At 72.4% G+C, this 57,671-nt stretch carries 48 protein-coding genes (2 of these 48 running past the window's edge); 10 read left to right on the top strand and 38 right to left on the bottom strand.

Features of this window, described 5'->3' with window-relative positions:
• Both JOL79_RS00775 and JOL79_RS00780 read right to left on the bottom strand, forming a co-directional pair.
• Positions 1 to 972: the 5' portion of a M1 family metallopeptidase gene (locus tag JOL79_RS00775; protein ID WP_210153639.1), read on the bottom strand. 444 nt of this gene lie to the left of the window's left edge; the window shows 972 of its 1,416 coding nt (coding positions 1-972); the start codon lies at positions 970 to 972; the stop codon falls past the left edge of the window.
• A gap of 75 nt (positions 973 to 1,047) precedes the next feature.
• On the bottom strand, positions 1,048 to 3,873 hold the full coding sequence (locus tag JOL79_RS00780) for a M14 family zinc carboxypeptidase (RefSeq protein WP_210153640.1): 2,826 nt from the start codon (positions 3,871 to 3,873) through the stop codon (positions 1,048 to 1,050).
• Between the two features lie 413 nt (positions 3,874 to 4,286).
• On the opposite strand from JOL79_RS00780, the gene JOL79_RS00785 reads away from it, so the two are divergent.
• Positions 4,287 to 5,942 carry a serine/threonine-protein kinase gene (locus JOL79_RS00785; protein ID WP_210153641.1) on the top strand — a complete coding sequence of 552 codons (1,656 nt, stop codon included), beginning with the start codon at positions 4,287 to 4,289 and terminating at the stop codon, positions 5,940 to 5,942.
• Between the two features lie 84 nt (positions 5,943 to 6,026).
• On the opposite strand, the gene JOL79_RS00790 is transcribed toward JOL79_RS00785, so the two are convergent.
• Genes JOL79_RS00790 through JOL79_RS00800 form a run of 3 tightly spaced genes read right to left on the bottom strand, consistent with a single transcriptional unit; the run spans position 6,027 to position 7,883 of the window.
• Complete coding sequence (locus JOL79_RS00790) at positions 6,027 to 6,959, bottom strand: RluA family pseudouridine synthase (RefSeq protein WP_210153642.1); 933 nt, start codon at positions 6,957 to 6,959, stop codon at positions 6,027 to 6,029.
• A complete protein-coding gene (lspA, locus tag JOL79_RS00795; RefSeq protein ID WP_307848214.1) occupies positions 6,952 to 7,431 on the bottom strand; it encodes a signal peptidase II in 480 nt (159 codons plus the stop codon). Before lspA ends, JOL79_RS00790 begins: the two co-directional genes overlap by 8 nt.
• Before the next feature lie 56 nt (positions 7,432 to 7,487).
• On the bottom strand, positions 7,488 to 7,883 hold the full coding sequence (locus JOL79_RS00800) for a TraR/DksA family transcriptional regulator (RefSeq protein WP_210153643.1): 396 nt from the start codon (positions 7,881 to 7,883) through the stop codon (positions 7,488 to 7,490).
• Positions 7,884 to 8,568: 685 nt separating this feature from the next.
• On the opposite strand from JOL79_RS00800, the gene ileS reads away from it, so the two are divergent.
• Complete coding sequence (gene ileS, locus JOL79_RS00805) at positions 8,569 to 11,727, top strand: isoleucine--tRNA ligase (RefSeq protein ID WP_210153644.1); 3,159 nt, start codon at positions 8,569 to 8,571, stop codon at positions 11,725 to 11,727.
• A gap of 152 nt (positions 11,728 to 11,879) precedes the next feature.
• Here the strand turns inward: ileS and JOL79_RS00810 are convergent, their stop codons facing one another.
• Positions 11,880 to 12,824, bottom strand: a complete 945-nt coding sequence (locus JOL79_RS00810; protein ID WP_210153645.1) for an NADPH:quinone oxidoreductase family protein — start codon at positions 12,822 to 12,824, stop codon at positions 11,880 to 11,882.
• Positions 12,825 to 13,137: 313 nt separating this feature from the next.
• Here JOL79_RS00810 and JOL79_RS00815 point away from each other — a divergent pair, with 313 nt between their 5' ends.
• Entirely contained in the window at positions 13,138 to 14,049 is a 912-nt protein-coding gene (locus tag JOL79_RS00815) for an AraC family transcriptional regulator (protein ID WP_210153646.1), read from the top strand.
• 22 nt (positions 14,050 to 14,071) lie between these two features.
• On the opposite strand, the gene JOL79_RS00820 is transcribed toward JOL79_RS00815, so the two are convergent.
• The 18 genes from JOL79_RS00820 to mraZ form a co-directional block, all read right to left on the bottom strand.
• Entirely contained in the window at positions 14,072 to 16,129 is a 2,058-nt protein-coding gene (locus JOL79_RS00820; protein ID WP_210153647.1) for a hypothetical protein, read from the bottom strand.
• Positions 16,130 to 16,174: 45 nt separating this feature from the next.
• Positions 16,175 to 17,038 carry a DivIVA domain-containing protein gene (locus JOL79_RS00825; protein WP_210153648.1) on the bottom strand — a complete coding sequence of 288 codons (864 nt, stop codon included), beginning with the start codon at positions 17,036 to 17,038 and terminating at the stop codon, positions 16,175 to 16,177.
• A 51-nt stretch (positions 17,039 to 17,089) separates the two neighbouring features.
• On the bottom strand, positions 17,090 to 17,377 hold the full coding sequence (locus JOL79_RS00830) for a YggT family protein (RefSeq protein WP_210153649.1): 288 nt from the start codon (positions 17,375 to 17,377) through the stop codon (positions 17,090 to 17,092).
• Between the two features lie 85 nt (positions 17,378 to 17,462).
• A complete protein-coding gene (locus JOL79_RS00835; RefSeq protein WP_210153650.1) occupies positions 17,463 to 17,984 on the bottom strand; it encodes a cell division protein SepF in 522 nt (173 codons plus the stop codon).
• A 134-nt stretch (positions 17,985 to 18,118) separates the two neighbouring features.
• Positions 18,119 to 18,835, bottom strand: coding sequence for a YggS family pyridoxal phosphate-dependent enzyme (locus tag JOL79_RS00840; RefSeq protein WP_210153651.1), 717 nt, complete (start codon positions 18,833 to 18,835; stop codon positions 18,119 to 18,121).
• Between the two features lie 48 nt (positions 18,836 to 18,883).
• Entirely contained in the window at positions 18,884 to 20,347 is a 1,464-nt protein-coding gene (gene ftsZ / locus JOL79_RS00845) for a cell division protein FtsZ (RefSeq protein WP_210153652.1), read from the bottom strand.
• Between the two features lie 224 nt (positions 20,348 to 20,571).
• A complete protein-coding gene (locus JOL79_RS00850; RefSeq protein WP_307848216.1) occupies positions 20,572 to 21,243 on the bottom strand; it encodes a cell division protein FtsQ/DivIB in 672 nt (223 codons plus the stop codon).
• Between the two features lie 110 nt (positions 21,244 to 21,353).
• Positions 21,354 to 22,751 carry a UDP-N-acetylmuramate--L-alanine ligase gene (gene murC, locus JOL79_RS00855; protein ID WP_210153653.1) on the bottom strand — a complete coding sequence of 466 codons (1,398 nt, stop codon included), beginning with the start codon at positions 22,749 to 22,751 and terminating at the stop codon, positions 21,354 to 21,356.
• Positions 22,748 to 23,827, bottom strand: coding sequence for an undecaprenyldiphospho-muramoylpentapeptide beta-N-acetylglucosaminyltransferase (gene murG / locus JOL79_RS00860; protein ID WP_210153654.1), 1,080 nt, complete (start codon positions 23,825 to 23,827; stop codon positions 22,748 to 22,750). The genes murC and murG overlap by 4 nt, the downstream gene beginning before the upstream one ends.
• A complete protein-coding gene (gene ftsW / locus JOL79_RS00865; RefSeq protein ID WP_210153655.1) occupies positions 23,824 to 25,152 on the bottom strand; it encodes a putative lipid II flippase FtsW in 1,329 nt (442 codons plus the stop codon). Before ftsW ends, murG begins: the two co-directional genes overlap by 4 nt.
• Positions 25,153 to 25,159: 7 nt before the next feature.
• A complete protein-coding gene (gene murD, locus JOL79_RS00870) occupies positions 25,160 to 26,536 on the bottom strand; it encodes a UDP-N-acetylmuramoyl-L-alanine--D-glutamate ligase (RefSeq protein WP_210153656.1) in 1,377 nt (458 codons plus the stop codon).
• Complete coding sequence (gene mraY / locus JOL79_RS00875; protein WP_210153657.1) at positions 26,518 to 27,591, bottom strand: phospho-N-acetylmuramoyl-pentapeptide-transferase; 1,074 nt, start codon at positions 27,589 to 27,591, stop codon at positions 26,518 to 26,520. Before mraY ends, murD begins: the two co-directional genes overlap by 19 nt.
• Entirely contained in the window at positions 27,588 to 28,955 is a 1,368-nt protein-coding gene (locus JOL79_RS00880; RefSeq protein ID WP_210153658.1) for a UDP-N-acetylmuramoyl-tripeptide--D-alanyl-D-alanine ligase, read from the bottom strand. Before JOL79_RS00880 ends, mraY begins: the two co-directional genes overlap by 4 nt.
• A 57-nt stretch (positions 28,956 to 29,012) precedes the next feature.
• Positions 29,013 to 30,584: a UDP-N-acetylmuramoyl-L-alanyl-D-glutamate--2,6-diaminopimelate ligase gene (locus tag JOL79_RS00885; protein WP_210154149.1), complete on the bottom strand. Its 1,572-nt coding sequence runs from the start codon at positions 30,582 to 30,584 to the stop codon at positions 29,013 to 29,015.
• A 41-nt stretch (positions 30,585 to 30,625) separates the two neighbouring features.
• Complete coding sequence (locus JOL79_RS00890; RefSeq protein WP_210153659.1) at positions 30,626 to 32,305, bottom strand: peptidoglycan D,D-transpeptidase FtsI family protein; 1,680 nt, start codon at positions 32,303 to 32,305, stop codon at positions 30,626 to 30,628.
• Between the two features lie 734 nt (positions 32,306 to 33,039).
• Positions 33,040 to 33,417, bottom strand: coding sequence for a cell division protein FtsL (ftsL, locus tag JOL79_RS00895; protein WP_210153660.1), 378 nt, complete (start codon positions 33,415 to 33,417; stop codon positions 33,040 to 33,042).
• A 305-nt stretch (positions 33,418 to 33,722) separates the two neighbouring features.
• A complete protein-coding gene (rsmH, locus tag JOL79_RS00900; RefSeq protein WP_307848285.1) occupies positions 33,723 to 34,706 on the bottom strand; it encodes a 16S rRNA (cytosine(1402)-N(4))-methyltransferase RsmH in 984 nt (327 codons plus the stop codon).
• A gap of 227 nt (positions 34,707 to 34,933) precedes the next feature.
• On the bottom strand, positions 34,934 to 35,365 hold the full coding sequence (gene mraZ, locus JOL79_RS00905) for a division/cell wall cluster transcriptional repressor MraZ (RefSeq protein ID WP_210154150.1): 432 nt from the start codon (positions 35,363 to 35,365) through the stop codon (positions 34,934 to 34,936).
• Between the two features lie 470 nt (positions 35,366 to 35,835).
• Here mraZ and JOL79_RS00910 point away from each other — a divergent pair, with 470 nt between their 5' ends.
• The 3 genes from JOL79_RS00910 to JOL79_RS00920 all read left to right on the top strand — a co-directional run bounded on the left by JOL79_RS00910 (position 35,836) and on the right by JOL79_RS00920 (position 40,658).
• On the top strand, positions 35,836 to 36,816 hold the full coding sequence (locus JOL79_RS00910; RefSeq protein ID WP_307848218.1) for an AAA family ATPase: 981 nt from the start codon (positions 35,836 to 35,838) through the stop codon (positions 36,814 to 36,816).
• Positions 36,817 to 36,826: 10 nt separating this feature from the next.
• The gene (locus JOL79_RS00915) at positions 36,827 to 38,053 is read left to right on the top strand and encodes a DUF58 domain-containing protein (RefSeq protein WP_210153663.1); all 1,227 of its coding nucleotides are present in this window, start codon (positions 36,827 to 36,829) and stop codon (positions 38,051 to 38,053) included.
• 97 nt (positions 38,054 to 38,150) lie between these two features.
• Entirely contained in the window at positions 38,151 to 40,658 is a 2,508-nt protein-coding gene (locus tag JOL79_RS00920; protein WP_210153664.1) for a transglutaminase TgpA family protein, read from the top strand.
• A 64-nt stretch (positions 40,659 to 40,722) separates the two neighbouring features.
• On the opposite strand, the gene JOL79_RS00925 is transcribed toward JOL79_RS00920, so the two are convergent.
• The 13 genes from JOL79_RS00925 to JOL79_RS00985 form a co-directional block, all read right to left on the bottom strand.
• Entirely contained in the window at positions 40,723 to 41,103 is a 381-nt protein-coding gene (locus JOL79_RS00925; RefSeq protein WP_210153665.1) for an SCO2097 family morphological protein, read from the bottom strand.
• A gap of 147 nt (positions 41,104 to 41,250) precedes the next feature.
• Positions 41,251 to 42,489, bottom strand: coding sequence for a DNA polymerase IV (locus tag JOL79_RS00930; RefSeq protein ID WP_210153666.1), 1,239 nt, complete (start codon positions 42,487 to 42,489; stop codon positions 41,251 to 41,253).
• Between the two features lie 61 nt (positions 42,490 to 42,550).
• On the bottom strand, positions 42,551 to 43,270 hold the full coding sequence (locus tag JOL79_RS00935) for a class I SAM-dependent methyltransferase (protein WP_210153667.1): 720 nt from the start codon (positions 43,268 to 43,270) through the stop codon (positions 42,551 to 42,553).
• A gap of 18 nt (positions 43,271 to 43,288) precedes the next feature.
• Positions 43,289 to 43,699 carry a transcription antitermination factor NusB gene (nusB, locus tag JOL79_RS00940; protein ID WP_210153668.1) on the bottom strand — a complete coding sequence of 137 codons (411 nt, stop codon included), beginning with the start codon at positions 43,697 to 43,699 and terminating at the stop codon, positions 43,289 to 43,291.
• Position 43,700: 1 nt separating this feature from the next.
• Positions 43,701 to 44,261 carry an elongation factor P gene (gene efp, locus JOL79_RS00945; protein WP_210153669.1) on the bottom strand — a complete coding sequence of 187 codons (561 nt, stop codon included), beginning with the start codon at positions 44,259 to 44,261 and terminating at the stop codon, positions 43,701 to 43,703.
• A gap of 23 nt (positions 44,262 to 44,284) precedes the next feature.
• Positions 44,285 to 45,388, bottom strand: coding sequence for a M24 family metallopeptidase (locus tag JOL79_RS35290; protein ID WP_307848219.1), 1,104 nt, complete (start codon positions 45,386 to 45,388; stop codon positions 44,285 to 44,287).
• Positions 45,389 to 45,487: 99 nt separating this feature from the next.
• The gene (locus JOL79_RS00955; protein WP_210154152.1) at positions 45,488 to 46,522 is read right to left on the bottom strand and encodes an LLM class F420-dependent oxidoreductase; all 1,035 of its coding nucleotides are present in this window, start codon (positions 46,520 to 46,522) and stop codon (positions 45,488 to 45,490) included.
• A gap of 115 nt (positions 46,523 to 46,637) precedes the next feature.
• The gene (locus tag JOL79_RS00960) at positions 46,638 to 47,444 is read right to left on the bottom strand and encodes an SAM-dependent methyltransferase (RefSeq protein WP_307848220.1); all 807 of its coding nucleotides are present in this window, start codon (positions 47,442 to 47,444) and stop codon (positions 46,638 to 46,640) included.
• A gap of 146 nt (positions 47,445 to 47,590) precedes the next feature.
• Complete coding sequence (locus tag JOL79_RS00965) at positions 47,591 to 48,172, bottom strand: nucleotidyltransferase family protein (protein WP_210153671.1); 582 nt, start codon at positions 48,170 to 48,172, stop codon at positions 47,591 to 47,593.
• Entirely contained in the window at positions 48,169 to 49,284 is a 1,116-nt protein-coding gene (locus tag JOL79_RS00970) for an XdhC family protein (protein ID WP_210153672.1), read from the bottom strand. The genes JOL79_RS00965 and JOL79_RS00970 overlap by 4 nt, the downstream gene beginning before the upstream one ends.
• The gene (locus tag JOL79_RS00975) at positions 49,277 to 50,509 is read right to left on the bottom strand and encodes a vWA domain-containing protein (protein WP_230984004.1); all 1,233 of its coding nucleotides are present in this window, start codon (positions 50,507 to 50,509) and stop codon (positions 49,277 to 49,279) included. Before JOL79_RS00975 ends, JOL79_RS00970 begins: the two co-directional genes overlap by 8 nt.
• Complete coding sequence (locus JOL79_RS00980; protein WP_210153673.1) at positions 50,502 to 51,482, bottom strand: AAA family ATPase; 981 nt, start codon at positions 51,480 to 51,482, stop codon at positions 50,502 to 50,504. The genes JOL79_RS00975 and JOL79_RS00980 overlap by 8 nt, the downstream gene beginning before the upstream one ends.
• A gap of 110 nt (positions 51,483 to 51,592) precedes the next feature.
• A complete protein-coding gene (locus JOL79_RS00985; protein ID WP_210153674.1) occupies positions 51,593 to 52,507 on the bottom strand; it encodes an NmrA family NAD(P)-binding protein in 915 nt (304 codons plus the stop codon).
• A gap of 149 nt (positions 52,508 to 52,656) precedes the next feature.
• Between JOL79_RS00985 and JOL79_RS00990 the strand changes: the two genes are divergently transcribed.
• The 3 genes from JOL79_RS00990 to JOL79_RS01000 all read left to right on the top strand — a co-directional run bounded on the left by JOL79_RS00990 (position 52,657) and on the right by JOL79_RS01000 (position 56,848).
• Entirely contained in the window at positions 52,657 to 53,247 is a 591-nt protein-coding gene (locus JOL79_RS00990) for a TetR/AcrR family transcriptional regulator (protein ID WP_210153675.1), read from the top strand.
• A gap of 252 nt (positions 53,248 to 53,499) precedes the next feature.
• Positions 53,500 to 54,249 (top strand): HD domain-containing protein, encoded by a 750-nt coding sequence (locus JOL79_RS00995; protein ID WP_230984005.1) that lies wholly within the window; start codon positions 53,500 to 53,502, stop codon positions 54,247 to 54,249.
• 673 nt (positions 54,250 to 54,922) lie between these two features.
• Positions 54,923 to 56,848: a DUF222 domain-containing protein gene (locus JOL79_RS01000; RefSeq protein WP_307848287.1), complete on the top strand. Its 1,926-nt coding sequence runs from the start codon at positions 54,923 to 54,925 to the stop codon at positions 56,846 to 56,848.
• 372 nt (positions 56,849 to 57,220) lie between these two features.
• Here the strand turns inward: JOL79_RS01000 and JOL79_RS01005 are convergent, their stop codons facing one another.
• Complete coding sequence (locus JOL79_RS01005; protein ID WP_210153677.1) at positions 57,221 to 57,517, bottom strand: DUF4031 domain-containing protein; 297 nt, start codon at positions 57,515 to 57,517, stop codon at positions 57,221 to 57,223.
• A gap of 107 nt (positions 57,518 to 57,624) precedes the next feature.
• On the opposite strand from JOL79_RS01005, the gene JOL79_RS01010 reads away from it, so the two are divergent.
• On the top strand, positions 57,625 to 57,671 hold the 5' portion of the coding sequence (locus JOL79_RS01010) for an ABC transporter permease (RefSeq protein ID WP_210153678.1). It continues 787 nt past the right edge of the window; 47 of the gene's 834 nt are visible here — the first part of the coding sequence; its start codon is at positions 57,625 to 57,627; its stop codon lies beyond the right edge, outside the window.

The following is a 57,671-nucleotide window of genomic DNA, read 5'->3' on the forward strand; positions in this document are numbered from 1 at the left end:
CTCGTGGGCCATCGTGCCCACGCTGGGCGCGCTGGAGAAGATCGGCTTGGTCTGGCTCTCCAGGGCGTACCCGACGTCGGGGGCCTGGTCGACGATGGCGCCCACGGAGCTGAACGGGTACGGGCCGAAGATCGTGGAGAAGTACTCGACGATGTCGGGGATCTTGGAGACGGCCGCGGCGGACCTGTCGGCGAGACGGGGGTCGACGGCCGTGTAGACCGGGATGCCGCTCGGCGTCGCCGACTGGGCGACCGTGAAGTTCCCGAGCGTGACCGTGGCGAGGTAGGTCGCCATCGGCTCCTTCTCGTCCCAGACGAACGTGGTGTGACCGCCCGCGGCCGTCTTCGACACGAGCTTCCCGTTGCCGACGGCCGTGACGCCCTCGGGGACGGTCGCGTGGAAGGTGAACGTGGCCTTGTCCGTGGGGTGGTCGTCGCCGGGGAACCAGGCGGGGGCGCCCTGGGGCTCACCCGGCACGAAGGCGCCGTCGTCGGTGGGCACCCAGCCCTCGATGGAGCCGTCGGGGTCGGTGACGACCGGCGGCGTCCCGGCGTACTTCACCACCACGGTGAAGTCCTTGCCCGACTTGAGCTTCGGCCGGGGGGTGACGATGAGCTCCTGGCCGGACCGTTCGAACGACGCCTTGTGGCCGTCGACGGTCAGCGAGGTGATCTGCGGGCCGCGGAAGTCGAGGTCGAAGCGGTCCATGTCCTGGGTCGCCACCGCCTCGACGGTGGTGGTGGCGTCCATGTGCTTGGTGGACGGGTCGTAGGCGAACGCGATGTCGTAGTGCCGCACGTCGTAGCCGCCGTTGCCCTGGTCGGGGAAGTACGGGTCTCCGACGTCGGCCGCTCCCGGGCTGTAACGAGGCTCACCGGGCGCGCCGGGGGCGGCGAGGGCGTGGTCCGGCACGCCCACGAGGGCGCACAGGACGGCTGCGAGTGCGGTGCCGGCGGCACGACGCGGTTTCATCTGGTTCCTTTCGAGTGGCACCGGCCGGGGTGAGACCCCGGCCGGGCCGCCGGTGTTACTTCGCGGGGACGTGGATCAGGCGACGAGCGAGCGCAGCGGGATGCCCGCCGCGCGCAGCTCGGCCACCAGATCGCGGAGGTAGGGGTGCTCGTCGGCCGCGAGCCCCTCCGGGTTGGGGATGGTCAGGTAGGCCGATCCTCCGGCGCTCGCCACCTGGGCGTCGCCGGTGTGCCTGGCGACGACGGCCCGCGCCCGCGCGAGGTCGGCGCCGGCGACCTGGAGGGTGATGGGCCGCCACTGCCCGCCGAGGGCGGCCGGCTCGGGGGCCCGCGCCGCCGCCTCCCGCAGGGACTCCGCATCCGCGGCCGGGGTCGCCGCCCGTGCTCGCGGCGCCGCCGCCCCGGGCGGGGACAGCAGGGCGTTGGCCACGAGGTGGATGCCGTTCTCGTTGTACGCCCGGAACAGCGGGTTGTAGGCGAACAGGACGGCGTGGCCCGAGCCGACCGGCTCGTCGACGAGCGCGGCCGTGCCCTTCAGGGCGTCGGCGCCGACCGTGTAGCCGTTGGACCAGAACGTCCCGTCCGACGGATACATGAGGACGTTCGTGCCGGTCTGGCTCGGGGTGAGGATCGGGTCGCCGTTGTTGAACTCAAAGTCCTCGGCCGGGCGACCCAGCGCGATCGGGCTGCTGGGGGCCACGTCGACCCGGAAGTGGGAACCGATGACCTGGTAGCCGGTCGGCTTGGCCTTCTCCGTCGTGGAGGTGAGACCGGCCGACCGGGCGACCCGGGTGCCCTCGTTGCGCAGCCCGACGTACGTGCCGCCCGCCGCCACCCATGCCTTGAGGTTGGCCATGCCCTGCGCGTCGAGGCCGCCGGTCGCGCTGCTGCCGTCCGGCACGACGAGCACCCTGCGGCCGGTGAACGCGGGGGTGTTGCCGTTGACGTCGGCCGCGGTGACGGGCGTGAGGGTCAGCCCCCAGCGGGCGCCGAGCACGTAGCGCGCCTCGCCGTACGAGCCGGAGGTGGTCGAGATGCCCGTCCCGCCGAACAGGCCGACGTCCGGCGGGCTCAGCCGCGTGCCGGAGGCCGGCGCCCGGCCGCCCTCGACCGTCACTCCGTACGACCGGGACAGCTTGTCCAGCTCTCCCCTGGAGATCCCCCCGGCGGGCACGCCGGCCCCACCGGTGGTCTGGTCGCGGAAGACGGGCACGCCCGCGCCGAGCAGGCGGAACGTGAGCTCGGACGCCGCGGCCGAGTCCATCGGGTACGTGTACGAGCCGCCGCCTGGCGCCGGCCCGGTCACACCGCCGTCGACGCCACGCACCAGATCGGCCTTCGGCCTGAGCGCGTCACCGGTGTAGACGGTGCCGACGCCCATGAGCAGCGGGTTGCTCCATGAGGACACGTCGTAGAAGTAGGGGAAGGGCACATACGGGTCCTCGCCCATCAGCGCCTGGATCCAGTGCTTCTGCGGCTGGTCCATCGGGATCCAGTACGCCCCGGCGGGAACGGTGAGATTCTTCGCCGACCGCCCGCCGAAGATCCGGGCGTTCGGCACGGTGATCGGCCTGTCCAGGCGGTAGACCTCGACGTCCATGCCGCGCAGCCGCTCGACCAGCCGCCGCGCGTCGCCGAGCTGCCGGTCCGGCAGCAGGAAGTACGACCGGATCTTCACGTCCGGCACGGGGAACTGGACGGTGTTCGAGGGCTGCACGACCTCGTTGGGCTCCAGTTCGCCCCTGGCGCCCTCGTCGAGCGCGGTCCGCCAGATCGTGTAGTAGCCGTCGAGGACCTCGCGCCTGTTGGCCGCGGCCCAGCCCGTGGTCGCCCACTGGGTGGTGAACTGCTGCTGCACGCGGTCCTCGTCGGTGGAGGCGCTGCCCTTCTCGAACGTCATGCCGGCCGCGCCGAAGCCGGTCGACGGGACGGTGTCGCCGTACCCCATGTAGAACAGGTCGTAGGTGTCGTAGTTGAAGTAGCACTCCGTGGTCACCGTGGCGGTGCACGCGCCGTTGTAGCCGAAGGCCGCCTTGTTGGCCTCACCGATCCGGTTGATCCAGTCCACCGGCTGGTCGGCGATCTCGTGATGGATCGGGTCGGCGTTCGGCGGGAAGAAGTAGCGCTTGCCGCCCATCTCGTGGGCGTCGACGAAGACCTGCGGCGGGTAGTCGCGGAGCATCGCGATCTTGCCGTCGGTCTCCGGCTGGGTGCGGGCGAACCAGTCCCGGTTGAGGTCGAAGCCGTAGTCGTTCTGCCGTCTGCCGGCGTCGCGGCCGTCCGGGTTCTGGGTGGGCACGATGACCGTGACGAGGTTGTCGTTGCGCCGGGCCACCTCGCAGGAGAGCCCGCCGGCGAGCGTGTACAGCGTCTTGAGGGCGGCGTCGGCGCCGCTCTTCTCGCCGCCGTGCACGTTGCCCGCGATCCAGACGATGGCGGGGGTGTCGTCGGCGATGCGGGCGGCCTTGTCCGGCCGCAGCGTCCGCGGGTCGCGCAGCGACCTGATCCGGCCGGCGATCTCACGCAGCCGCCCGGGGGTCATGTTGCGCTCGCTCGACACGATCGCGTACGGCAGTTCCTGCCCCGACACACTCCGCGCCACCGTCCCGGTGACGACCCGGCGGGACGATCGGCCCACGGCGTCGACGTACTTCACGATCTCGTCTGTGGTGACCACGCGCGGCTGGCCCTTCCCGAGGGGGAAGCCGAGGACCGACTCGGGGCTCGGCACCGAGGCCAGGTGGGCGTCCGGATCAGCGGAGCAGGCGGGCCCGCCCGGGGCGGCCTGCGCCGGTGAGCCACCAGGCGAGACGAGCGGGGAGACGAGCGCGGCGAACGCCACGACCGCGACGGTCAGGGCCTTTCCGTAGGGAGTTCTGCACATGATCGTGCCTGGCAGCATCCTGCCTCCTGTCGGACGGGGGAAACGACACGGCGAAGCGCCAGAAAGCCGAACGAATCGTATAAGTCATGAATAAAGCGGGCAAGAGCATTAATAGGTAACTTATCGCCAGCCGAATATGTGAGCGATCGATCATCTCGGGGCCTGGTTCGCGGCGGACGCGCTCGTCAGGCACGGCGGGCGCGAGCATGTTGCGCAGCTGTTTCGCCGTTGTTTTTCCGCCTGTTTCACCCGTTTCGCCAGGCCGTCGTGCCCCAGGCGACGGCCCGCCTTCCGGAGAAATCCCGCGAGCCGGCCGGACGACCGGACATCGGGGCAGGGGGGAATTCCTCCCGGGCGCCGCGTTCCCTGACGGCCAGCCTCGGCTCCCCGCGGACTGTGGGACGATTGCGGGGTTTCGAGGAGGGAGCGGAGTGGAGCACGGGCGTCGCGTCGCCGGCAGATACCACCTGATCGAGCCCATCGGGCGAGGCGGCATGGGCGTCGTCTGGCGTGCCCACGACGACCTGCTGGACCGCCCGGTGGCCGTCAAGGAGGTCCTCCACCTGCCGGCGAGCGAGGATGACCGCGCGATCTTCATCCGCCGCACCATGCGCGAGGCTCGGGCGGCGGGGCGGGTGTCCCACCCCAACGTGATCGTCGTCCACGACGTCATCGAGGAGGACGGGCACCCCTGGATCGTCATGCAGCTCGTCCAGGCGCGCTCGCTCGGCGAGATCCTCCGCGACCACGGCCCGCTCGTGCCCGACCGCGTCGCGTCGATCGGCCTGCAGGTGCTCGACGCCCTGTGCACGGCCCACGCGGCGGGGGTGCTCCACCGCGACGTCAAGCCGGAGAACGTCCTCATCGGCCCGGACAACCGCGTCGTGCTCACCGACTTCGGCATCGCCACGATGCCGGAGGAGAGCACGAGCACGATGACGGGCTCCATCACCGGCACCCCGGCGTTCCTGCCGCCGGAGCGCCTCAACGGACGGCCCGCCACCCCGGAGTCCGATCTGTGGTCGCTGGGCGCGACCCTCTACGCGGCGGTCGAGGGCAGGCCGCCGTTCGAACGCTCCTCCCCCGTCGCGACGATGGCCGCCATCCTGAACGACGAGCCCGCGCCGCCCCGGCGGGCCGGTGAGCTCACCCCGGTGCTCCACGGCCTGCTGCGCAAGGACCCCCTTCTCCGGATGGACGCCGCCGAGGCGGCCGACCTGCTCCGCGCGGCGATGCCCGGGCGGTCGCCCGCGCCCGGCGGGACCACCGGCCCCTCCCCCGCCCGCTCCACCGCGCCGGACGGCACCACCCGGCTGCCCTCGAACGAGGCGCCGGCCCCTCCGGGCGGCTCGGGGTCGTCCTCCCGCGCCCGGCTGCTCACGATCGTCCTGGTCCCGCTGCTGGTCGCCGCGGCCGCGTTCGGCGGCTGGTACGGCTACCACTCGCTGGCCGCGGGCGACTCGGCCACGGGCTCGACCGGCGGGACGACCACCGGGCAACCGGCGTCCGAGCCGATCGCGTCGCCCTCGCAGAGCCCATCCCCGAGCCCATCCCCGAGCCCGTCACAGAGCCCGTCGGAGACTCCCGCCCAGTCTCCCCCGCCGTCCCCGTCGCCGCCTCCCTCCTCAGCCGGACCGGACGACGACGTGCCCGCGGGATGGAGCAGGCACGACGACCCGCTGGGCTTCTCGGTGGCGCTGCCCGACGGATGGACCGCCTACGACCGGAAGGGGAGACGGGTCTGGTTCCGCAAGCCCGGCAGCCGCGACTACCTCCTGATCGACCTCACCCCCTGGACCGACGCGGACCCGGTGGCCGCGATGCGGACGGTCGAGCGGACGTCCACGCGACTGGGCCTGCTGAAGGGGTACGCCCGGATCCGCCTCGACGCGGGTACCTACCTCGGCGTCCCGTCGGCGGACTGGGAGTTCACCCATACGCCGCCCACCGGCCGGGTCCGGGTCCTCGACCGGGCGTTCCGGCTCCCGGACGGCCGGTGCTTCGCCATCTACTGGCAGGTGGCCGACGCCCGCTGGACGACCGGCCTGCCGTACTTCCAGACGTTCGCCGACACCTTCCGTCCCTGACCGCCGGACGGGGCACGGCGGCCGGGACAGCGGACGGGACACAGCGCACGGGACACGGGCGCCGAGCACAGCAGCCGGGGGCTGCTACCGCCCGTCGTCGGCCACGATCTCCAGGGCCTTCGCCAGGTCGTCCGGATAGGGGCTGCTGAACGACACCCATTCCCCGGTGGCCGGATGCTCGAAGGCGAGCGAGACGGCGTGCAGCCACTGCCGGGTCAGGCCGAGCCGGGCGGCCAGGGTGGGATCGGCGCCGTACAGGAGGTCACCGGCGCACGGGTGCCGCAGGGCGGACATGTGCACCCGGATCTGGTGGGTGCGGCCCGTCTCCAGCTTGATGTCGAGCAGCGACGCGGACCGGAACGCCTCGAGGGTGTCGTAGTGGGTCACCGAGTCGCGGCCGCCCGCCACCACGGCGAACCGCCCGTCACCGGACGGGTGCCGGTCGATCGGGGCGTCGACGGTGCCGCGCAGCGGGTCCATGTGGCCCTGGACCAGCGCGTGGTAGCGCTTGTCGACCGTGCGCTCCTTGAACGCCCGCTTCAGCAGCGTGTACGCGCGTTCGCTCTTGGCCACGACCATGGCGCCCGTGGTGTTGGCGTCGAGCCGGTGGACGATGCCCTGCCGCTCGGCGGCGCCGCTGGTGGACACCCGCCGTCCGGTGCCGAGCAGGCCACCGATCACCGTCGGGCCGGTCCAGCCGACCGTGGGGTGGGCCGCCACGCCGATCGGCTTGTCGACCACCACGATGTCGTCGTCCTCGTACAGGATCGACATGCCGGGCACCGGCTCGGCGACGGGCGCGGGGGCGGCCGGCGGCGGCGGGATCGTCACGTCCAGCCAGGCGCCGGCGTGCACCCGGTCGGACTTGGCGGCCACGGAGCCGTCGAGCAGCACGTCGCCCTCGGCGATCAGTTCGGCCGCCCGGGACCGGGAGAACCCGAACAGCCGGGCGAGCGCGGCGTCGAGGCGCTCGCCCTCGAGCCCGTCCGGAACGGGCAGGGTGCGGCGGTCAGTCATCGGCCTGCTCCTCGGTCTGCCGGCTTCCGTCGATCTGGTAGCCGCGCCAGGCGAGGAACACCGCGAGCACGCCGCCACAGACGATCGACGAGTCGGCGAGGTTGAACACCGGGAAGTGGGTCACCGGGAAGGCCTGCAGGAAGTCGACCACGTGGCCCTGCAGGGGGGCCGGGGACCGGAAGATCCGGTCGGTCAGGTTGCCGAGGGCGCCGCCGAGGAGCAGCCCGAGCGTGATCGCCCAGGGCAGGCTGCGCAACTGCCGCGCCGTACGGATGATCGCCACGACGACCGCGCCGGCGATCAGCGTGAAGACGATCGTCATCCCGGTGCCGATGCTGAACGCCGCCCCCGGGTTGCGGATGACGTTCAGCACCAGGACGCCGGGCACGACGGTGAGGGGTTCCTGGTGCTCCAGGAACCGCACGACGAGGAACTTGCTCACCACGTCGAGCGCGTAGGCGACCGCCGCCACGGTGACGAGAAGGCCGATTCTCCTGGCGCGAGGAGCCGGGGGGGTGTCCTCTCCGCTCAGCGGCGCTCCTCCCGCTGCTTGCACGCTACGCACAGCGTCGCCCTCGGGAAGGCCCGCAGGCGCTCCTTGCCGATCGGCTTGTGGCACGATTCGCACTCTCCGTAAGTCCCTGCCTCGACGCGGGCGATCGCCCGCTCGTTCTGCGCGAGCAGGTCGCGCGCATTCAGGGTAAGGGCGATCTCACGCTCACGCTCATAGGTCTTCGCCCCGGCGTCGGCCGGATCGTCGCCGGCGCCCTGACTGACGTCACCGGACGCCAGTTGTTCCTCGGCACGGGCGATGTCGGCGCGGAGCTCCTCGATCTCCCGCCGCAACCTCTCACCGACCTCGGCGAGCTCCTCGTCGGACCAGATGTCGTCGCTGGTTGCGGTTCTCGCCGCGCGCGTGGCCATTGCGGGCCTCCCCTTGGGTCGGGACCGGTGATCAAGCTCTTGAGCCAGGTCCGGGCAGCTTAGGCCGGGCATCCCGGGCGGACAACGAACCCGCCAGGGGTTTTACCCCACCCGTAACCTATTGGCACGTTCGGCCGGATCCTCCTCGTCACCCTTTATTTATGACCTTGTCGCGGCTTGTCGTTATCGTGACGATCCCCGTGACAAGAAGAACAACCCCCCGCCGTACGCCGAAGCGACGGGGCCGGCACGCGGGGCCGCCTCCGTCGCGCCTTCGCCGGCCGCGAGGGCACTCACCCCCACAACGATGACGGCGTCCCCGTATGTTCCTCCGACGTATTCCCACCCGGCACCAGGTCTCACCCTGATCGTCACCCGCATATCGGGAAGCCCTTCCGGCCGGTCTGCGTTATCGTCGTAGTCTGCAAGGCGTTGATGGGGACGAGTACCTCCGCACCCACTCGCGTGAGCGACCCGGGGACGGTGCGAGCCCGGGGCGAGCGGCGGAGGGAAGATCACCCCGGAGCCGCCGGAAGAAAGGCCAGTGGCCGAGTAGACCCGGTAGCGGAAACAGAACGAGTGGGCGCCCCTGCCGGGACGTCAAGAAGGGTGGTACCGCGGAGCCGCGCGACGGCTTCGTCCCTTCACGCCATGACCGACCATTGCGTGGAGGGCTCGCCCGACGATGTCATCTCACTACTTCCGCTCGCTTCCGGCTCAGGTCGACCTGCCGGCCGCCGAACGCGAGGTGCTCGATCGCTGGCGAGACGGCAAGGTGTTCGAGCGCTCGCTGGAGCAGAACGCCGACGGCCCCTCCTGGATCTTCTACGAGGGCCCGCCCACCGCGAACGGCATGCCGGGCGTCCACCACGTCGAGGCCCGGGTGTTCAAGGATGTCTTCCCCCGCTACAAGTCGATGCGCGGCTACCACGTCCCCCGCAAGGCGGGCTGGGACTGTCACGGGCTGCCCGTCGAGGTCGCCGTGGAGAAGGAGCTCGGCCTCTCCGGCAAGCCCGAGATCGAGGCGTACGGCATCGCGGAGTTCAACGCCCGCTGCCGCGAGTCGGTGCTGCGGCACGTCGACGCGTTCGAGGAGATGACCGAGCGGATGGGCTACTGGGTCGACATGTCCCAGGCCTACCGCACGATGGACCCCCAGTACGTCGAGGCCGTGTGGTGGTCGCTCAAGGTCATCTGGGACAAGGGCCTGCTGTTCCGCGACTTCCGGATCACGCCGTACTGCCCGCGCTGCGGCACCGGCCTGTCCGACCACGAGCTGGGCCAGCCCGGCGGGTACGAGATCGTCTCCAGCCCCTCGGTGTACGTCCGCATGCCCGCCACGTCCGGCCCGCTGGCCGAGCTCGGCGCGTCGCTGCTGATCTGGACGACCACCCCGTGGACGCTGGTGTCCAACACGGCCGTCGCCGTCCACCCCGACGTGACCTACGTGGCCGCCCGCCACGGCGACGAGGTGCTGGTGGTGGCCGAGCCGCTGCTGGCCTCGGTCCTCGGCGAGGACGCCGAGGTGCTGGCCTCGTTCCGCGGCGCGGAGCTGGAGCACACCACGTACACCCGGCCGTTCGACCTCATCGACATCCCGGGCGCGCACTACGTCGTGCTCGGCACGTACGTCACGGTCGAGGACGGCACCGGCCTGGTCCACCAGGCGCCGGCGTTCGGCGCCGACGACATGACGGTCTGCAAGCGCTACGGCCTGCCGGTGGTCAACCCGATCGGCCCCAACGGCCGGTTCCTGGCGGACGTGCCGCTGGTGGGCGGCATGTTCTTCAAGGACGCCGACGAGCCGCTGACCGAGGACCTGCGCGAGCGCGGCCTGCTGTTCCGCGGCGGTCACTTCGACCACAACTACCCGCACTGCTGGCGCTGCCACACCCCGCTCCTCTACTACGCGCTCCCGTCCTGGTACATCAGGACCACGGAGATCAAGGACCGGCTCCTCGCGGAGAACGAGCGGACCAACTGGTTCCCCGAGACGATCAAGAACGGCCGGTACGGCGAGTGGCTGAGGAACAACGTCGACTGGGCGCTGTCGCGGTCGCGCTACTGGGGAACTCCCCTGCCGCTGTGGGTGTGCTCTGAGGACGAGTCCCATGTGACGTGCGTCGGCTCCCTCAAGGAGCTGGGCGAGCGGGCCGGGCGCGACCTCACGGCACTCGACCCGCACCGGCCGTACGTGGACGACGTGGTCCTCCCCTGCGCGGACTGCGGCGCGGAGGCCCGCCGGGTGCCCGACGTGATCGACGTCTGGTACGACTCGGGCGCCATGCCGTTCGCCCAGTGGGGGGCGCCGCACGTCAACGAGGACGTGTTCGAGAGCTCCTACCCCGGCCAGTTCATCTGCGAGGCGATCGACCAGACGCGCGGCTGGTTCTACTCGATGATGACCGTCGGCACGCTGGTCTTCGACCGGTCGTCGTACGAGAACGTGCTGTGCCTCGGCCTGATCCTCGCCGAGGACGGGCGGAAGATGAGCAAGCACCTCGGCAACGTGCTGCGGCCCATGCCGCTGATGGAGCAGCACGGCGCCGACTCGCTGCGGTGGTACATGGCCACCTCGGGCTCCCCGTGGTCTCCCCGCCGGATCGGCCACGCCGCCCTGGAGGAGATCGTCCGGAAGGTCCTGCTGACCTACTGGAACACCGCGTCGTTCTTCACCCTCTACGCGAACGCCGAGTCGTGGTCGCCGGCCCGCCGGCACGAGGCTCCGGCGCCCGCCGACCGGCCGCTCATCGACCGGTGGGCGCTGGCCGAGCTGCACCGCACGGTGGCCGAGGTCACCGCGTCGCTGGAGGAGTTCGACACGGCCCGGGCCGGCCGCCGGATCACCGAGTTCCTCGACGACCTGTCCAACTGGTACGTCCGCCGCTCGCGCCGCCGCTTCTGGTCGGGTGAGGCCGCCGCGTTCGCCACCCTGTACGAGTGCCTGGAGACGGTCACCCGGTTGATGGCGCCGCTGGTGCCGTTCGTCACCGACTACGTGTGGGACGTGCTCCGCGACGCCGACGAGCCGGTCTCGGTCCACCTGGCCTCCTGGCCCGAGGTGGACGAGGGGCTGCTCGACCCGGCGCTGTCGGAGCGGATGGCCCTGGTCCGCCGCCTGGTGGAGCTTGGCCGGTCCGCCCGCGCGTCGTCATCGGTCAAGACCCGCCAGCCGCTCGGCCGGGCCCTGGTCGGCGCCCCGGGATGGGCATCGCTGCCCGACGGGCTGCGCGAGCTGATCGCCGACGAGCTGAACGTGCAGCGGCTGGAGGACCTGTCGGGCTTCTCCGCCGATCTGGTGACGTTCACCGTCAAGCCCAACTTCCGGGCGCTGGGCAAGCGGTTCGGATCGCAGACCAAGGTCGCCGCCGCCGCGATCGCCGCCGCCGACCCCGCCGCGCTGGCCCGGGCCCTGCGGTCCGGCGCCACGGCGACGGTGGAGGCGGGCGAGCTCGGCACGGTGGAGCTGGGCCCGGACGACGTGATCGTCACCGAGCAGCCGCGGTCGGGCTGGGCGGTGGAGACCGGGGCGGTCGACACGGGCACCGGGGAGACCGTCGCGCTCGACCTGGCGATCACCGACGAGCTGCGCCGGGCCGGTCTGGTCCGCGAGGTGATCCGCCTCGTGCAGGAGGCCAGGAAGGCGAGCGGCCTGTCCATCAGCGACCGGATCGACCTGTGGTGGTCGGCGGAGGGCGAGCCCGCCGAGGCGCTGCGCGACGGCGGCCACCTGGTGGCCGACGAGGTGCTCGCGGCGAGCTTCACCGAGGGCGCCCCGCCGGAGGGCCTGCCCGCCCACGAGGACGCCGACCTCGGTCTTGTCTTCTGGCTCCGTAAGGCCTGATCCGCGGCCTGACCCGCGGCCCGACCTGCTGTCTGACCTGCTGTCTGACCGCTTCTACCGGCGAGATGCCCGGACGGCCCCTGGCCGCCCGGGCATCCGCCGTCATACCGGGATCGCCGGCCCCGGCCCCGGTCCCGGCTGCGGCCGCGTCCTCACGAGGAGACGCGGACGACCGACTTGCCGGGCGGCGGCGAGCCCTGCCCGCTGATCATGGCGGGCACGTCGTCGAACGAGAAGACGGTGCCCACGGAGGTGGTGATCGCCTTCTGCTCCGCCAGCTCGGACAGGCGGCCCCACGCCGCGGCGTCCTCCTCCGGCGTGTGACCGCCCGCGAACACACCGACCGCGCTGTAGTTGCGCAGCAGGAGATCGAGCGAGTCGATCGGGACGGTCGTCCCGGCCGCCAGCCCGACGACGGCGATCCTGCCGTAGCGCGCCAGCGTACTGATCGCCCGCGCCGCGGTGTCCCCGCCGACCGGGTCAAAGATCACGTCGACCCCGCGCCCGTCCGTGATCTTGCCGACCTCCTCGACGAGGTCGGCCGTCCGGTAGTTGACCACGTGATCGGCGCCGTGCCGGGCGCAGAAGCCCACCTTGTCGTCGCTCCCCGCGACCGCGATCACCGTGGCGCCCAGCGCCTTGCCGAGCTGCGTCGCGGCGACCCCTGAGCTGCCCGCGCCGCCCAGGACGAGCAGGGTCTGGCCCGCCTCGACCGGGGCCCGCTCGACCAGCGCCGCGTAGGCCGTCCGGAAGCCGATCGGGAACCCGCCGGCCTGCTCGTCGGTCATTCCCACGGGAATGCGGATCGCCGACTGTTCGAGCACGTACGCGTAGTCGGCGTAGCCACCCCAGCCGGCGAAGAACGGCGTGATGCCCATGATCTGGTCGCCCACGGCGAACGGCGATCCCGGCGCGACCGCCACGACCTCACCGGCGACCTCCTCCCCCAGTCCGAACGGCGGCGTGTCCAGCCCCGGGAAGTGACCGCTCGCCATGAACAGGTCGGGGAACCCCGCCCCCGCCGTCCGGACGCGTACCAGCGCCTGTCCCGGCTCCGGTTCCGGCCACCGCGTCTCCTCCAGCCGGACCCCCTTCATCGGATCACCGAAACTCACCACGCGCCACGCACGGCCCTCGAACACCATTTCGTCCCCCCCTGTCGGTCGTCGATCAGTCTGCTTCTGCCTGCGCATGCCGGCATCTGCCGGGCTCTAGCTGTCTCTGCCACGCTCTGCCAGGCTCTGCCAGGCTTTGCCGGGCTCCGGCGGGCGAGACCCTCGGCAGACTCCGCGCCAAGGTCGCATAAGGTATGAAACCCCCGCCAGCCCCCGCGTCCTACGCTAGGCACGCCCACGGGGCCGGACCATACGTGATCCACCACATGACCTGCTCGATCCTCCAAGGAAGCGAATGGATCCCCTCTCCGACGTGATCGCGTCGCTCGACGGCCGCCACAGCCTGTTCTCCCGGCTGGAGACCGGCGGCGACTGGGCCATCGACTTCGAGGGCTACCGGCACGCCAAGTTCGGCGCCGTCCTGCGCGGCTCGTGCTGGGTGACCGCCGAGGGAGCCGGCGAGCCCGTGCGGCTCGCCGAGCACGACTGCTTCCTGGTCGGCATCGGACGGTCGTACCGCCTGGCCAGTTCACCGGACGTCCCGGCGGTGCCGGCGGCCGAGGTCTACGGTCAGCCGGGCGGCCCGCCGACCCGATGGGGCACTGGGAGCGAGACGGTCCTCGTCGGCGGGCGGATCAACCTGGAGGAGATGGACACCGACGCGCTCTCCGGCATCCTGCCGCCTCTCGTGCACGTCTCCGCGACCAGCGACGCCGCGGACACCCTCCACGCCCTGCTGCCGGTGCTGGAGCGCGAGACCACCGTCCACCGCTTCGGCTCAGCACTCGTCATCGAACGGCTCGCGCACGTCGCCTTCGTCGAGCTGCTACGGGCACACGCCGCCCGGGACCGGGACGTGTGGGGGCCCATACCCGCCGCCCTCAGCGACCCCCAGATCGGCGCCGCACTCGGCCTCATGCACGCCGAACCCGGCCGTCGCTGGACGGTGGACGACCTCGCCTCGGCCGTCCACATGTCGCGGTCGGGCTTCGCCGGGCGCTTCACCGAGCTCGTCGGCAGCCCGCCGCACGACTATCTGCTCTCGTGGCGCATGCGCATCGCGGCGAAGAAGCTGCGGGCGACGGACACGAGCGTCGCGGCCATCGCCGCCGAGCTCGGCTACCAGTCGGAGAGCGCCTTCAGCAACGCCTTCAAGCGCGTCACGGGACGTTCTCCCCGCCACTACCGCCAGGCCCTGTCGGTCTGACGGCAGGGACCGCCGGCCCGCTCTAGTCCTGCTGGCAGACCGAGCAGTGGGTGAGACCGGCCTCCTCGGCCTCCCGCCGCGTCATGATCTCGACGCCGGCGTCGTCCAGGCCGCTGATCAGGGGACAGTCGGAGCTGTGGTAGCGACGGGTGCCGACCATCACCTTCACCGTCGCACCGCCGTCTCCGGAGGCAGCCGGGTCGGCGTCCCGGGCAGTGTCCGGGTCAGCCTCAGGGTCGGTTTCTGGGGCAGCGTCCGGATCAGTGTCCGGATCAGTGTCTGGGTCGATGTCCGCGTCGGCCTCCGGCGTGGTGCCGCCGCCCTCCGTGCCGCCCTCCGTGCCGCTCCCCGTACCGGTGCCGGCCGGCTCCGCGTGCTCCTCACCTTCGTCGCCGTCCCGTACGCCTCCGCGGTCCTCGGCGGCCCGCGGCGCCGACGGTCCGGTGGCGGCCAGGAGCGCGGCGACTTCCCGGGTCACGTCCCTGGTGTCTTCGGAGTAGTCATCGGAGTCGTCGCCGAGCTCGCGGTCGGCCTCGATGAATTCGGCGGCGGAGTCGTCCGGTTCACCGGTCTTCGGGATGGCGGCGGTTCTGGTGATCTCGGCGGTGGCGCCGGTGGCGGAGCCGGAGGAAGCCACGGACCCGGCGCGCCCGGGTCCCTTGGCCTCTACCGGCTCCACCGGCTCATCACCGGATCGGCCGTTCTGCCCGTCTGGTCCGTCCTGCCCACGGCCCGGCTCAGCGGCGCCCTCTGCCGCCTCCTCGGCTCCGTCGAGGTCTGGGGCGGGTCGCCTGAACCAGTCGAGTGCGGTGCCGCCGGAGGAGGTCTCCGGGTCGGCGGGGGAAGCCGGGGAAGGGGTGACCGCGCGACCGAACCAGTCCACCCTGGACGTCTCAGCCCCGGATGTCACAGCCTTGGATGTCTCAGCCTTGGATGTCTCAGCCTTGGATGTCTCAGCCTTGGATGTCTCAGCCCCGGCGTCTGTCACGTCCCCCGCCGCGGCCTCGACGGAGCTCTCCGGGCGAGCCCCCGTGTGGAGCTCTGTGCGTGGCTCTGTGTGAGTGTCCCAGTGGGTGTCCGCGTGAGGCTCCGCGGGGGCCTCGGGTGAGGCTCCCGGGAGTGTTCCGGCGGCGGGCTCATCGGCCGTCGCGTCGCCGGAGTCTGGCCTGTCTGCTTCGGGGGCGTCTTTCCGCTCTCCGGCCACTGGGCCACCGGTGCCGGCTTCAGCGGCGAGCTCGGTGGAAACGTGGTCGGTGGAGGCGGGATCGGTGGATGACGCTCCACCCGTAGCTGAAGTCTCGGGGGCGCCTGACGCGGCGGCCGGCGCGGACAGGCCCGTCGTGACGGCCGATGCGGCGGACGGCGTGGCAGCCGACGTGGTGCCCGGTGTGACAGCGGGTGTGACGGCGGGTGTCACGGCAGCGGCGCCGGAGCCCGCGGTCCCGGTTCGCCCGCTCTCGCGGAGCGGCCCAGCGAGGGGCGTCGTACCCTCGGGCTCCGCCGTGGGCCGCGAGGTCAGATCCGGGAGGCAGGTGGTGCACGGGGTGAAGCCCTCGTCGCGGGCCTCTTCGTAGGTGAGCTCCTCCACCTCTCGTCCCGCCAGCTGCCGGCAGGTCGCCAGGTGGAAGCGTTTCCTGCCGGGGATGACCAGGACGATGGTGTCCGGGTCGAGACCGCCACCGGGCGTGGCCGGCGGACGACTGAGCCGCGCCGTCGGCTGGAGGCGCGGGGGGAAGGACTGAGGCGGCACCGGATGATGCGCGACGGGTGGAGCCGCCACCATCGGGCTCGCCACCGGATGCGCCGACGCCCCCGCCAACGTCCCGCCGTATGCCCCGGTGACGGCGCCGGCGAGCTGGGGGACGGGCGAACCCGGGGGGGTGGGAGCCGTCCCGTCGGCGGCACGCCCGCCGGCGGGGAACAGCTCGTGGCGCCTCAGCAGTGCCCCGATAGTGAGGCAGACAGCGGACAGCAGGCTGACCACCATCGACCACATCACGAGGGACGGCGTGGCCAGCAGGACGCCTGCGATGAGCAGGACGAGAGCGGCCAAGACCAGGGCGGCACTGATGAGGATCACGGGGGGTTCTCCGAGATACCGGGCCCGGGTGGACCCGTCTGACACTTACCGGCGGTCGTTGTGCGGGCCGTCGGGACCGGGGAACGCACCGGTGTGCTGGGGGACTTCCGGAGCGAAGGGGTTGGGAGCGGCCGACATCGGCTGCGCACCGGGGGCGACGGCGTGCGCCATCGCGGGCGCGGCGCCGACGATGGGGAACCCGCCACTGCCCTCGGCTGAGACGTTCAGCTCGGCCAGCTGGTTCTCCAAATACAGCTTCAGGCGGCTCCGGTACTCCCTCTCGAAGCTGCGCAGCTCCTCGACCTTGCGCTCAAGCTCGTCTCGGGTCTGCACCAGCGTGCCCATGGCCTGGCGGTGCCGTTCCTGGGCGTCGCGCTCCAGGGTCTCGGCGCGGGCGCGAGCGTCACCGATGATCTGCTCGGCCTGGCGCCGCGCCTTGCCGAGGATGTCGTCCGCCTCGCGGCGGGCACGGGTGACCGTCTCGTCGGCCTCACGGCGGGCGTCCGCGATGGCCTGGTCGGCCGTCTGCTGGGCGAGCGCCAGCACGCGGGCCGCGGTGTCCATGTTGTCCTCGGCCGGGGGCATACCCATTCCGACGGGGACGGGCTCGGGGCGGACCGGCTCCGGGGGCTTGATCGGCTCAGGCTGGGGGGCCATCATCTCCGGCTTGGGCTCGGCCACCGGAGCGGGGGCCATCTGCATCGGGCCACCCACGCCCATGCCGCCGGGGACCTTGCCCCTCAGGCACTCGCCCAGCTTCGCGCGGAGCTCCTCGTTCTCCTGGATCAGGCGGTCGAGCTCCGCCTCGACCTCGTCGAGGAAGGCATCGACCTCCTCCTCGTCGTAACCTGGCCTGAGCCGGGTGGTACTGAACTGCTTGTTCCGCACATCAGCGGGCGTCAACGGCATTTGGGTCTCCTTGGCGCGCTTGGAGTCTGTCCGGCGGGGACGCTGCCCGAATCAAGGAAGCGCGTTCACCACTTCGATCAAGAGCAAAACCACAATGAACAGCACTGTGAAGCTCAGGTCAAAGGCCACCGTACCCAACCTGAGGGGCGGAATGAAACGGCGGAGGAACTTGAGAGGGGGGTCGGTCACCGTGTAGATGACCTCTGCCAGCACCAGGACGACCCCGGAGGGCATCCAGGAGCGGGCGAACGCCTGCACCGTATCTATGATCATTCTGCCTATCAGCAGGATCAAAAAGATGAAGAGGAGGAAGACCAAGATCTCACTAATGATCCCCACGGTCGAGCCCCGCCTCCATCTGCTGATCCCGCCGACCGCGGCGCCTCGCGGCGCCGCTCAGCCGGTCACTGTCCATGATGGAACTCTAGCTCTGGTTGAAGAAGCCGCGTTCCGCGATTCGAGCCTTGTCCTCGGCGGTCACCTCAACGTTGGCGGGGGACAACAGGAACACCTTGTTCGTAACACGTTCGATGCTTCCGTGTAGCCCAAAGACGAGACCTGCCGCGAAATCGACAAGCCGCTTGGCGTCGCTGTCGACCATTTCAGTCAGATTCATGATGACCGGCGTCCCCTCGCGGAAGTGCTCGCCGATCGTCCGGGCTTCGTTGTACGTGCGGGGATGGAGGGTCGTGATACGCGCCAGATCGGTCGTACGGCGCTCCAGCACCGCGGCCGGGGACCTGGGTGCCGGGACGGGCGTCTCCCCGTCCTCGTCGCGCTCGTGGAACGCCGTGTTCGGGACCGCCGCGCCGGCGAAGCCGCGACGGGACTCGTAGTCGGCGTCGGTGTACTCCTCGTCGCCGTACTCGGCCGCGTACCTCTCGTCGTAGCGGTCGTCCTCAACGAGACCGAGGTAGACCGCCATCTTGCGCATCGCGCCGGCCATCGCTCGTCGTCCTCCGCGTCGCTGGTTCCTTCAAGGTCCCTTCGGAAGGCCAGGGCGGTAGCCTTACCCCCCTTGGAGCTCACCGCTGATCGACCTCTACCTGGTGGGCGGACCCAAGGTCCACTTGGGGGACATTACCTGACGAAGGGCGTCCGGCGGCCGAGCAACGCCGTACCGATCCGCAGGTGTGTCGCGCCGTTCGCCACAGCCTGCGCCAGATCGCCGCTCATTCCCGCCGAAATCACCTCGGCGGCGGGGTGCTCCTTGCGCAGGGACTGGGAGACGGCCCACAGCCGGGCGAAGGCCGCGTCCGGGTCCTCCCCCCGGGGGGCGACCGCCATGACCCCGCGCAGCCGCAGACCCGGTGATGACGCGATCACGTCGGCGAGGGCCGGCACCTCGTCGGGGCGGGCCCCGCCGCGGGCCCCGATCTCTCCCGCCTCCGCCGGGCCCAGCGCCACCTGGATGAGGCACCCGACCTCGCGCCCGGCTCGTACGGCCTCCCGGCTCAGCGCCTCGGCCAGCCGCGGCCGGTCCACGGAGTGGACCAGATGGGCGTAGGAGGCCACCGACCGCGCCTTGTTGGTCTGTAACTGACCGATGAAGTGCCAGGTCAGATCGAGATCGGCGCAGTCGGCGGCCTTGGCGGCCGCCTCCTGGTCGCGGTTCTCCCCCATGTCGGCGACGCCGAGCCCGGCGAGCAGGCGCACATCGGAGGACGGGTAGGTCTTGGTCACCGCGATGAGGGTGACCTCGGACCGGGACCGGCCGGCGGCCCGGCAGGCCGCCTCGACGCGGGCCTCGACCTCGGCGAGGCCCGCGGCCAGTTCCTCCCGTCGCGGGTCAGACACGTGCGGCCGTGTCCACGCCGACGCTCACACCGATACCCATGCCGGAGCTCACTTGAGGAAGTCCGGCACGTCGAGCTCCTCCTCCTGCTCCTCGAACACCACCGGACGGCGCGGACCCGGCTGGCTCACGCGCGAGGTGATCGGAGTGGGCGGCTCGGGCGTGGGCCGCGGGATCGACAGCGGACCGGTGCCGGCCCCCTGGTCGCCCCGGGCCCCGTCGGCCGAAGGCTCACGGTTGAACGCCGTGACCGGCTCGGCCTGTGCGGGCTGCGCCGGCGCGGCCTGCGGGGCGGCCGGCTGGTTCACCGGCTGCGGCGCGGGCTGGGCCGGCTGCTGGGGCGCCGCCTGTGCCACCGGCTGCGGCAGCGACTGCGGCGCCGCGGAGACCGCCGGGGCCGCCTGGGGCTGGGCCGGGGCGGCGGACAGGCCGCCGGTCCGCGCGGCCGGCCCCTGCTCGGCCCTCGGCTCCGGCTTCGCGGGCGCCGGCGTGGCCGCCGGGCGGGACGCCGCGGCGGGACGCGTCTGCTGCGGACGGGAGACCGGCGCGGCGACCGGCTTCGCCGGGGCCGGCTCGTCGAACCCGGCCGCGATCACCGTCACCCGCACCTCGTCGCCGAGCGCGTCGTCGATGACCGTGCCGAAGATGATGTTGGCGTCCGGCGCGGCGGCGTTGGACACCAGCTGGGCGGCCTCGTTGATCTCGAAGAGGCCCAGGTCGGAGCCGCCCGCGATGGACAGCAGCACGCCGTGGGCGCCGTCGATGCTCGCCTCGAGCAGCGGGCTCGACACCGCCATCTCGGCGGCCGCGACCGAACGGTCGTCGCCCCTGGCGTTGCCGATGCCCATGAGCGCGGAACCCGCCCCGGACATGACCGACTTGACGTCGGCGAAGTCGAGGTTGATCAGACCCGGCGTGGTGATCAGGTCGGTGATGCCCTGGACACCCGAGAGCAGCACCTGGTCGGCCGCCTTGAAGGCGTCGAGCACGCTCACCTGCCGGTCGGAGATCGACAGCAGCCGGTCGTTCGGAATGACGATCAGCGTGTCCACCTCCTCGCGGAGGGTCTCGATGCCCGCCTCGGCCTGCATGGCCCGGCGCCTGCCCTCGAAGCTGAACGGCCGGGTGACTACGCCTATCGTGAGCGCGCCGAGCGACCGGGCGATGCTGGCCACGACCGGCGCGCCGCCGGTGCCGGTGCCGCCGCCCTCGCCGGCCGTCACGAAGACCATGTCGGCGCCCTTGAGGACCTCCTCGATCTCCTCCCGGTGGTCTTCGGCGGCCTTGCGGCCCACCTCCGGGTTGGCGCCCGCTCCGAGGCCCCGGGTCAGCTCGCGCCCCACGTCGAGCTTCACGTCGGCGTCACTCATCAGCAGCGCCTGGGCGTCAGTGTTGATGGCGATGAACTCGACGCCCTTGAGTCCCTCCTCGATCATCCGGTTGACGGCGTTCACTCCGCCGCCGCCGATGCCGACCACCTTGATGACCGCGAGGTAGTTCTGCGGTGCTGCCACGACGAGGGGCCTTTCCGCTCGTTTGCGTTTCCGTGCGGGCGACGCCCGCTGACTGTTGAACTCTCACCCTCAAGTTGAGATTTAGAGTTATGTCAACCTGAGGATTGATACGGACAGTAGGGTTGCCTGTCCCCCAGGGTCAACTAACCGCGCCGCAAGGCCGCCCGGCGTGTCGCGCCCTGTCCCATTCGCACGACGCCCGTGCCCGCCGTACGGCGGGCCGCTCACTTCACCGTCACCACCTGGGGCGAGCTCACGTCGTACGTGTGCCCGGGCTTGGCCAGAACGGCGAGCAGCACGCGCGCCTTGTCCGGCCCGTGCCGGCTGTCTCCCCAGACGACCGCGCGGCCGTCGGACAGCCGCAGTGTGACGTTCCCGGGCGACGGCGCCCGCACCTCGCTGACCCGGTCGCGCACCTCGGGCGGCAGCGTCCGCAGGACGGCCAGGGCCGCGCGGGTCGCCAGGTCGTCGATGCCGGCCCGCTGAACCCGCAGCACGGGCAGCCCGGGCGGCGCCACCGCGACCTGCTGGAGCACGACGCCGTAGCGGTCGACCACCGCCGTCGTCGCGCCCTGGGGCACGGCCGCGACCGGGGTGCGCTCCACCACGGTCACCCGCAGCGTCCCCGGCCAGTTGCGCTCCACGCGGGCCGACTCGACCGCCCGCACGGCGCCGACACGCCGTTCGACCTCGCCGAGGTCCACGGTCGCGAGCGGGGTGCCCGCGCGCACCCCGGCCGCCTGGCGCAGCTGCTCCGCGGGGATCCGGCTGTTGCCGGCGATCGCGACCTCCCGGACGCCGAGCACCGGCGAGAAGAACATCACCCAGGTCGCCACGCCGACGACGCCGCCGGTGAGCAGGACCGCCAGGGCCGTGCGCCGGACCGTTCGCCTCACCCGCGCCTCACCCGCGCCTCACCCGCGCCCGCCCTGCGGCCTCGGCCGCGTCGTCGGCTGGGTCGGCGGCGGGCTCGTCGGCTGGGTCGTCGGCTGGGTCGGCGGCGGCCTCATCGGGCGGACAGCTCCGCGACGATCCGGGGGCCGAGCTCGGTCACGTCTCCGGCGCCCATCGTGAGCACGATGTCGCCCGGCCGGGCGCGCCCGGCCACCAGCCCGGGCACCGACGCGCGGTCCGGGGCGTACGCCACCCGCTCGGCGGGCAGCGGCACCTTCCCGGCGACCAGCGCGCCGGACACGCCGGGCTCGGGATCCTCCCGCGCGCCGTACACGTCCAGCACGATCACCTCGTCGGCGAGCCCGAGGGCCGTGCCGAACTCGTCGGCGAAGAACCGGGTGCGCGAGTAGAGATGCGGCTGGAAGACGGCGATCACACGGCCGCCGCCGGACACGACGTCGCGGGCCGCGCGCAGGTCGGCGCTCAGCTCGGTCGGGTGGTGGGCGTAGCTGTCGAAGACGCAGACCCCCGCCGCCTCGCCCTTCGCCTCGAACCGTCGCTTGGCCCCGCTGAAGGCCCCCAGACCCTCCCTGATCTCGGCGAACGGCAGGCCGAGCTCCAGCGCCACGGCGATCACGGCGGTGGCGTTCAGCGCGTTGTGCCGTCCGGGGACGACCAGGCGCGCCTCGCCGTGGCCCGCCACGGCGAACTCGACCCCGAGCCCCCGCGGCACCACGTCGACCGTACGCACGTCGGCGTCCGGAGACTCGCCGTACGTCACGACCCGCAGGCCCCTGGCCCTGGCGATGGGCGCGAGAGCCGCGGCGCCGGGGTCGTCCGCGCACACCACGAGCAGCTCCTGGACCCGCTCGACGAAGCGGGCGAAGCTGTCGTACACGGCCTGGGGGTCGCCGTAGTTGTCCAGGTGGTCGGCCTCGACGTTGGTGACGACGGCGATGCGCGGCGCGAGCATGAGGAAGGACCCGTCGCTCTCGTCGGCCTCGGCCACGAAGACCTCGCCCGTTCCGTCGTCGGCCCCGAGGCCGGTGGTGACGAGCTGCCCGCCCACGCAGTACGACGGGTCCTCGCCGCACTTCTGCAGGGCGACGGTCAGCATCGAGGTGGTGGTGGTCTTGCCGTGGGTGCCGGCGACCGCGATGCCGTTGCGGCCCGCCATCACCGATGCGAGCGCGGCGGCCCTCGGGATGACCCGCAGGTTCTGCCGCAGGGCCTCCCCCAGCTCGGGGTTGGAGTCGCGGATCGCCGTGGAGACCACGACCGTGTCGACGTCTCTGATGTGCGAGGCGGCGTGGCCCACGTGGATGACGGCGCCGAGCTCCCGCAGCTCGATCAGCATGTCGGACGGCCGGGCGTCGCTGCCGGAGACCGGCACCCCGCGCTTCAGCAGGATCCGGGCGATGCCCGACATGCCGGCGCCGCCGATGCCGATGAAGTGGACCCGCCCCAGGTCGGCCGCCGGGACGGGCTCAACGAGCTTGACGAGACTCATCGGGAAACGATCTCCAGGACCTTGCGGGCGAGCGTCCGGTCGGCGTCCTTGCGGCCCATCCGGGATGCGGCCTCCGACATGGCGACCACATGCTCGGGGTTGTTGAGGATCGGCAGCAGCGTCTCCACGATCCACGCGGCCGACAGGTCCGCGTCGTCGACCATGATCCCACCCCCGGCCCTGACGATGGGCTCGGCGTTGAGACGCTGCTCGCCGTTGCCGTGCGGCAGCGGCACGTACGCCGCGGGCAGGCCCACGGCGGTCAGCTCGGCGCAGGTCATCGCGCCACTGCGGCACAGCACGAGGTCGGCGGCGGCGTAGGCCAGATCCATGCGGTCCACGTAAGGAAGGATCACGTACTGCGGGTCGCCCGGCGGGGGCTCCACCTCGACCGTGTTCTTCGGCCCGATCACGTGCAGCACCTGGACGCCGGCGGCCCGCAGGTAGGGCGCGGCGTCGAGGGCGGCCTGGTTGATCGAGCGCGCGCCCTGGGAGCCGCCGAACACCAGCAGCGTCACCCGGTCGGACTCCAGCCCGAAGTACGACCTGGCCTTGTCGCCGAGCGACAGGCGGTCCATCTGGGAGATCTCCCGGCGCAGCGGGATGCCCACGTACTCCGCGCCCGGCAGCGACGCGTCAGGGTGCCCGGTGAAGACATGGCTGGTCAGCCGGGCGCCGAGCCGGTTGGCCAGCCCCGGGCGGGGGTTGGCCTCGTGGACGACGATCGGGACGCCGCGCCGCCGGGCGGCCAGGTAGCCGGGGGTCGCGACGTAACCGCCGAAGCCCACCAGCACGTCGGCCCGCTCCCGGTCGAGGATCCCGGCGGCCGCGTTGAGCGCTCCGGCGAGCCTGCCGGGCACGGTGAGCAGCTGGGGCGTGATCGAGCGGGGCAGCGGCACCGCGGGCACCAGCGCGAGCTCGTAGCCGCGGGCGGGAACCAGCCGGGTCTCCAGGCCGCGCTCGGTGCCCAGGCAGGTGATGCCGATCGCCGGGTCGTACTCGCGAAGCGCGTCGGCCAGCGCCAGCGCCGGCTCGATATGGCCGGCCGTCCCGCCGCCGGCGAGGACCACCCTCATGTCACTCCCTGTTCCCGCTTCTTTCCGTCCTTGCGCGTTGCGGCGCGCCGCTCCCCCGTTGTCGGCCTGGCGCGGCCACCCAGGCCAAGCCAGCTTAGAGCCCGCGCGGCCGGTCCGGGGCCACGGGCGGCCAGGGCCTCGGCCGCCCCGGGTTCGCGCCGGGCGAACGACAGCAGCATGCCGACGGCGGCGAGGGTGGGGAGCAGTGCCGACCCGCCGTACGAGACGAGCGGCAGCGGGATGCCGGTGATCGGGAACAGGCCGATGACGGCGCCGATGTTCACGATCGCCTGCCCGCTGATCCAGGCCGCGGCGGCCGCGGCGGTCAGCCGGACGAACGGGTCGGCCGTGCGGGCCGCGATCCGCAGCCCGGCGTATCCGAGCAGGCCGAACAGGGCCACCACCACGAGCGTGCCCATCAGCCCGAGCTCCTCGCCCAGGATGGAGAAGATGAAGTCGCTCTCGGCGTGCGGCACCCAGCCCCACTTGGCGTGGCTGCTGCCCAGGCCGAGGCCGAACCAGCCGCCCGATCCGATGGCCATCAGCCCCTGCACGGCCTGGAACCCCTCGTTCTGCGAGTAGTCCCAGGGCCGCAGGAAGGTCGTCAGGCGCGCCAGCCGGTACGGCTCCACTATGATCATCACGACGGTGGCCAGCACGAGCAACGCGAGAATGCCGCCGAACAGGCGGATCGGCGCGCCCACGACCCACAGCAGCGCCAGGAAGATCAGCATCAGCACGATGGTGGTGCCGAGATCGCGGCCGAGCATGACCAGCACGGCGATGATGGCGGTGCCCGGCATGAGCGGGATCAGCAGCTGCCGCCACTCGATCCGGCCGCCGCGGGCCCTGCGGGCGAGCAGGTCGGCTCCCCACAGCACCAGGCCGAGCTTGGCGGGTTCGGACGGCTGCACCGACAGGGGCCCCACCTGGATCCACCGCTGGGCGCCGAGCACCTCCTGCCCGACGAAGATCACAACGAGCAGGCCGATGATCGAGATCGCCATCAGCGGGTAGCCGGCCAGCCGGAAGAACCGCTGCGGCAGCCGCGAGCAGGCCCACATCAGCGGGAGGCCGAAGGCGACCGACATCGACTGCTTGAGGAACCAGTAGAACGGGTCGCCGATCTCCTGGATCGCCTCGATGCTGGAGGCCGACAGCACCATCATCAGCCCGAGCGCGAGCAGCAGGGCGCTGCAGCCCAGGACCAGGTAGTAGGACGTCAGGGGGCGGTTGAGCAGCTCGCGGAGGGCGGCGACCTGCGTCCGGCTCCAGCTCGCGTGCTCCGCCTGCCGCCCCGCGCGCTCCGCCTGCTGCGCCGTCACCGATCCGTCACCGATCCGCCAGGCGCCGCACGGCGGCGGCGAACGCCTCCCCGCGCGCCCCGTATCCGTCGAACATGTCCAGGGAGGCCGCGGCGGGGGCGAGCAGCACGGTGTCACCCGGCGCGGCGAGGCGGGCGGCTTCGGCGACGACACGGTCCATGACCCCAGTGTCTTGCCCCGGCACCTCCACGACGGGGACATTCGCGGCGTGTCGCGCCAGCGCCCGCCGGATCGGCTCCCGGTCGGTGCCCAGCAGCACCGCCCCCCGCAGGCGCGGTGCCGCGCGCCGCACCAGGTCGTCGACGTCCGCGCCCTTCAACTGGCCGCCCGCGATCCACACCACGGACGGATAGGCCGCCAGGGAGGCCGCCGCCGCGTGCGGGTTGGTGGCCTTGGAGTCGTCCACATAGTCGACGCCCCCGACGGCCGCCACGTGGGCGATCCGGTGCGGGTCGGGCACGAACGCGGCCAGGCCCCGCCGTACGGCGTCGGGGGGCACCCCGTACGCCCGGGCCAGCGCGGCGGCGGCCAGCGCGTTGGCGACGTTGTGCGGGGCGAACGGCCGGACGTCGGCCAGGCAGGCCAGCTCCTCCGCCTGCGCGCGGGGGTCGGGCACGAAGGCGCGGTCGACGAGGAGGTCCTCCACGACGCCGAGCTGCCCCGGGCGGGGCACCCCCAGCGTGAAGCCGACCCGTGCCTCGTACGGCCCGGCCAGCCGGGTGGACCACTCGTCGTCGGCGTTGTGGATCACCACTCCCGCGTGCGCGAAGATCCGGCTCTTGGCCGCGGCGTACTCTTCCATGGAGCCGTGCCAGTCGATGTGGTCGGGCGCCACGTTCAGCACGGCGGCGGCCAGCGGCGCCGGGCTCGGCGACCAGTGCAGCTGGAAGCTCGACAGCTCCACCGCCAGCACGTCGTAGGGCCCGCCGACCGCCTCGACGATGGGCACCCCGACGTTGCCGACGGCCGCGGCGCGGTGTCCGGCGGCGGACAGGATGGAGGTCAGCATCCGGACGGCGGTGGTCTTGCCGTTCGTGCCGGTGAGCGCCAGCCAGGGCGCGGCGGACCCGTCCCGCAGGCGCCAGGCCAGCTCGACCTCGCCGACCACCTCCACGCCCCGGCTCGCCGCGTCGGTCAGCAGGGGGTGGCCGGGACGCCAGCCGGGCGAGGTGACCACCATCGTGGTGTCCCCGGGCAGGGCCGGCTCGCCGAACCGCACCTCGACCCCCAGGGGCTCCAGCTCGCCGGCGGCGGCCCGCTGGCGCTCCCCGTCCGCGGACTCCAGGACGACGACGCGCTCGCCCGCCGCCGCGAGGGCGCGGGCGGCGGCCCGCCCGGAGACGCCGAGGCCGGCGACGACGACGCTCACTGCTTGGGCATCCATTCCAGGTAGAACAGGCCGAGCCCGGCGGCCACGCAGAGCGCGGCGATCAGCCAGAACCGGACCACGATCGTGGTCTCCGCCCAGCCGGACAGCTCGAAGTGGTGCTGGAGGGGCGCCATGCGGAAGACACGCTTGCGGGTCATCTTGAAGAAGCCGACCTGGATGATCACCGACATCGTGATGATCGCGAACAGGCCGCCGAGGATGACGAGCAGCAGCTGGGTGCGGGTGGTGAAGGCGAGCCCGGCGATCACGCCGCCGAGGGCGAGGGAGCCGGTGTCGCCCATGAAGATCTTCGCGGGCGGGGCGTTCCACCACAGGAAGCCGAAACAGGCGCCGAGCACCGCCGCGGCGACCACGGCCAGGTCAAGCGGGTCGCGTACCGAGTAACAGTTGGGGCCGAGCAGCAGCGTGCAGCTGTTGCGCAGCTGCCAGTTGCCGATCAGCACGTACGCCGCGAGCACGAGGCAGGTGGCCCCCGACGCCAGGCCGTCGAGGCCGTCGGTCAGATTCACGGCGTTGGAGAAGCCGACGATGTAGAACAGCACCCAGACGGTGAAGCCGAGCAGCCCGATCGACGGGCCGAAGTCCCGCAGGAACGACAGCTTCGTCTCGGCCGGCGTGATGTCGTAGCCGTTGGGGAACCGCACGACGAGCACGGCGAAGATCGCCCCGACCACCAGCTGCCCGGCCGCCTTGGCGCCGCTCCGCAGCCCCAGGCTGCGCTGTTTGTAGATCTTGATGAAGTCGTCCAGGAAGCCCACCGCGGCCAGGCCGGTCATCAGGAACAGCACCAGCAGTCCCGACGCGGTCGGCGGGTCGGTGACCGCGGAGAACAGGGTCGTCAGGTGGGCCGTGAAGTATCCGATCAGCGACGCGATGACGATCACCGTGCCGCCCATCGTCGGGGTGCCCTTCTTGTCGTAGTGCCCCGACGGCCCCTCCTCCCGGATGTTCTGGCCGTAGCCGCGACGGCCGAACAGCCGGATCGCGAGGGGGGTGCCGACCATGGACAGCAGCAGCGATACCGCCGCCGCGATGAGGATGTTCCTCACCGGGCGTCACCTCCGAGGATCGCCTCGGCGACCCGCTCGAGCCCGGCCGCACGCGGCCCCTTGACTAGCACGACGTCGCCCGGCGCCAGCCGGCCGGACAGTTCCGCCACGGCCGCCTCGACGTCCGGCACATGAACGGCGCCCGGGGCGCCGGCCAGGATCGGACCGGCGTCCGGTCCCACCACGATCAGCGCCTCCAGCCCCTCGCCCGCGGCGAGCCGCCCGACGCCCTCGTTGAGCGCGGCCGACTCCTCGCCCAGCTCGCGGAGCGCGGCGATCACGGCGAACCTGCGCCGTCCCGCGCCGATCGCGGCCAGGCTGCGGAAGGCCGCCCGCATCGAGTCCGGGTTCGCGTTGTACGCGTCGTTGATCACCATCACCCCGTCGGGGCGGTCGCCGACCTCCATGCGCCATCGGCTGCGCGGCTCGGCACCCGACAGCTCCTCGGCGATCGTCGTCACGGGGAGCCCCAGCTCGTACGCCGCGGCGGCGGCCGCCAGCGCGTTCTCGACGGCGTGGGCGCCGTGCAGGCGAAGCCGTACCGGCGCGGAACCCGAGGGAGTGCGCAGCGTGAACGACGCGCGGCCACGCTCGTCCAGGGACTCGGCCTCCGCCCGGATGTGCGCCCCGGCCGAGCGGCCGAAGGTGGTCACCCGGGCCGCGGTGCGCTCGGACATCGCCGACACGAGGGGGTCGTCCGCGTTGAGCACGGCCACCCCGTCCGCGGGCAGCGCCTCGACCAGTTCGCCCTTCGCCCGGGCGATGGCCTCCTTGCCGCCGAAGACGCCGAGGTGCGCGGTGCCCACGTTGAGCACCACCCCGATCCGCGGCGGCGCTATCCCGGCGAGGTAGGCGATGTGGCCGATGTTGCGGGCGCTCAGCTCCAGGACCAGGTAGCGGGTCGCCGCATCGGCCCTGAGCACGGTCAGCGGGTGGCCGATCTCGTTGTTGTACGACCCGACGGGGGCGACGGTGGGGCCGATCCTGGCCGCGAGACCGGCCAGCAGGTCCTTCGTCGTGGTCTTGCCCGCCGAGCCGGTGACGCCGACGACGGTGACGTCCGGCAGGTCGGCGACCACGGCCGCGGCGAGGCTCGCCAGCGCCGCCTGAGCGTCGCTCACGATCACGGCGGGCGCCTCCACCGGGCGGGTGGCCAGCACGGCGGCGGCGCCGGCCGCGCAGGCCCGCGCCGCAAAGTCGTGCCCGTCCACCCGCTCTCCCTTGATCGCGACGAAGAGCGACCCCGGCCCGGCCCGCCGGGAGTCGATCACGACGGGGCCGCGGATCACGGTCGCGGGGTCGGCCATGCCCGTCAGGGCGCCGGAGGTGATCTCGGCGACCCGGGACAACGGCAACGGGATCATCGGTCTGTCCTGCTCTCTATCGCGCTGGTCGGTCGGCCGCGGGGCGCCGGGGGCGGCTCAGACATCGGGGAACCCCTCGCCGGCGAGCGCCGCCCGCGCGCGCCTCTCCACGGCACGGGCGGCGACGTCGCGGTCGTCGAAGGGGATTACCTCGTCCCCGACGTACTGCCCCTGCTCGTGTCCCTTGCCGGCCACGATTACCACATCTCCGGGCGTGGCGCCGGAAATCGCCAGATCGATGGCGGCCGCCCGGTCCGGCTGCACCACCACGTGGGCCCGCTCGGAGGGGGGCACCTCCAGAGCGCCGTCCAGCATCGCGGCGAGGATCGCGAGCGGGTCCTCGGTGCGGGGGTTGTCGCTGGTGAACACGGCGATGTCGGCGAGCCGCGCCGCGGCCTCCCCCATCAGCGGCCGCTTGCCCCGGTCGCGGTCGCCGCCGCAGCCGAGCACGACGACGAGACGGCCTCCGGGGCTGTCGTCGAGCACGGCGCGCAGCGAGCGCAGCACGGACTCGACCGCTCCCGGCTTGTGCGCGTAGTCGACGATGACCTGGACATCCGCCGAGCCGGGCACCCGTTCCATCCGGCCGGGCACCCCGGCGAACGACGCGACGCCGTGCACGGCCGTCTGCAGCGGGACGCCGGCCTCCACCAGCGCGACGAGCACCCCGAGCGTGTTGGCCACGTTGAACGGGCCGGGCAGGCCGACCGTGGCGTCGGCCTCGACGCCCCCGGGTCCCACCACCCGGAACGCGCTGCCGTCGCCGCCGAGCCGCACCTGCTCGGCCCGCCAGTCGGCCTCGGGCGCCCCCTCGGCGGAGAACGTCGTGATGGGGATCTTGGCCAGCGCCGCGAGCTCGCGGCCGTGCGCGTCGTCGGCGTTCACCACACCCAGGCGGGTGAACTCCGGGGTGAACAGGCGCCGCTTGGCCGCGAAGTAGTCGTCGAGGTCGCGGTGGAAGTCGAGGTGGTCCTGCGACAGGTTGGTGAAGATCGAGACATCGTAGAAGAGGCCGTCGACGCGGCCGAGGGCGAGGGCGTGACTGGAGACCTCCATCGCGGCGGCCGTCACCCCCTGCTCCCGCATCAGGGCGAAAAGCCCCTGCAGGTCGGTCGCCTCGGGGGTGGTGAGCACGGCCGGGAAGCACAGGTCGCCCGCCCGGATCTCCACGCCTCCCACCAGGCCGGTGCGGTGGCCCGCCGCGCGCAGCCCCGCTTCGAGGAGGAACGACGAGGTGGACTTGCCGCTCGTGCCGGTGACGCCGATCAGCGTCAGACCGGCCGCGGGCCTGCCGTACACCCAGGCGGCGACCTCGCCGAGCACGGCCCGCGGGTCGTCGACCACGACCACGGGCAGGCCGGTGGCCGCGGCCAGGTCGCGGCCCTGACCGTCGGTGAGGATCGCGGCCGCGCCCGCCGCCAGCGCGTCGCGGGCGAATTCGGCGCCGTGCGCGCGGGCGCCGGGCATGGCCACGTAGAGATCGCCGCGCCGCACCTGGCGGGAGTCGATGGTGACGCCGGTGACGGCTCCCCTGACCACCCGGGCGCCGGGTGAGGGGACGGACGAGGCCGCGCCGAGCAGCGCCGTGAGCCCGGACAGCGGGCGCGCGGGGACGGCGGCGGGTCGCATGGAGGACGGGGGACGCACGGCGGAGAGCGTACCTTTCCCCGTCACCCTCGGGTGCGAAGGTCGACCCGGGGCGCCTTCGTACCCGTAGGCGGGATCTTCCTGCTCTTCAACGCGAATGTCATGACGTCCTTGAACACCGGGGCGGCGACCATGCCGCCGAAGTGGCCTTTCTTGGGATCCTGGATCACGGCCAGCACCACCAGCCGGGGCGCGTCCGCCGGCGTGAAGCCGACGAACGTGGCCGTGTATCCGCAGTATCCCCCGCACTTCTCGTCGTACCGCATGGCGGTGCCGGTCTTTCCGGCGACCCGGTAGCCCGAGATGGATGCGGCCGTGCCGGTTCCGTCGTTGCCGACGGCGGCCTCCAGCATCTGCGCGATCCTCCGCGCCGTCAGCTCGCTGATCACCCGCGTCTTCCCGGGCGCCGGCGACGGCACGAGCCTGCCGTGCTCGTCGGTGGTGCCCGCGACGATCGTGGGGGTCACCCGCACTCCTCCGTTGGCGATCGTCTGGTAGACGCTGGCCATCTGCAGGGCGGTGACCGAGATGCCCTGGCCGTAGGCGATCGTACAGCGCTGGCTGCCCGACCAGTCCTGCCACGCGGGGAGCAGGCCGTCCTGTTCTCCGGGAAGCCCGGAGCCGCTGCCCGAACCGAAGCCGAAGGCCCGGAACATGTCGTACAGCCGCTGGCTCGGCAGGCTCTGCGCCGCCATGATCGTACCGACGTTGCTCGACTCCGCGATCACGCCGGTGAAGGTCAGCGACTCCACCTTGTGCGGCTCGGCGTCCTTGATGGTCCGGTCGGCGCACTGGATGTGGTCGGGCACCCGCAGCACGGTCGTCGGGGTCACGGCGCCGGCCTCCATCGCCGCGGCGGCGGTGATGACCTTGTTCGTGCTGCCCGGCTCGAAGATCTCGGAGACGGCCCGGTTGGCGCGGTCCTCGACCGGCGCGTCCTGCCACTCGTTGAGGTCGATCTGGGGCGCGTTGGCCATCGCGACGATCTGCCCCGTGCGCACGTCCAGGACGATCACGCTGCCGCTGCGCGCCCTGGTCGCCTGCACCTGCCTGGCGATGGCCTGCTCGGCCGCCCACTGGACGTCCCGGTTGATCGTCAGGCGCACGTCACGTCCCGGCACCGGGGTCTCGCGCGTGCTGCGGGTCATCGGGATGCGCTGGCCCTCCCTGCCGATCTCGATGCTCTGCTTGCCGTCGCGGCCCGCGAGGACCTTGTTGTACGCGCTCTCCAGGCCCTCGAGCCCGTTGCCGTCCACCCCGACGAAGCCGAGCAGGTTGCCCCCCAGCGTCCCTCCGGGGTACAGCCGCCGGTAGGTCTGCTTGGCGCCCACACCCTTGAACCCGAAGCTCATGATGTGCTTGGCGCGCAACGGGTCGACGTCCCGGGAGATCGGGACGTACCGCAGGTTCGTCTTGGCCAGCGTGGCGTCGATCTCCTGCCTGGGCTTGTTCAGCTGCTCCGTCAGCATCGCCGCGACCTGCGACCGCTTGGCCGGGTCGACGTCCTTGGGGTCGAGGTAGATCTCCCGGGCGTCGACCGTCACGGCCAGCTCGTGCCCGCCTATGTCGGTGATCGAGCCGCGCCTGGCCGGCAGCACCTCCGGCTGCACGCGATATTTGGCCGCGCGCGCCTGGAGCACCTTCGAATCGAGCCCCTGGAGCTGCACGAGCCGCCCGGCGAACAGTGACAGCACGAAGGCCATGGCGATCAGCGCGGCGTTCAGCCGCCGCGCCGGATTACCCAGCCGCAGGACGGCGGGCGGCCGCGGCGGAACCGCGGGCCGGGCGGGCCGCCGGGGATCGCGGGGATCGCGGGGATCGCGGGGATCGCGGGGATCGCGGGGCCCTCCCGGACCCCCCGCGTTCTTCGGACCTCCCGCCCCCTTGGGGCCTCCCGTGCCCTTCGGCCCTCCTGTGCCCGCCGCGCCCTTCGGCCGGCCTGGAACGCGCTCAGCCCGGCCACGTTCGGCAGCGCCACGTTCGGCAGCGCCACGTTCAGCAGGTCCACCGGGCCGCCTGGCCTTCGGCGCGGCCCCATTGCCGGCTTTGGAGCCGGCGCCCTTGGACCCCGCGGCCTTCGACCCCCCTGCCGCAGAGCCCGTGCCCTTGGAACCGGCTCCCCTGGACCCGGTGGGCTGTGAACCGTCGGTGCCGGACCCTCGCGCCTGTGACCCGCCTGCCTGAGACCCGCCCGCCGGTCGCGGCCTGCCCGCGGACGGGAACGGCGGGGTGTCGCGTCCGCGCCCGGCCTCGTCGCGGCCCGGCGGGACAGGACGATCGGGCGGGAGGGGGCGGTCGGGCCGCCCAGGCCGCGGCGGCCCGTCCTGCCGGGCGGACCTGCCCGGCGATCCCGGGCTCCGCTTGCCGCCGCCCGGACCCTGGCCGCCTCGACCGACGGGACCGCCGCGGCCGGGACCTGGGTTCCGGCCGCCGTCCCTCACCGGACCGTGCCCTCGCCGCCCTCGCCGCCCTGGCCGCTCTCGCCGCCGGTGGGACCGGTCGTGACGAACTCGGGCGCCGAGGTGTCCGCCCTGAGCTGGTACTGCCTGGCCGCCTCGTCGAGCGCGCCGGGCTGGTTCCACACCCGCAGCTGATTCTCCTGAGCGGCAGCCTGCTGGTGCAGCTCGTCGATGCTCGACCGGAGGTCGCTCAGCTTGAAGGAGTCCTTGGCCAGGACGGTGTTGAGCAGCAGCAGCGTGACCAGACCACCGCACATCAGGCCCACGACGACCAGCACGAACGGAGCGCGCGCCGGCCGGTGGAACGAACGCAGGGGCCGCCGGGCCGCCGCCACCCGCGCCGCCGTGGCGGCCACCGGGCCGGCACCAGCACCGGAGCCGGGCGGGACGACCGGCCGGGCGGGTCTCCTCGGCCGCGCCGGGGCCGGACGGGCCGGAGCAGGCTGCGCCGGGGCCGATTGGGCTGTAGCCGACCGCGCCGGGGCCGACTGGGCCGTCGCCTGCCGTGCCGCGGCCGGTTTGGCCGTAGCCGGTTTGGCCGTAATTGATTGGGCCGTAGTTGATTGGGCCGAGGCGGAGCGCGCCGAGACCGGCGTACGCGGGACGCCGGCCGTGCCCGCGCCCCCGCGGGTGGCCGTCCTCCTGCTCTCCTGTTCTGTCCTCATCCCTTGCGGATCCTCTCTGCTGCCCGCAACCGGGCCGAGGCGGCTCGCGGGTTGCGGGCCACCTCCTCGTCGTCCGGGAGCTCTGCTCCCCTCGTCAGTAGGCGGAACCGGGGCTGGTGGGCCTCCAGAGGGACGGGGAGCCCGGGGGGGCTCGTGTCCCTGGTCCGCGCGACGAGGACCTGCTTGGTGAGCCGGTCCTCCAGTGAGTGATAGGCGAGCACGACCACGCGGCCGCCGACGGCGAGCGCGTCGAGGGCCGCGGGCAGCGCGCGCTCCAGCGCGGTCAGCTCGCCGTTCACCTCGATGCGCAGGGCCTGGAACGTTCTCTTGGCCGGGTTGCCGCCGGTGCGTCTGGTGGCGGCGGGGATTGCCGCCCGCACGAGCTCGGCGAGCCGTTTGGTCGTGGTGATGGGGTCCGTGGCGCGCTCACGGGCGATGAAGCTCGCGATCCGCGCAGCGAATCGCTCCTCGCCGTAGTCGCGCAGGACGCGGGCGATCTCCGCGACCGAGTAGGTGTTCACCACGTGTTCGGCGGTGAGCTCCTGGTCGCGGTCCATCCGCATGTCGAGGGGGGCGTCGTAGGAGTACGCGAAGCCGCGTTCGGCCTCGTCGAGCTGGGGAGAGGAAACGCCGAGGTCGAACAGGGCGGCGTCGATCGTGGGGTGGCCGGCCCGGTCGAGAACGTCGGCGAGCTCGTCGGAGACCGCCCGCACGAGGGTCACCCTGTCCGCGTACGGCGCGAGACGGCGGGTGGACCGCTCGATGGCGGTGGGGTCACGGTCGATTCCGACGAGATGCAGGGTGGGGTGAGCCGCGAGGAGAGCCTCGGCGTGCCCGCCGAGACCGAGGTTGGCGTCGACCACGACCGGGCTCGGCCCCGTCAGCGCCGGAGCGAGCAGCTCCAGCACACGGCCGAGCATGACCGGGACGTGACCGCCCGACTGCGCGGGATCATGCGACAACGCTTCCAACCCCCATATCGCCGCTTCTGTGCTCGCGGATGCGCGGCTGCCGACGGTGACTATCTAACGGGTCCCCACCCAATGCCGGCCCCTCGGGGGGCCGACCCGCCCGGCCAGGTCCCCATCCGCGTCGCCTGGCCGTGGCGTCTGACACCGGGGAAGGTGCATCAGCTGCCACATGGGAGCGGGTGGAGACCTCGCCGAACGTCACCGACGGGTCATTCGAATCAGAATGGATGAACGGTCTACAGGATCCCGGGCAGCACCTCCTCCGACAGGTCGGAGAACGCCTGCTCCTGATCCGCCAGGTAGGCGTCCCAGGACTGCGCGTCCCATATCTCAAGGCGGCTGTTGGCGCCGATGACGACGCAGTCACGTTCCAGGCCCGCGTAGCGTCTGAGGCTCTGGGGAATCGTGATACGCCCCTGTTTGTCCGGCGACTCGTCGGAGGCGCCGGCGAACAGGACGCGACTGTAATCGCGGACCGCCTTGGCCGTGACCGGGGCGGTGCGCAGGGCTTCGGTGATGCGCTGGAACTCCTCTACGGGGAAGACGTAGAGGCAGCGCTCCTGGCCTTTGGTGATCACCAGACCCTCCGCCAGCTCCTCGCGATACTTCGCCGGCAGGAACAGCCGTCCTTTGTCGTCCAGGCGTGGATGGTGGGTGCCGAGGAACAGCTGACCCACCTCCCGTGCCTTGCGGAGCGCTCAGCTCTGTAGCCCCTGCCCTCCACTGCGCACCACCATACTCCACTTCTCTCCACCGTCAACCGATTCTGACCGTGTCGGCATCGCATTTTCCGCGCGTTTCCGCAGGTGAATTGGGGTGGTGCGGAGTGGGGGGCGCCGGGGGGCGCCCCCGGGGGCACGGGCGTGTCGGCACCCAAGGGGACAACGGCAATGGGATCCGGTAAGCCATTTGCGGGACCGCGCGGAGCGCGGTGGAGGAAAGTGGACCGTGCGTTTGTCACGGGATTCCCACGAACGGGCGACGTGACGGAGAACACATCGCACAACACTGTGGGCAGCTCGTCTGTTTACTGGCCAAACTCGCCCGGAGAACCCAAGGAGACATAGGGTCGTCACACCGAATGGAAATAACACCGTATAACGCCCCATTCTCGGGGGCGCACCCTCATGGAGGCCTGGTGGCAGCAACCCCCGACGTCACCGATACGGAACCCCGTCTCGAAGATCTGGTCGACACGGCACACCGGATCCGCGCCGCGATCGAATCTGTGATCGAGGGCAAGGGCGAGGTCGTCCGGCTGACCCTCACCGTCCTCCTCGCCGAGGGACACCTTCTCATCGAGGACGTGCCGGGCGTGGGCAAGACCATGCTGGCCAAGGCGCTCGCCCGCTCGATCGACTGCCCGGTCAAGCGCGTCCAGTTCACTCCCGACCTGCTGCCCAGCGACGTGACCGGGGTGAGTGCGTACAACCAGCAGACCAGGGAGTTCGAGTTCAAGCCCGGGCCGATCTTCGCGAACATCGTGGTCGGCGATGAGATCAACCGGGCCTCCCCGAAGACCCAGTCGGCGCTGCTGGAGTGCATGGAGGAGCACCAGGTGACGGTGGACGGCCTCACCTACCCGCTCGACACGCCGTTCATGGTCATCGCCACCCAGAACCCGATCGAGATGGAGGGCACCTATCCCCTCCCCGAGGCGCAGCGCGACCGTTTCACCGCGCGGATCGCCATGGGCTACCCCGAGCCCGCCGCCGAGCTGGAGATGCTCGACGTGCACGGCGCCTCCCAGCCGCTGCTCAAGCTGGAGCCCGTGGCGACCACCGCCGAGGTGCGCGCCCTCATCCAGGCCGTCCGGACCGTCTACGTGTCGCAGCCGGTGAAGCGCTACGCCGTCGACCTGGTCGCGGCCACCCGGCACAATCCCGACCTGCGGCTCGGCGCGTCCCCCCGGGCGACCCTGCACCTCGTGCGGAGCGCCCGCGCCCACGCCGCGCTGTCCGGCCGCGACTACGTGATCCCCGACGACCTGCAGGAGATGGCCCTCCCCGTCCTCGCGCACCGGCTGCTGCCCAGCCTTGAGGCGCAGGGACAGCGGCGCCATCCGGAACAGGTCGTCACCGAGCTGGTGGGCCGCGTCCCGGTCCCGGAAGCCAGGTGACGGAGGACCCATGACGGGGTTCAAGGCGCTGACCGCCCGGGGCCGCTCGTTCGTCGCGTCCGGGGTGGCCGCGCTGCTGTGCGCCGTTCTCCTCGGCGAGAGCGACCTGCTGCGGGTGGCGGTGCTGATCATCGCCCTGCCGGTCATCGCGTCGGTCGTCGTCGCCAGGACGCGCTACCGGCTGAGCTGCGCCCGGCGGCTCGACCCGGCGAGGGTGGAGGTCGGCGACGAGAGCACGGTGACACTCCGGCTGGAGAACATCACCCGCCTGCCCACCGGGCTGCTGCTGGTCGAGGACACCATGCGGTACACGCTGGGCGCGCGGCCCCGGTTCGTCCTCGACTCGGTCGAGGCGCGCGGCGTCCGGGAGATCGACTACACGGTGCGCTCGGAGCTGCGCGGCCGCTTCCCCATCGGGCCGCTCTCGGTGCGGATCGCCGACCCCTTCGGCCTGGTCGAACTGACCAGGTCGTTCACGATCACCGACACTCTCGTGGTCGTCCCCGAGGTGGTGCCGCTGCCTCCGGTACGGCTGTCCGGGGAGTGGGCGGGCGGCGGCGAGAGCCGTACGCGGTCGGTGGCCGCGGCGGGCGACGACGACGTGGCGCCGCGCGAGTACCGGCAGGGAGACGACCTGCGCCGGGTGCACTGGCGGTCCACCGCCAGGCACGGCGAGCTGATGGTGCGCCGCGAGGAGCAGCAGTGGCAGAGCCGGGGGGCGCTCCTGCTGGACACCCGCGCGCACGCCCATCGCGGCACGGGCCCGCGCTCGTCGTTCGAGGTCGCGGTGTCCGCGGCGGCATCCATCGGCGTCCACCTGGCCCACGAGGGGCTGGGGCTCCGCCTGGTCACCGACCAGGGCCCGCGGCACCTGTCCGACGACGGGCAGACCTGGTCACTGCTCGACACCCTCGCCGTCGTACGGCAGAGCGGGGCCCGGTCGCTGGATCACGGCGTCGCGGCCCTGCGTCAGGGCGGTGGCGAGGGGCTGGTCATCGCGGTCCTCGGGGCGCTTGACGCGGCGGACGCGCAGGCGCTGGCCCAGCTGAGGCGGACGGGCGTGAACGGCGTCGCCGTGCTGCTCGACGTGGCCGGCTGGGACGGTTTCCCCGACGACTCGGCCGAGGCTGCTCGGACGGCCCTGACCGGGAGCGGCTGGCGGGTGCTCTCGCTCTCCCCCGGCGTCTCGCTGGCGAGCGTGTGGCCGGAGGCCGCGTACCGGAGGACGGCGGCATGAGCGGCCCGCGCCCGGGGCGTCCCCCGGCCGCGCGGGCCGGACGCCGAGACGCCGACGAGACGCCGACGAGGCGCGGCGTGAGGGAACGAGGAATGCGATGAGACTGCCGGTTGCCGCGGGGCTCGCCACCGCGGCGGTCACGACGACGCTCTACCCCCTCTTCGACGGGGGCGCCTGGTTGTGGGCGAGCATGGGCGCGATCCTGGTGACCACCCTGGTGGGGACGGCGGCGACTCGCCTGGCCGCGCCGGCCTGGGTGGCGACCGTCGTCATGCCGTTCGCGCTGCTGGCCTACGTGACGGCCGCCTTCGCCGCGTCGGACGCGTGGCTGTGGTTCATCCCCACGCCGGGCTCCGTCGCCCGGCTGGCCGCCCTGATCGGCAGCGGTTTCGACGACATCCAGCGGTACGCCGCGCCCGTTCCCACGCACGACGGGATCGTGCTCCTGACGGTGATCGGCGTCGGGCTGATCGCCCTGCTCGCCGACCTGTGCGCGGTACGGCTGCGGCGCGCCGCGCTCGCCGGTCTCCCGCTGCTGGCGCTGTTCACCGTGCCGGCGGCCGTGCTGACCGAGGCGATCGGCTGGATCGCGTTCGTGCTCGCGGCGTCCGGTTACACCGGGCTGCTGGTGGCCGACGGCCGTGAGCGGCTGAGCCGCTGGGGCAGCGCCGTCGTGGTGCGGCGGTCCAGGAGCACGGGGAAAACGGCGCCGAGGCCCGACACCGGGCGGCTCGCCCTGTCGGGCAAGCGCATAGGGGTGGGCGCGATCGCCCTGGCCATCCTGGTGCCCGCCCTGCTGCCCGCGCTGTCGCCCGCACCTCTCTTCCAGTTCGGCGTCGGCAACGGCCTGGGCGGCGGTAGCCGCAACATCGGCATCCCGGACGCCATCGCCAAGCTGAGCGGGGAGCTGAGCCAGCAGAGCAACGCCACGGTGCTCACCTACTCCTCGAGCGACGATCAGCCCCGCTACCTGCGGATCTACTCGCTGGACGTCTTCGACGGGGTGAAGTGGACGTCGAGCGGCCTGCGCGGCCGTCCTCAGGACCGCGTGTCCGAGGGGCCGCTGCCACCGCCGCCGGGCCTGTCCGTCTCGGCCCCGGCCGGCTGGGCCCAGACCACGATCAGCATCAGCGACGACGTCGGGCCGCTCCGCTTCCTGCCGTTGCCGTATCCGCCCGAGCGCATCCAGGTGGACGGCGACTGGCGGGCGGACCAGTCGACCCTGGTGGTCTTCTCCACCCAGGACGAGGCGGCCGGGCTCGAATACCGGGTCGTCACGAAGGAACCGCGGCTCACGCCGGAGCAGCTCACCGCGTCGCCGCCCCGGCCGGACGGCGAGCGGCGCTTCCTCGATCTGCCCGACGCGCTCGACCCCCGGGTCGAGGCCCTCGCGCGGCGGGTCGCCGAAGGAGCCTCCTCACCGTACGAGAAGGCGGTGAAGCTGCAGGAGTGGTTCACCAAGACGGGCGGCTTCACCTACAGCCTGGACGCGTCGGGGTCCGGCGCCCGGGCGCTGGCGCGTTTCGTGCTCCAGACCCGCAGCGGTTACTGCGAGCAGTTCGCCAGCGCGATGGCCGCGATGGCCCGGATGCTCGGGATCCCGGCCCGGGTGGCCATCGGCTACACCGGCGGCACCAAGATCGGCGATGTCTGGACGGTGCGCACCCACGACGCCCACGCCTGGCCCGAGCTGTACTTCGAGGGGGTGGGGTGGCTGCGGTTCGAGCCGACCCCCTCCGGCGCGGCGGGCCAGGGCACGGCCCAGGCGCCGGCCTACTCCCTGCCCGTCGTGCGGACGGCCTCCCCCACCGCGGGCCCGACGCCGGAGGCCACGTCCACGTCGGACGATTCGGCCGACGCGGCCCGGTCGGCCAGGCGTGACTCCCGCGCGTTCGACCGTGATCTCGGCGCGGTGCCCGTCGTCGCCGACCCCGGGCTGACGGTCGCCGCCAAGGTGGGCATCGGGGCGGCCGCCGTTCTACTGCTGGCCCTGGTGCCCGGCGTGGCGCGGCTGCTGACCAGGGTGCGGCGGCGCCGCCTGGTGAGCCGGGGCTCCTCCGGCACGGAGGCGGCGTGGCGGGAACTGTGCGACACGCTCACCGACTTCGGGATGGCTCGCCGCCCAGAGGAGAGCCCCCGGGCGCTGGGGCGGCGCCTCACGGAGCGTTACGAGCTCGACGCGCGGACGGCGGCCTCGCTGACGCGGATCGTCACGGCGGAGGAGCGGCTCAGGTACGCCGCGTCGCCGGCGGCCGACGGCCCGGTCCCGGCCGATCTCGCCGGGGTCAGGCGCGGGCTCGCGGCAGGCGTGTCGCGGGCACGCCGGATCGGCGCGGTGATCGCCCCGATGTCGACGCTGCTGCGGATCGGGGCCGCGGGGGAACGGGGGCTCGATCTCTTCGACCGGCTGGAGGGTCTTCGCCTGTGGCCGGCCCGCCGGTCCGCCGCCGGCGGGCCCGCCCTGAATCGATCTGCGCTGGATGGATCTGCGCTGGATGGATCTGCTCGCAACGGATCTGCTCTGACCGGATCCACTGTGAACAACGCGGGGAACACATCCACCGTGGAGGGGCCCGCCGGACGGACGGAAGGTGCTCGGAGGTGAGGATGCGGGTGTCGTCCGGCCCGCGCCGCTGAGCCGCTGGCCGCCGGAGGGGGCGGCCGCGCGGTCAGCGCTCGTCGTGCCTACGGCGCCAGCGCTCCTCCATCCGCTCCATGAACGTCTGACGCTGCGGGCGGCGGCCCCGGGCGGCGGCGGGTCGCGCGGACGACTCGCCGAATCCGTTCATTCTCTTCCAGCTCGACAGGCCCCACAGGCAGGTGACCAGCATGACCACGAATCCGGCGACACCGAGGACCGGGTTCGTGATGACGCCCACCATCAGCAGGATCACGCCGAGGGCGAAGCCGATGGAGGCCTTCACCAGACGGCGTTTGTAGTGGCTGCGCGGGTTGCTGATCCGGACGGTATTGGCCCACTTCGGGTCCTCGGCGTAGAGGGCCTGCTCGATCTGGTCGAGCAAGCGCTGCTCGTGCTCAGAGAGCGGCACGGCGCCTCCCAAGGACGGCCCCATTGAGGGGAAGACGGCAACGGACGACACGGGATGTCCGAACCTCGCGGTCGGTTATCCCCAGAATACGAGGCTGTAGACGTAGGCGAAAGAAAACGTCCAACGCGGTCCAAACCGGAGGTGACGTCATGGATCCATTGGACCAAACGGACGCCGAACGAGCGAGCCCGGTACCACAGCGTCCGGGCCGAACCTCCGGACCGCCCGGTCCATGGCCTGCTCGGCCTCCCGCCAGCCCGTTTCCCGATCGCCGAGACCGAGTTGCCGGGTGGCGGTGGCCGCCGGGCTGAGATTTTCCACGCGGACGCCGACCAACCGGAGGCGCACCCGGTCGAGACCGGCCGCCTCGAACAGCTCGCGAGATGTGTCGTAAATCTCCTTCGCGACGTCGGTCGCCTCGCGCAGCGTCCTCGACCGGGTGATCGTGGTGAAGTCGGAGCGGCGCAGCTTCACGCTGACGGTCCGGCCGACATGGCCGGCGGCCCTGAGCCGGGCGGCGACCCGCTCGGACAGCCGGAGCAGCTCACGTGTGATCGTCTCGGGGTCGTCGACGTCGTGGGGGAACGTCTCCTCGTTGCCGATGCTCTTGTCGGGGGTGTGCGGGACCACGCGGCGCTCGTCGCGGCCCCACGCCAGGGCGGCCAGGTGGGCGCCCACCGCGCCGAACTCCCGCTGGAGCGTCGCCACCGGTACGTGGGCGAGATCACCCACGGTGCGGATGCCGAGCCGGACGAGCGCCTGCTCGGTCCGCTCGCCCACTCCCCACAGGGCGGCGACCGGCAGCGGGTGGAGAAACTCCACGACCCGGTCGGCCGGGACGACCAGCAACCCGTCGGGCTTGCACTCGCGGGAGGCCAGCTTGGCGACGAACTTGCTGCTCGCCACCCCCACCGAGCAGGTGATGCCGAATCGGTCGGCCACCTGGTCGCGGATGGACCGCGCGATCGCCACCGGGCTGCCGAGCCGCCGCCGCGCCCCGCCGACGTCGAGGAACGCCTCGTCGGACGCGATCGGCTCGACCTCCGGCGTGATCGACTTGAAGATCTCCATGACGCCCCTCGACACCTCGGCGTAGGCGTCGTGGCGGGGCGGGATGACGGTCGCCTGAGGGCAGAGGCGCCGGGCCCGGGTCATCGGCATGGCCGAGTGGACGCCGAACCTCCTGGCCTCGTAGGTGGCGCTCAGGACGACGCCGCGGGCGCCGGTGGCGCCGACGATCACCGGGGTGCCGCGCAGCCCGGGCCGGTCGATCAGCTCCACGCTCGCGTAGAAGGCGTCCATGTCGACGTGGAGGATCGGGCAGCCGCTGTCGTCCGCGGGCCCGCGAGGCGACGGGTCCCGGGGCAGCAGCTGGTTCCGCGACACATCGCCACCCTACCCGAACACGGTTTCTATTCGCAGGTTCTATTCGCAGGCTCCGGCCTGGTCAGCGGTGAGCGATGACGTGGATCTGGGTGGCGATGTCCCGAAGGACCGGATGCGCGGCCGCCGCCTGCTCCAGCGCGGCCAGCCCCTCCGGGTCGCTCTCGGCGAGCATGCCGGGGACGAGGCCGGCGAAGATGCGCACGCCGTGCACCTCGCCGGGAGTGAAGCCCTCCCGGGACAGCAGCGCCGTCAGCGTCTCCCGCGAGAACCTGCGGGGCGTGGGGTCGCGGTCGCCCCAGCGCCCGGCCGGGTCACTCAACACCCGGCCCGCCTCGTCGAACCGGCCGGCCAGCGAACGGTGCACGGCCACGGCGACCGAGTTGGCCGCGAGCACGCTCACCGCCCCGCCGGGACGGAGAATGCCGGCGACGGCGCCGAGCGCGCCCGCCGGGTCCTCCACGTACTCAAGCACGCTGTGGCACAGGACCAGGTCGGCGCTGCCGGGCGGGAGCAGGCGGGCCAGGTCGGCCGCGTCGCCCTGCAGCCCCTTGACACCCACGCCGGTCTCGGCGGCGCGGCGTTCGAGCGCGGCCAGCGAGTCGGGCGTCGGGTCGACGACCGTCACGGCGTGACCCAGCTTGGCGAGCGGCACGGCGAACCCGCCCGTGCCGCCGCCCGCGTCGACGATGTCGAGCGACACGCGTCCGGTGACGGCGGACCGCCCGGCCAGGGCCGCGCGCAACGCCGCCCAGACCACGGCCTGCCGCGTGGCGTCACCCACCTCAGGCCTCCTTCGGCGTCACAGCGACAGGGAGGGCTTGAGCTGCTTGAACCGGGCGAGCAGGCCGTTCACGAACTGCGGCGACTCGTCGGTCGACAGCTCGGCCGCGAGATGGACCCACTCGCTGATGACGACGCCCTCGGGCACCTCGTCGGACCAGAGCATCTCGTAGGTGCCGCCCCGCAGGACGTTGCGGTCCACGGCCGGCATCCGTTCGAGCGTCCATCCCTCCGAGTACGTCGAGATCAGCTCGTCGATCCGGTCGATGTGCCGGACGGCGCCCTCGACCAGGAAGGAGGTGTACTCGTTGACAGGCGGGTCGGCGCGCTCCACCCGCTCGGCCAGGACGTCCAGCGGACTGAGTCTCCTGGCCTCGGCCTCGAAGAGGATGTCCAGGGCGCGGCGGCGGGCCTTCCCCCGGGCAGACACGTCAGGCCCGACCGAGGTACTCGCCGCTGCGGGTGTCGACCTTGACCTTCTCGCCGGTCGTGATGAAGAGCGGCACCTTGATCTCAGCGCCGGTCTCCAGGGTGGCGGGCTTGGTGCCGCCGGTGGACCGGTCGCCCTGCAGCCCAGGGTCGGTCTGCGCGATCGTCAGCTCGACGGCGGCCGGCAGGTCCACGTAGAGCGGGCTGCCCTCGTTGAACGCCACGGTCGCGACCGTGTTCTCCAGCATGTAGTTGGCGGCCTCGCCCACGGTCGACCGCGGGATGTTGACCATGTCGTACGTCTCCGTGTCCATGAACACGAAGTCGTCGCCGTCGAGGTAGGAGTACTGCATGTCGCGCTTGTCGACGTTCGCCACGTCGACCTTCACACCGGCGTTGAAGGTCTTGTCGACGACCTTCCCCGACAGGATGTTCTTCAGCTTGGTGCGGACGAACGCGCCGCCCTTGCCGGGCTTGACGTGCTGGAACTCCACGACGGCCCACAGCTCACCGCCGTCGAGCTTCAGCACCAGTCCGTTCTTCAGGTCGTTCGTCGTCGCCACGTGAGTCTCCCGTGTCAGCCGCCCTACAAGACGAGCAGCTCCTTCGTCGAAAGGGTAAGGAGCTCCGGCCCTTCGTCACGCGTCACCAGCGTGTCCTCGATGCGCACACCGCCCATGCCCGGAAGGTAAACCCCGGGCTCGACGGTGATCGGAACTCGATCCTCTAGTCTACCGGTCCTGTTGGGGCCGAGGAACGGCAGCTCGTGGATCTCCAGGCCCACGCCGTGCCCCAGGCCGTGCCCGAAGTGCTCTCCGTGGCCGGCCGCGGCGATCAGATCGCGGGCCGCGGCGTCGACCTCCCCGGCCGTCGCGCCCGGTCGTACGGCGTGGCGGCCCGCCCGCTGGGCCTCCCGGACCAGGTCGTAGAGGTCGCGCTGCCAGGCGGCGGGGCGGCCGACGGCGACGGTACGCGTCATGTCGGCGTGGTAGCCGTCGTGGAGGGCGCCGAAGTCCATGGTGACGAGGTCTCCCGGCTCGATCGGGCGGCCCGACGGGCTGTGGTGCGGGATGGAACCGTTCGGCCCGGCGGCCACGATCGTGTCGAAGGCCGGTTTGTCCGCGCCCAGCTCCACCATGGCGGCCTCCAGCCGCCGGGCGAGCTCACTCTCGGTCATGCCGGGCGCGATCCGCTCGACGACCCGGGAGAACGCCTCGTCGGTGATCGCGCAGGCCCGGCGCAGCGCCTCGATCTCCCCTTCGTCCTTGACGGCCCTGACCGTCTCGACCAGGTCGGCGACCGGGACGAGAACGTGCCCGCCCCCGTGTTCCCCCGCGTACTCTCCCGCGTGTTGTCCCGAAAGGGCGTGGAACGCGCCGACGGACATGTGGGTGGCCTCGACAGCGATCCGGCCCGGCCCGCCCGACTCCCGGGCGCGCCGCAGCAGCGCCCCGGCCACGTCGCGATCCTCGATCACCTCGACGCCCTCGCACACCCGCCTGGCCGTCTCGACGTACCGGGCGTCGGTGGCCAGCAGGGCCTCGCCCGCGCCGGTGACCAGCACCGCGGCGTTCGAGCTGGCCAGGCCGCTGAGGTAGCGCACGTTCACGGGCCAGGTGACGAGCACGGCCGTGACGCCGTGCTCGGAGAGTGCCGCGGCGAGCCTCGCGCGGCGGGGAGCGTGGTTCACGGACGGGACTCTACGCCGTGCCGCGCGGGCCGGCCGGACAGCCCCGATCCCGGCCCGCCCGGCCCTCCCGGGCGGGCGGCGGCGGAGGCGGGACCGGGATCAGGCGGCCAGCTCCCGGACCCTCTCGACGAGCCGGACGCGCTCCTCGTGGGTGCGGGCGAACGGCGCGACGTTGAGCGTGGTGACCCCGGCCTCCCGGAGGGCGGCGATCCGCTCCCTGACGTGACCCTCCGGGCCGACGAGCGACATCCGCTCCAGGAGCTCCCTGGGCACCAGCGCGGCGGCCTCGTCCTTCTTGCCGTCGAGGTAGAGGTCCTGGATCAGGGCCGCCTCCTTCTCGTAGCCGTACCGCCGGGCGAGGTCGTTGTAGAAGTTCCTCCCCCTGGCGCCCATGCCGCCGATGTAGAGGGCCGCCATCGGACGGCCGAGCTCCAGCACGTCGTCGAGGTCGTCGCCGATGGCGAGCACGGCCTGGGCGATCACGTCGAGCTCGCCCAGCGCGGGGTCCCTGCGGGCCTTCCCGGCGGCGAGCGAGGGTCCCCACACGTCGGCCGCCTTCTCGGGCATGAAGAAGATGGGCTCCCAGCCCTCCGCCAGCTCGGCCGTGAGCTCGACGTTCTTGGGCCCGATGGCCGCGATCACGATCGGGATGCGCTCCCGCACCGGGTGGTTGATCAGCTTGAGCGGCTTGCCGAGGCCGGTGCCGCCCTCCAGGGGCAGCGTGTGATGGCGGCCCCGATACTCCAGGGGCTCGCGCCGCCACACCTTCCGGCAGATCTCGACGACCTCACGGGTCCGGCCCAGCGGGGCGGTGTACGGCAGGCCGTGGAAGCCCTCGATCACCTGCGGGCCGGAGGCCCCGATGCCCAGGGTGAAGCGCCCGTCCGAGACGTAGTCGAGCCCGGCGGCGGTCATCGCGAGCAGGGCCGGAGTGCGGGTGTAGATCGGCAGGATGCCCGAGGCGATCTCCAGGCGCTCGGTGCGCGCCGCGATGTAACCCAGCTGGCTGACCGCGTCGAAACTGTAGGCCTCGGCCACGAACACGATGTCGAGCCCGGCCTTCTCATAGTCGGCCAGCTCGGCCACGGTCTCCTTGAAACCCCCCGAGTAGCTGAGGGCCATGCCGATCCGCATCCGCTCGTCCTTCCGCCCGCCATGGTCCGTACCCGCCATTAACCGAATGTTGTTCTGTCTCTGGCTTAACCAAGAGTAACGATCGGACGAGGCGGGGACCAACCCCGGACGTGGGTCAGGAACAGACCCCGACGCCGCCGAGCACCGGCAGGAACGCGCCGCGCAACGGCGGCGCGTCCGGGTCGGGACGCCACTCGTTCAGCGGCACCAGGCCCGGCTCCACCATGTCCAGGCCCTCGAAGAACCGGGCGATCTCCTCGCGCCGGCGCGCCTCGAACGGGGCGTTGGCATGGTTGTACACGCCGCCGGCCGCCGCCATCGCGCCCGGCACGGGGTCGGAGCTGACGTGGCTGATCACGATGTGGCTGCCGGGGGGCAGGAGGTCGCGATACCGCGCGACGATCCCCGCCGGGTCCTCCTCGTCCGGGACGAAGTGCAGGCACGCCACCATCAGCACGCCGACCGGCCGGTCCAGGGGGAACGCCTCGCGCTCGACCAGGGCGACGATGTCCGCCGGGCGACGCAGATCGGCCTCCAGGAACCGCACCCGCGGATCACCCGCCAGCAGGGCGCGCCCGTGCGAGGCCACCACGCGGTCGTTGTCGACGTAGGCGACCAGCGCGTCCGGGGCGGTCTCCAGCGCGATCTCGTGGACGTTCCCCTGGGTGGGCAGGCCGGCGCCGAGGTCGAGGAAGCGCCGGATGCCCCGTTCGCGGGCCAGGTGGCGGACGGCCCTGGCCAGGAACGCCCGGTTCTCCAGGACGGCCTCCCTGACGTGTCCCTTGGACAGCTCGATGACCTTGTCGGCGGCGGCGCGGTCGGCCGGGAAGTGGTTCTTGCCGCCCAGGTAGTAGTCGTACATCCGGGCCACGTTGGGCCGGTTGAAGTCGGATCCCCCAGGCAACTGGTCCAGATCTGCCACCACACGCTCCCGCTCGGCCGGATTTTCCCCGTTGATCATAATGGGCGGGCATCGGGCGCGACAGAAGCGTCCCGAGGGGTCCCAAGGCGTCCCGGAGCGTCCCCGGCCCTCGGGACCGGCTCTCGGGACCGGCTCTCGGGACCGGCTCAGGGCGGGCCGAGTCTCCGGAGGTCCTCGGGGGTGTCGACGTCCGCCGGGTCGGCCACGTCGTCGCACGGCACCGGGGTCAGCAGTTCGGGACGGGCTCGCAGGAACGCCCGCGCCCCCACGTCTCCCTCGGCCAGGGCGGCGACCTCAGCGAAGTGCTCGCGGGCGAGCAGCACCGGGTTGCGCGGCGCCCCGCCGTACGTGGCGACCGCCACGGTGGCGCCGGACGCGAACGCCTCGATCAGCCGCCGTACGGCGGGGGGCCGGACGAGCGGCTGGTCGGCGAGGGCCACGACCACGGCGCGGGCCGAACCGGGCAGCGCGCGCAGTCCCGCGCGCAGCGACGAGCCCATGCCGGCCGCCCAGCCCGGGTTCGCCACCACGACGGCCCCCTCGACCGGGACCATCGCCGCACCCAGCACGACCACGACGGGGGCGCAGCCGCCGGACGCGAGCAGCCGGACGCCGCGGTCGACCAGCCGCTCGCCCGCCAGCTCGGCGACGGCCTTGGGGCCGCCGAAGCGGCTGCCGCCGCCCGCCGCGAGCAGCAGCCCGGCGACTCCGCCGCCGGGGCCGGTCACCGGGGCTCCGCGGCCGGCCGGTCGCCGTGGATACGGCCGGCCGTCTCGGTCAGCGGCCGGCCGCTGCCGCCCCAGCGCAGCTTGATCAGCTCGGCCGCGATCGACACCGCGGTCTCCTCCGGCGTACGCGCGCCGAGGTCGAGCCCGATCGGGGAGCGCAGCCGGGCGAGTGTCTCCTCCGGCAGCCCGGCCTCGCGCAGCCGGGCCAGCCGGTCCTCGTGCGTGCGCCGCGACCCCATCGCCCCCACGTACGCCGCGGGGGTGCGCAGGGCCACCTCAAGCAGCGGCACGTCGAACTTCGGGTCGTGGGTGAGCACGCAGATCACGGTCCGCGCGTCGACCCGCGCCTCCGACAGGTAGTCGTGCGGCCACCGCACCACCACCTCGTCGGCCTCGGGGAAGCGCCTGGACGTGGCGAACACCGGCCGGGCGTCGCAGACGACCACATGGTAGCCCAGGAACTTGCCGATCCGGGCGACCGCCGCGGCGAAGTCGATGGCGCCGAAGACGAGCATGCGCGGGGACGGCGCGAAGGATTGGACGAAGACCCGCAGGTCGTCGAGCCGCCTCTCGCCCTCGGGGCCGTACCTGAGGACGCCGGTCGTCCCCTGGGCGAGCATCCCGCGGGCGTCGTCGTCCACCGCGTCGTCGAGCCGCGCCGGGCCGAGCGAACCGGTCGCGCGACCGGCCCAGATCACCCGGCGGGCCCCGGCGCGTCCCGGACCGGCCAGGATCGTCGCCACCGCGACCGGTTCCCGGCGGGCGACGGAGGCCGCGATCTCGCCCAGCTCGGGGTAGCTCTCCCGCGAGACCGGCTCGACGAAGACGTCGATGATCCCGCCGCAGGTCAGACCGACGGAGAACGCCTCGTCGTCGCTCACGCCGTACCGCTGGAGCACCGGCTCGCCCGCCGCCACAACCTCCTGGGCGAGGTCGTAGACGGCGCCCTCGACGCACCCGCCGGAGACGCTGCCCACGGCCTCGTCCCCGAGCACGGCCATCGACGCGCCCGGTGGCCGGGGCGCGCTGCTGAACGTGGCGACCACGGTGGCGAGCCCGAACCGCTCCCCCGACTCCCACCAGCGCGTGATCTGTCCCAGGACGTCACGCATGGGCCTGCCCTCCCCCCGTCGTTCGCCGCTCCGGCCGGCGCTCCGACAGCAGGACCGCCAGTTCTTCGAGCGCCGCCAGGCTGTGCCCGGCGACGAAGTCGTCGACGTACGGCAGCGCCGCCCGGATCCCCGCCGTCAGCGGGCGGTACGCGGGGTCGCCCTTGTGCGGGTTCGCCCAGACGATCCGATGGGCGATCCGCGACAGACGCGCCATCTGTACGCCCAGCGGTTCGGCCGGCCCCCGTTCCCAGCCGTCCGAGGCGATCACCACCACCGCGCCGCGCGGGTCGGGCAGCCGAAGCAGTTCTCGCAGCTCCTCCCCCAGCCGGGTGCCGCCGCTCCAGTCCGGGATCACGGCCGAGCAGGCCCTCATGGCCTCGTCCGGGTCGCGGTGGCGCAGCTCCGCGGTGATCCGGGTGAGGCGGGTGCCCGCGCTGAACACCTCGGTCGCCCTCGGCTCGGCCCGCGCCAGCGCGTGGGCGAAGCGCAGCATCACGTCCGCGTAGGCGGCCATCGACCCGCTCACGTCCACCACCATCACCACCCGGCGCGGCCGGTCGCGGTGCGCCCGCAGCCGCAGCCGCGCGGGCTCCCCGCCGTGCCGCACGGCCTCGCGCACCGTGCGGCGCCCGTCGAGCGTTCCCCGCGTGGACGGGCGGTGACGCCGCGACCGGCGGCGCTCCCGCGTCCCTTCGAGCATCGCCAGCAACCGGCCCACCTCCCGGCGTTCCGCCTCGCTCATCCGGGCGACGTCGCGGTGGCGCAGTATCTCCACCCGGCTCGCGGTCGCCGGCGGCGCGCTCCCGTCGGCTGTCCCCTCTCCGTCGCGGGAGCCGTACGGCGCTCCGGTGTGCCATGTCACGACGGCACTCGCGCTCCTGCGGCGCGACCCGTACGGCTCCCCGGAGAAGTAGGCGGCGAAGCACCGGTCATAGCGTGCGATGTCGTCAGGCCCGGCGCACAGCGTGAGGCGGCCCGCCCAGTAGACGTCCCGGCGCACGGCCGGGTCGAGCAGGCCGAGCGCGGTCAGGAAGCTCTGCGCGCGCTGGTGACCGGCGTTCACCCCGGCCGCCCGGAGCGTCCGGACGAACCCCGTCATGACCGCCGTGGCGTCGCGCCGGTCAGCCGCGTGTCCCTCCGCCGTGTTCCCCTCCGCCGTGTTCCCCTCAGCCGGGTGGCCGTCCGCCGCCGGGGGCGCGCCCATGGCGCCGGGAGGCTCAGGCATGGCGCGTGCCCCCGGGCGCGGGGTCTGCCGTGGACCCTGCCGTGGACCCTGGCGTGGGCCCGCCCGTAGACCCGGGCGCGGCGCCGAGCAGGGTCCGCAGGCCCTGGGTCCGTACGGCGTCCTGGTCCTCGCGATACTTCAACACCGCTCCGAGCGTGACGGCGGCCAGCTCGGGGTCCAGCCGTACGGCGCCCAGCGTGGTCAGCGCCCGGGCCCAGTCGAGCGTCTCGGCGACGCCCGGCGGCTTGACCAGGCCGGCCGCCCGCAACCGGGCCGCCGCCCCCGCCACCTCGGCGGCGAGCCGCTCGGCACAGCCCGGAAGGCGCCTGAGCAGGATGGCCACCTCCCGGTCGAAATCCGGATGTTCCAGCCAGTGGTAGATGCAGCGGCGCTTGAGCGCGTCGTGCACCTCCCTGGTCCGGTTGCTGGTGACGACCACGACGGGAGGCGACTCGGCGCGGATCGTCCCCAGCTCGGGGATGGAGATCGTGAAGTCCGACAGAACCTCCAGGAGGAACGCCTCGAACTCGTCGTCCGCCCGGTCGATCTCGTCCACCAGCAGCACGCTCGGCTGTGTCTCCACGGCCTTCAGCAGCGGCCGGGCGATCAGGAACCGCCGGTCGTAGATCTCACCTTCGAGGGCCCTGGCGTCGGTCGCGCCCGTCGCCTCGGCGGCCTTCAGATGGAGGAGTTGCCGGGCGAAGTCCCAGTCGTACAGCGCCTGGGCCGCGTCGAGCCCCTCGTAGCACTGCAGCCGGATCAGCGGAGCGCCGAGGATGGCCGACAGAGTCTTGGCCAGCTCGGTCTTTCCCACACCCGCCTCGCCCTCCAGGAAGAGCGGGCGGCCCATCCGCACGGCGAGGAACGCGGCCGTCGCCAGCCCGTCGTCGGTCAGGTAGTCGTGGTGGTCGAGCAGCTCAGCCAGCGTTCCCGGCGAGTCGAGACCGGCCACCGTGGTCGTCCGCCGCAGCACAGGGCCAGGCTACTGCTGGCGTCGGCGTGCCGCTCTGGCCGATCACACCAAACCGCCGCCGGTCAGGGGACGCACGTTGCCACGATCCGACAGCGGCGATCGTGTCGCGGTCAGGGAGTGGTGAGACGGGCGCGGATGGCGGCGGCGCCGGATTCGGCGAGCCAGTCCGCGAGGGTGCGCATACCCGGGTGGATGACGCGCAGCGCCTCGATGTCGGCGTGCCAGCGGTCCCCGGCCGCCCAGCGCCTCTTGATCTCGGCGATATCCGGGCCGAGGGCGGCGACCTCGTCGTCGGTGAGTTGCTCGTACCGGATCGGGATGCCGGTCGCCTCGCTGATCGCGGCGGCCGCCTCGACCGGGGTCGGTTGGTCACCGGCCAGTTCCAGGGTGCGTCCGGCGAACCGGGCCGGGTCCGCGAACGCGAGCACGGCGAACTCCGCGATGTCCTCCAGCGCGATGATCTGCATGGGCGCGTGCGGATGGAACAGGTGCCGATGGACGCCGTCGGAGATGCCGTCGATGCCGATCGCTCCGACGGCGAGATAGTTGGTCATGAACCGCACCGGGCGAAGCACGGTGGGAAGGGCGATGTGGTCGAACAGATACCTCTCGATCAGTACCTTTCCCTCTGAACCCTTTGACGCGGTCGATGCCGAGGCCACGGTGCTGAACACGACCTGCTCGATGCCCGCCGCGGCCGCGGCGTCGATCAGCACCCGGCCGCGGGCCGCTTCGAGTTCCGTTTCGGGTCCGGCCGGCCCGTAGGCCACGGGCGGTATGCCGAACACGGCGGCGGCGCCGTCAAGCGCGGGCGGCAGGCTCGCCGGATCGTCGAAGTCTCCCCGCACGAGCTGGGCGCCCGCGGCCGCCAGCGCGACGGCGGCGGGCGCGGCCGGGTCACGCACCAGAACGCGCACCGGCCGGCCCTCGGCGAGCAACCGCCGGGCGGTGACGCCGCCCTGCTTGCCGGTGGCGCCGGTCACGAGGATCGGGGAGTCAGGATTGTTGGATATCGCGGTGGCCATGGTGCCCTCTCCGTAAATAGTGGAGGATGCGGATGCAATCCGGAATGCTCCACCCGCTTCGCCACCGTGGACAAGGATTACGTGACATGGAAGCAGCACCGAGCGCGACACCCGCTGGGCGCGCCGACGCCCGCCGTAACCGAGATGTCGTGCTACGCACAGCGATGCGTGTGTTCGCCGAGGAAGGGCCGGAGGTGTCGCTCAGCCGGATCGCGCAGCGGGCGGGAGTCGGCGCGGGGACCGTCTACCGGCACTTCCCGACCAAGGAGATCCTGATCGAGGCCGTGCTGGCCAAACACGTCGAAGGGCTGGTGTCCGCCGCCGACCGGTGGACCGCCCAGGCCACCCCCGGTGACGCGCTGTTCGGGTTCCTGCTCGAAGCGATCGAGACATCGGCGGGGCGCCGGCACTTCTGCGACCTGCTCCCAACCGGCCAGGGCTGGCCGCTCGCCGTACTGACCGCCGCGGCGCGGCGGTTCAACGAAGCGCTGGAACGCCTGCTCCGCGACGCGCAGGAGGCCGGTGCCGTACGCGCCGACATACGTACCGACGACCTGACCGCGCTGACCGTCGGCGGCATGGCACTGCGTTCGGCGCACCGGGACCGGGCACGCGGCACACGGCTCGTACGACTGCTGCTGGACGGGCTGCGCCCCCCCTGCCGTCGCCGGGATTACTGGGGCGGTCATCCCCGTCACCGCCGTCACGAAATCCTGCACGCAAGCCGAAGCGTTCCGTGACGCCGTCCCTCCCTCCCCGTCGCGTCACGAAACCAGCGCCCCGAGGCACTGCGCGGAATGCGGCGCGCGACTGCGCGTCCGGGCCACCGGGCGGCCGGCCCGCTACTGCGGTCCGACCTGCCGCCAGCGCGCCCACCGGCGTCGTCCCGTCGTATAGCCGTCTCGCCGTGTAAGCGTCTCGCCGTTCAGCCATCTCGCCGGCGGCTTGGCCCAGGTGAGCGGAATCCGCCGGAGGGACCCTAGTGTCGAGGCATGACCAGCCGCCGCCCTGCCGCCGAGCCACCAGCCGAGACCCGGCACCCAAGGGAGAGCCGAACGTCACGTGCCCCCGGTCCGCCTCCGTACGGCTCCGAACAGATGTGGGGGCGGCCGGTCACGCTGCCCGCGCCGCCCGTCCTGTCCGGCTCCCCCGCCGGGCGAGCGCTGACGGCTGAGCTCGCGGCCCGCTGGGCCGAGCCGCACCGCCGCTATCACACCCCCGCCCACCTGCGGACGGTGCTCCACGCCATCGACTCACTCGCCGGCCACGCCCACGACGCCGACGCCGTACGTCTGGCCGCCTGGTTTCACGACGCCTTTTATGAGGGGCGTCCCGGCTGGGACGAGGAGCGCAGCGCCCAGCTCGCCGAGGCGAGGCTACCCGCCTGCGGACTGGCTCCCGGCCGCGTACGCCTCGTGGCCCGGCTCGTACGGGTGACCGCCGTTCACGCCTACGGAGAGGGGGACGCCGACGCGGCCGTCCTGTGCGACGCCGACCTCGCCGTCCTGGGCGGCACTCCCGAGGAGTACGACGCGTACGCGCACGCCGTGAGGCAGGAGTATCGGCACGTCCCCGACGACGCGTTCCGGACCGGCCGCTCCGCGGTTCTTACACGTCTGCTCGCCGGTTCATACCTGTACGGGACGGAGACCGGCCGCGATCTCTGGGAACGGCGGGCGAGGGAGAACATGACCCGCGAGCTCGGGACGCTTTCGTCACCTCCCGGTTCCTTTACAACGTAGATCTTCCGATTCGAGGGCCCCGATCAGACTTCTCGGCTCCGTACTTGTTGTCCACAGGTGGAGGCACTCACCGAATTTCTTCGGTGGCTGTATGTAGCGTGCCGGTTGCGCGGCCACTTTGGCGTTTGGGTAGGCGTTTCAGTCGCCGGCGGTTTCGCGACTCCGGCGCCGCCTCTCCCGGCGTTGCCGAAGGCGTTGAACGACCCTCACCCTCTTTTCGAACTGGCTTGCGGTTTACTGGTTACGTTTTGTAGTGTTGCAGTTACGTGGAGGGCTGATGGTGGGGGGTGTCTCGGTGCCGGTGTTCCCTGATCCTGTTGTCGACGGCTGCGACGATCGTCTGGCCCGGAGCCAGTCAACCTCGGGCCAGTCAACCTCGGGCCAGTCAACCTCGGGCCAGTCAACCTCGGCGCAGTCGATCTCGTCGCGGTCGTCGCGGTCGGCACGGTCATCGCAGCCGGCGGGGTCGGTGCCGCCGGTGCTTGAGGGCACGTGCCTGGACCCGTACGTGGACTCCCGCGCGGGTTCTCGTACGGGTTCTCGTGCGGAGCCCGGTGAAGGTGATGGAGAGCATGGCCAGGCAGCGAGCCGAGGATCGGGCTCCGGCGAACCGGGGGATCCTCCCGGTGCGCACGAGGACGCTGCGCCAGGTCCGGGGCCGTGCTTGTCGGAGGTGGAGTTGCTGCGGGTGGCGGCCCGGTGGGCGGCCGCGGAGGTGCCGGACAGTTCGGCGGTGTGTCTCCAGCGGGCCGAGACGCTGATTCAGGCGGTGGATCTGCTCTATTCGGCGATGGTGGCGCTGCTGCATCGGGTGGATGTCACCGGCGAGGCCAAGGCGTATGGGCATGCCTCCACCGCTTCATGGCTGCGCTCGGACAGACCGAGCACCCCCGATCCGACCACCCCCGCACCGAGCACTTCTGCGCCGAGCACTTCTGCGCCAGCCGCGTCTACGTCAGACGCGGCAGAGATCGGTGCGGAGATGCCAGTAGCGCCGGGGGTGGCGGAAACCGGCGCGGAGGCGCCCGGAACGCCTGGCGTGCATGGGCCGCCGATGGTGGCGCGGCGTGGCCCGGGGATGACGGGTGCGCAGGCGGCCCGGTGGCTGCGGATCTCCGGCGAGGTGGCCCGCCTGCCGGAGGTGAAGGCCCGCTACCGGGCCGGATCCCTGTCCGGCGGAGCGGTGGACGCCATCACCACGGTGACGACCAAACTGACCGACACGCAGGCGACAGAAGCCGAACCGATCCTGCTGCAGCTGTCCGACAACGCGTCGTGCGCGGAGGTGGCCAAAGCCGGCCGCTACATCCGGGAGATCCTCGACCCCGGCACCCTCGTCCAAGAGTGCGAGGACGACTACGCCTCCCGGTTCCTGCTGGTCCGCCCCTCCAGCACCGGCGGCGTGGAAGGCGAGTTCCGCCTACCGCGGGAGGCGGCGGCGCGGTTGCGGGCGTTCCTGACCTCCTACGCCCGCCCCAAGGACAAGGACGACGACCGGCCGCTACGCGTGCGCCAGGCCGACGCCTTCTCGGCCCTGCTGAGCGAGAAGGTCTCCACCGAACTCGTCGTCATGGTCCGGGCCGAGTCCCTGCCCGACGACATCCTCGCCCCCACCGGCGCACCGAAGGCCCCGCCGGCCGGAGCGCAGGACGCCACCCCGACCGTCACCGACTCCGACACGACGGTCGGCGCAACCGATCCCACGACTCAGAACACGTCGCCGGGCGCCAGCCGGGCAACGGGCGCACGCAGCACCGCCGGTGCGGCGGGTGCGCGCGGCGATGACGAGGCACCTTCCACAGCCAGAGCGGGCCGAGACGGTCCAAACGACGAGGCCGCTCCCCCCGAGGACGGTCCTCCCGGGGATGGTCGTCCCGAGGACGGTTCTCCCGAGGACGCTCCCGAGGAGGCTGGTCGTGGCGACGCCCGTCCCGACCATGCCGCAGAGCCCGACCATAGTGCGGGTTCTGACGATGCCGCGTGGCCTGACGACCGCCTACGCTCCGGCAACCGGGGTGATGGCATGCCCGCTGCCACTGCCACTGCCACAGACGCAGACGCACACCCACACGCAGGCGCAGGCGCGGATGGGCGGGCGCAGGGGCGGCCACAGTCCAGCGGCGGAACGCGCGCTGACGCCTGCCGCACCTGCGGTCACGCCCCCAACCGGCTCGCCCCCGGGCTGCTGGTCTCCACCGGGCACCTGCTGCCCGTCAGCGACGTCCACCGCCTGGCCCGCACCTCACGCCTGACCCGGATGGTGATGGACGCCAAAGGCCAGGTTCTGGACATGGGCCGCTCGGTCCGCCTGGCCACCCCCGCCCAGCGCAAAGCCCTGCTCGCGCAGTACGCCACCTGCTACTGCCAAGGCTGCCCCATCCCCGCCACCATGACCGAAGTCGACCACGTCCACGGCTGGATCGACGACGGCGTCACCAACCTCGACCTCCTCGCCCCCGCCTGCACCTTCCACAACCGCGACAAATTCACCCACCCCCACCGCTACACCACCCACCGCAACCCCAACGGCACCTGGACCCTCACCCACCACCCCAACCGCCGAAGATACGAACGCAGCACCCGCCAACGCCCGGGGTGAACACCCCGAACAGAACACCGGGCCAGGCACCCCGGACAGACCGCCGAGGGCAGAACGCCGAGGGGAGACGCCGGGGATAAGACACCCGGAATAGACGGACGCCCTGGCACACACCGGGCGCGACACCGGGCCGCGAAGGACGCTGACCACGCCGACCTCGCGGCCCAACCGAAACACGTCCCTATAGACACAGGGGCCATCAACACAGGGGCCATCAACACAGGGGCCATCAACACAGGGGCCATCAACACAGGGGCCAGGGAAAGAGGGCCCGTCCACACAGGGACCGGCGAAAGAGAAACCGGCGAAAGGGGGACCGGCGAAGCCGGGCGAAACAAGAAACGATGCGCCCCGGGGACACCCGCGCTCCGGCTACCGGCTACTTGACGGCCGACTCACCTTGGGCCGGCTCACCTTGGGCCGACGCAGGCCGGACGCGCGGAGGCGGCGCACCAGCTCCGCGCTGGAGACCGCCTCCGCTCCAAGGGCGACCGCCTTCTCGTAGACCGTCTCGGGCACGTCGTAGTGGTCCCGGTCGAACGCGCGAGCGGGGACGCCGAGCAGCCGGGCGAAATCGTGTAGTTCCTCATACGAGACGTCGCTGACCAGGTGGCTCCAGAGCAGGGCCCGAGGGCCGGGCCAGTTGGGCCTGTCGATGAGCACCGCCACGTGTCCTCCGTCGGTTCCGGTCCACCGAGCCTAATAGCCAATTGACTTGGTAGGAAATATGGACAATCCTGGTCCATGAATCTCCCATCGCCCCTGTGAGGTGGTCCATGTCCGTTCTGGAACTGGGAACCGCGGCCCGGGCTCAGGCCCGCGC

This window comes from Microbispora oryzae, from assembly GCF_017896165.1.
Classification (GTDB): domain Bacteria; phylum Actinomycetota; class Actinomycetes; order Streptosporangiales; family Streptosporangiaceae; genus Microbispora; species Microbispora oryzae.

Excerpts from the sequence above, each read along its gene's own strand:
- JOL79_RS00885 (WP_210154149.1), bottom strand. The coding sequence starts at position 30,584 with ATGCGACCCGCCGCCGTCCCCGCGCGCCCGCTGTCCGGGCTCACGGCG.
- JOL79_RS00825 (WP_210153648.1), bottom strand. The coding sequence starts at position 17,038 with ATGCCGTTGACGCCCGCTGATGTGCGGAACAAGCAGTTCAGTACCACC.
- JOL79_RS00790 (WP_210153642.1), bottom strand. The coding sequence starts at position 6,959 with ATGACTGACCGCCGCACCCTGCCCGTTCCGGACGGGCTCGAGGGCGAG.
- JOL79_RS00835 (WP_210153650.1), bottom strand. The coding sequence starts at position 17,984 with ATGGCCGGCGCGATGCGCAAGATGGCGGTCTACCTCGGTCTCGTTGAG.
- JOL79_RS00920 (WP_210153664.1), top strand. The coding sequence starts at position 38,151 with ATGAGACTGCCGGTTGCCGCGGGGCTCGCCACCGCGGCGGTCACGACG.
- ileS (WP_210153644.1), top strand. The coding sequence starts at position 8,569 with ATGTCATCTCACTACTTCCGCTCGCTTCCGGCTCAGGTCGACCTGCCG.
- murD (WP_210153656.1), bottom strand. The coding sequence starts at position 26,536 with ATGGATGCCCAAGCAGTGAGCGTCGTCGTCGCCGGCCTCGGCGTCTCC.
- JOL79_RS00975 (WP_230984004.1), bottom strand. The coding sequence starts at position 50,509 with ATGCCTGAGCCTCCCGGCGCCATGGGCGCGCCCCCGGCGGCGGACGGC.
- JOL79_RS00915 (WP_210153663.1), top strand. The coding sequence starts at position 36,827 with ATGACGGGGTTCAAGGCGCTGACCGCCCGGGGCCGCTCGTTCGTCGCG.
- JOL79_RS00970 (WP_210153672.1), bottom strand. The coding sequence starts at position 49,284 with ATGCGTGACGTCCTGGGACAGATCACGCGCTGGTGGGAGTCGGGGGAG.
- JOL79_RS00800 (WP_210153643.1), bottom strand. The coding sequence starts at position 7,883 with ATGGCCACGCGCGCGGCGAGAACCGCAACCAGCGACGACATCTGGTCC.
- JOL79_RS00815 (WP_210153646.1), top strand. The coding sequence starts at position 13,138 with ATGGATCCCCTCTCCGACGTGATCGCGTCGCTCGACGGCCGCCACAGC.
- JOL79_RS00955 (WP_210154152.1), bottom strand. The coding sequence starts at position 46,522 with ATGCGGATCGGCATGGCCCTCAGCTACTCGGGGGGTTTCAAGGAGACC.
- JOL79_RS00810 (WP_210153645.1), bottom strand. The coding sequence starts at position 12,824 with ATGAAGGGGGTCCGGCTGGAGGAGACGCGGTGGCCGGAACCGGAGCCG.
- JOL79_RS00780 (WP_210153640.1), bottom strand. The coding sequence starts at position 3,873 with ATGCTGCCAGGCACGATCATGTGCAGAACTCCCTACGGAAAGGCCCTG.
- JOL79_RS00985 (WP_210153674.1), bottom strand. The coding sequence starts at position 52,507 with ATGGCCACCGCGATATCCAACAATCCTGACTCCCCGATCCTCGTGACC.
- murG (WP_210153654.1), bottom strand. The coding sequence starts at position 23,827 with ATGAGGGTGGTCCTCGCCGGCGGCGGGACGGCCGGCCATATCGAGCCG.
- murC (WP_210153653.1), bottom strand. The coding sequence starts at position 22,751 with ATGAGTCTCGTCAAGCTCGTTGAGCCCGTCCCGGCGGCCGACCTGGGG.
- JOL79_RS00880 (WP_210153658.1), bottom strand. The coding sequence starts at position 28,955 with ATGATCCCGTTGCCGTTGTCCCGGGTCGCCGAGATCACCTCCGGCGCC.
- JOL79_RS00995 (WP_230984005.1), top strand. The coding sequence starts at position 53,500 with ATGACCAGCCGCCGCCCTGCCGCCGAGCCACCAGCCGAGACCCGGCAC.
- JOL79_RS00890 (WP_210153659.1), bottom strand. The coding sequence starts at position 32,305 with ATGGCCTTCGTGCTGTCACTGTTCGCCGGGCGGCTCGTGCAGCTCCAG.